The sequence below is a fragment of the Streptomyces sp. NBC_01463 genome (genome assembly GCA_036227345.1).
Classification (GTDB): domain Bacteria; phylum Actinomycetota; class Actinomycetes; order Streptomycetales; family Streptomycetaceae; genus Streptomyces.
This window is the reverse complement of the sequence record CP109468.1, coordinates 1,383,573-1,441,243: the sequence shown is the minus strand read 5'-3', so window position 1 is coordinate 1,441,243 and position 57,671 is coordinate 1,383,573. Positions and strand designations below refer to the sequence as shown.

Annotated in this window: 44 protein-coding genes, 1 tRNA gene and 1 riboswitch (2 of these 46 cut by a window edge); of the genes, 26 read left to right on the top strand and 19 right to left on the bottom strand. The window is 71.6% G+C overall.

Annotated features, from left to right (window positions below; all coding sequences use genetic code 11):
- Positions 1-541: the 3' portion of a bile acid:sodium symporter gene (locus OG521_06195; protein WUW20402.1), read on the top strand. 488 nt of this gene lie to the left of the window's left edge; 541 of the gene's 1,029 nt are visible here — the last part of the coding sequence; its start codon lies off the left edge, out of view; it ends in the stop codon at positions 539-541.
- Positions 542-607: 66 nt separating this feature from the next.
- On the opposite strand, the gene fdhD is transcribed toward OG521_06195, so the two are convergent.
- Genes fdhD through OG521_06170 form a run of 5 tightly spaced genes read right to left on the bottom strand, consistent with a single transcriptional unit; the run spans position 608 to position 7,203 of the window.
- Positions 608-1,456 (bottom strand): formate dehydrogenase accessory sulfurtransferase FdhD, encoded by an 849-nt coding sequence (fdhD, locus tag OG521_06190; protein ID WUW20401.1) that lies wholly within the window; start codon positions 1,454-1,456, stop codon positions 608-610.
- Between the two features lie 5 nt (positions 1,457-1,461).
- Complete coding sequence (locus OG521_06185; protein ID WUW20400.1) at positions 1,462-2,322, bottom strand: 2Fe-2S iron-sulfur cluster-binding protein; 861 nt, start codon at positions 2,320-2,322, stop codon at positions 1,462-1,464.
- Positions 2,319-4,280 (bottom strand): NAD(P)H-dependent oxidoreductase subunit E, encoded by a 1,962-nt coding sequence (locus OG521_06180; GenBank protein WUW20399.1) that lies wholly within the window; start codon positions 4,278-4,280, stop codon positions 2,319-2,321. Before OG521_06180 ends, OG521_06185 begins: the two co-directional genes overlap by 4 nt.
- Positions 4,271-6,208 (bottom strand): molybdopterin-dependent oxidoreductase, encoded by a 1,938-nt coding sequence (locus OG521_06175; protein ID WUW20398.1) that lies wholly within the window; start codon positions 6,206-6,208, stop codon positions 4,271-4,273. The genes OG521_06180 and OG521_06175 overlap by 10 nt, the downstream gene beginning before the upstream one ends.
- Positions 6,205-7,203, bottom strand: coding sequence for a 2-dehydropantoate 2-reductase (locus tag OG521_06170; GenBank protein WUW20397.1), 999 nt, complete (start codon positions 7,201-7,203; stop codon positions 6,205-6,207). Before OG521_06170 ends, OG521_06175 begins: the two co-directional genes overlap by 4 nt.
- A 269-nt stretch (positions 7,204-7,472) precedes the next feature.
- Here OG521_06170 and OG521_06165 point away from each other — a divergent pair, with 269 nt between their 5' ends.
- The 17 genes from OG521_06165 to OG521_06085 all read left to right on the top strand — a co-directional run bounded on the left by OG521_06165 (position 7,473) and on the right by OG521_06085 (position 29,244).
- Positions 7,473-8,423, top strand: coding sequence for a ketoacyl-ACP synthase III (locus tag OG521_06165; GenBank protein ID WUW20396.1), 951 nt, complete (start codon positions 7,473-7,475; stop codon positions 8,421-8,423).
- Positions 8,424-8,487: 64 nt separating this feature from the next.
- Positions 8,488-9,165 (top strand): GntR family transcriptional regulator, encoded by a 678-nt coding sequence (locus OG521_06160; GenBank protein WUW20395.1) that lies wholly within the window; start codon positions 8,488-8,490, stop codon positions 9,163-9,165.
- A gap of 241 nt (positions 9,166-9,406) precedes the next feature.
- Positions 9,407-10,588: an ROK family transcriptional regulator gene (locus OG521_06155; protein WUW20394.1), complete on the top strand. Its 1,182-nt coding sequence runs from the start codon at positions 9,407-9,409 to the stop codon at positions 10,586-10,588.
- Between the two features lie 172 nt (positions 10,589-10,760).
- Positions 10,761-12,293 carry a sugar ABC transporter ATP-binding protein gene (locus tag OG521_06150; protein ID WUW20393.1) on the top strand — a complete coding sequence of 511 codons (1,533 nt, stop codon included), beginning with the start codon at positions 10,761-10,763 and terminating at the stop codon, positions 12,291-12,293.
- Positions 12,290-13,339 carry an ABC transporter permease gene (locus OG521_06145; protein ID WUW20392.1) on the top strand — a complete coding sequence of 350 codons (1,050 nt, stop codon included), beginning with the start codon at positions 12,290-12,292 and terminating at the stop codon, positions 13,337-13,339. The genes OG521_06150 and OG521_06145 overlap by 4 nt, the downstream gene beginning before the upstream one ends.
- A 75-nt stretch (positions 13,340-13,414) precedes the next feature.
- A complete protein-coding gene (locus OG521_06140; GenBank protein WUW20391.1) occupies positions 13,415-14,455 on the top strand; it encodes a substrate-binding domain-containing protein in 1,041 nt (346 codons plus the stop codon).
- Positions 14,456-14,523: 68 nt separating this feature from the next.
- Positions 14,524-15,762, top strand: a complete 1,239-nt coding sequence (locus tag OG521_06135; GenBank protein ID WUW20390.1) for a Gfo/Idh/MocA family oxidoreductase — start codon at positions 14,524-14,526, stop codon at positions 15,760-15,762.
- Positions 15,763-15,774: 12 nt separating this feature from the next.
- Positions 15,775-16,782 (top strand): sugar phosphate isomerase/epimerase, encoded by a 1,008-nt coding sequence (locus OG521_06130; protein WUW20389.1) that lies wholly within the window; start codon positions 15,775-15,777, stop codon positions 16,780-16,782.
- A 336-nt stretch (positions 16,783-17,118) separates the two neighbouring features.
- Entirely contained in the window at positions 17,119-20,868 is a 3,750-nt protein-coding gene (locus OG521_06125) for a ThuA domain-containing protein (protein WUW20388.1), read from the top strand.
- Positions 20,869-20,985: 117 nt separating this feature from the next.
- The gene (locus OG521_06120) at positions 20,986-22,104 is read left to right on the top strand and encodes an inositol-3-phosphate synthase (protein WUW20387.1); all 1,119 of its coding nucleotides are present in this window, start codon (positions 20,986-20,988) and stop codon (positions 22,102-22,104) included.
- On the top strand, positions 22,101-23,000 hold the full coding sequence (locus OG521_06115; GenBank protein ID WUW20386.1) for a UbiA family prenyltransferase: 900 nt from the start codon (positions 22,101-22,103) through the stop codon (positions 22,998-23,000). Before OG521_06120 ends, OG521_06115 begins: the two co-directional genes overlap by 4 nt.
- Positions 22,997-23,884: a sugar phosphate isomerase/epimerase gene (locus OG521_06110; protein ID WUW20385.1), complete on the top strand. Its 888-nt coding sequence runs from the start codon at positions 22,997-22,999 to the stop codon at positions 23,882-23,884. Before OG521_06115 ends, OG521_06110 begins: the two co-directional genes overlap by 4 nt.
- Complete coding sequence (locus tag OG521_06105; protein WUW20384.1) at positions 23,881-24,570, top strand: EboA domain-containing protein; 690 nt, start codon at positions 23,881-23,883, stop codon at positions 24,568-24,570. Before OG521_06110 ends, OG521_06105 begins: the two co-directional genes overlap by 4 nt.
- Complete coding sequence (locus OG521_06100) at positions 24,570-25,418, top strand: TatD family hydrolase (GenBank protein WUW20383.1); 849 nt, start codon at positions 24,570-24,572, stop codon at positions 25,416-25,418. The genes OG521_06105 and OG521_06100 overlap by 1 nt, the downstream gene beginning before the upstream one ends.
- A 4-nt stretch (positions 25,419-25,422) precedes the next feature.
- Positions 25,423-26,598 (top strand): metabolite traffic protein EboE, encoded by a 1,176-nt coding sequence (gene eboE / locus OG521_06095; GenBank protein WUW20382.1) that lies wholly within the window; start codon positions 25,423-25,425, stop codon positions 26,596-26,598.
- Positions 26,595-27,992, top strand: coding sequence for an alkaline phosphatase family protein (locus tag OG521_06090; protein ID WUW20381.1), 1,398 nt, complete (start codon positions 26,595-26,597; stop codon positions 27,990-27,992). The genes eboE and OG521_06090 overlap by 4 nt, the downstream gene beginning before the upstream one ends.
- A gap of 64 nt (positions 27,993-28,056) precedes the next feature.
- On the top strand, positions 28,057-29,244 hold the full coding sequence (locus tag OG521_06085) for a sugar phosphate isomerase/epimerase (GenBank protein ID WUW20380.1): 1,188 nt from the start codon (positions 28,057-28,059) through the stop codon (positions 29,242-29,244).
- 81 nt (positions 29,245-29,325) lie between these two features.
- Here the strand turns inward: OG521_06085 and OG521_06080 are convergent, their stop codons facing one another.
- From OG521_06080 to OG521_06065, 4 genes are all read right to left on the bottom strand, one after another.
- Positions 29,326-30,720, bottom strand: a complete 1,395-nt coding sequence (locus OG521_06080; GenBank protein WUW20379.1) for an OFA family MFS transporter — start codon at positions 30,718-30,720, stop codon at positions 29,326-29,328.
- A 69-nt stretch (positions 30,721-30,789) separates the two neighbouring features.
- Complete coding sequence (locus OG521_06075) at positions 30,790-32,928, bottom strand: acetate--CoA ligase family protein (protein WUW20378.1); 2,139 nt, start codon at positions 32,926-32,928, stop codon at positions 30,790-30,792.
- 2 nt (positions 32,929-32,930) lie between these two features.
- On the bottom strand, positions 32,931-34,160 hold the full coding sequence (frc, locus tag OG521_06070; protein ID WUW20377.1) for a formyl-CoA transferase: 1,230 nt from the start codon (positions 34,158-34,160) through the stop codon (positions 32,931-32,933).
- A gap of 16 nt (positions 34,161-34,176) precedes the next feature.
- A complete protein-coding gene (locus tag OG521_06065) occupies positions 34,177-35,859 on the bottom strand; it encodes a thiamine pyrophosphate-binding protein (GenBank protein ID WUW20376.1) in 1,683 nt (560 codons plus the stop codon).
- Between the two features lie 166 nt (positions 35,860-36,025).
- Here OG521_06065 and sucC point away from each other — a divergent pair, with 166 nt between their 5' ends.
- From sucC to OG521_06050, 3 genes are all read left to right on the top strand, one after another.
- Positions 36,026-37,159 carry an ADP-forming succinate--CoA ligase subunit beta gene (sucC, locus tag OG521_06060; protein ID WUW20375.1) on the top strand — a complete coding sequence of 378 codons (1,134 nt, stop codon included), beginning with the start codon at positions 36,026-36,028 and terminating at the stop codon, positions 37,157-37,159.
- A gap of 11 nt (positions 37,160-37,170) precedes the next feature.
- Complete coding sequence (sucD, locus tag OG521_06055) at positions 37,171-38,091, top strand: succinate--CoA ligase subunit alpha (protein WUW20374.1); 921 nt, start codon at positions 37,171-37,173, stop codon at positions 38,089-38,091.
- 140 nt (positions 38,092-38,231) lie between these two features.
- Positions 38,232-39,800, top strand: coding sequence for an aldehyde dehydrogenase family protein (locus OG521_06050; GenBank protein WUW20373.1), 1,569 nt, complete (start codon positions 38,232-38,234; stop codon positions 39,798-39,800).
- 250 nt (positions 39,801-40,050) lie between these two features.
- On the opposite strand, the gene OG521_06045 is transcribed toward OG521_06050, so the two are convergent.
- The gene (locus OG521_06045; protein ID WUW20372.1) at positions 40,051-41,358 is read right to left on the bottom strand and encodes a DUF2254 domain-containing protein; all 1,308 of its coding nucleotides are present in this window, start codon (positions 41,356-41,358) and stop codon (positions 40,051-40,053) included.
- A 236-nt stretch (positions 41,359-41,594) separates the two neighbouring features.
- Here OG521_06045 and OG521_06040 point away from each other — a divergent pair.
- Positions 41,595-41,682: transfer RNA gene (locus tag OG521_06040), tRNA-Leu, on the top strand.
- 67 nt (positions 41,683-41,749) lie between these two features.
- On the opposite strand, the gene OG521_06035 is transcribed toward OG521_06040, so the two are convergent.
- The 6 genes from OG521_06035 to OG521_06010 all read right to left on the bottom strand — a co-directional run bounded on the left by OG521_06035 (position 41,750) and on the right by OG521_06010 (position 48,701).
- Positions 41,750-43,399 (bottom strand): FAD-dependent monooxygenase, encoded by a 1,650-nt coding sequence (locus tag OG521_06035; protein ID WUW20371.1) that lies wholly within the window; start codon positions 43,397-43,399, stop codon positions 41,750-41,752.
- Positions 43,400-43,476: 77 nt separating this feature from the next.
- Positions 43,477-44,460 (bottom strand): sphingomyelin phosphodiesterase, encoded by a 984-nt coding sequence (gene sph / locus OG521_06030; GenBank protein ID WUW20370.1) that lies wholly within the window; start codon positions 44,458-44,460, stop codon positions 43,477-43,479.
- Positions 44,461-44,627: 167 nt separating this feature from the next.
- On the bottom strand, positions 44,628-45,278 hold the full coding sequence (locus OG521_06025; protein WUW20369.1) for a class F sortase: 651 nt from the start codon (positions 45,276-45,278) through the stop codon (positions 44,628-44,630).
- 93 nt (positions 45,279-45,371) lie between these two features.
- A complete protein-coding gene (locus tag OG521_06020) occupies positions 45,372-45,722 on the bottom strand; it encodes a hypothetical protein (protein WUW20368.1) in 351 nt (116 codons plus the stop codon).
- A gap of 125 nt (positions 45,723-45,847) precedes the next feature.
- On the bottom strand, positions 45,848-47,875 hold the full coding sequence (locus OG521_06015; protein ID WUW20367.1) for an ATP-binding protein: 2,028 nt from the start codon (positions 47,873-47,875) through the stop codon (positions 45,848-45,850).
- A 91-nt stretch (positions 47,876-47,966) separates the two neighbouring features.
- Positions 47,967-48,701 carry a response regulator transcription factor gene (locus OG521_06010; GenBank protein WUW20366.1) on the bottom strand — a complete coding sequence of 245 codons (735 nt, stop codon included), beginning with the start codon at positions 48,699-48,701 and terminating at the stop codon, positions 47,967-47,969.
- 153 nt (positions 48,702-48,854) lie between these two features.
- On the opposite strand from OG521_06010, the gene OG521_06005 reads away from it, so the two are divergent.
- Entirely contained in the window at positions 48,855-49,676 is an 822-nt protein-coding gene (locus OG521_06005) for a maleylpyruvate isomerase family mycothiol-dependent enzyme (protein ID WUW26587.1), read from the top strand.
- A gap of 31 nt (positions 49,677-49,707) precedes the next feature.
- Here the strand turns inward: OG521_06005 and OG521_06000 are convergent, their stop codons facing one another.
- Both OG521_06000 and OG521_05995 read right to left on the bottom strand, forming a co-directional pair.
- On the bottom strand, positions 49,708-51,492 hold the full coding sequence (locus OG521_06000; GenBank protein WUW20365.1) for an AAA family ATPase: 1,785 nt from the start codon (positions 51,490-51,492) through the stop codon (positions 49,708-49,710).
- 359 nt (positions 51,493-51,851) lie between these two features.
- On the bottom strand, positions 51,852-52,331 hold the full coding sequence (locus OG521_05995; protein WUW20364.1) for a hypothetical protein: 480 nt from the start codon (positions 52,329-52,331) through the stop codon (positions 51,852-51,854).
- 304 nt (positions 52,332-52,635) lie between these two features.
- Here OG521_05995 and OG521_05990 point away from each other — a divergent pair, with 304 nt between their 5' ends.
- Positions 52,636-53,637, top strand: a complete 1,002-nt coding sequence (locus OG521_05990; GenBank protein ID WUW26586.1) for an alpha/beta hydrolase — start codon at positions 52,636-52,638, stop codon at positions 53,635-53,637.
- 137 nt (positions 53,638-53,774) lie between these two features.
- On the opposite strand, the gene OG521_05985 is transcribed toward OG521_05990, so the two are convergent.
- Positions 53,775-54,539 (bottom strand): hypothetical protein, encoded by a 765-nt coding sequence (locus OG521_05985; GenBank protein WUW20363.1) that lies wholly within the window; start codon positions 54,537-54,539, stop codon positions 53,775-53,777.
- Positions 54,540-54,950: 411 nt separating this feature from the next.
- On the opposite strand from OG521_05985, the gene OG521_05980 reads away from it, so the two are divergent.
- Positions 54,951-57,017 (top strand): phospholipase C, phosphocholine-specific, encoded by a 2,067-nt coding sequence (locus OG521_05980; protein WUW20362.1) that lies wholly within the window; start codon positions 54,951-54,953, stop codon positions 57,015-57,017.
- Positions 57,018-57,130: 113 nt separating this feature from the next.
- Positions 57,131-57,240: riboswitch (SAM riboswitch) on the top strand.
- A gap of 47 nt (positions 57,241-57,287) precedes the next feature.
- A protein-coding gene (locus OG521_05975; protein WUW20361.1) for a hypothetical protein crosses the window boundary here: on the top strand, positions 57,288-57,671 show its 5' portion. It continues 51 nt past the right edge of the window; only the first 384 of its 435 coding nucleotides appear in the window; the start codon lies at positions 57,288-57,290; the stop codon falls past the right edge of the window.

Sequence of the window (57,671 nt, the reverse complement as noted above, 5' to 3'; positions counted from 1 at the left end):
CGGCGGCTTCTCCGCCGACGCACTGCTGAGGATCGGCGTCCAGTTGCTGCTGCCGTTCGTCGCCGGACAACTGCTGCGCCGCTGGATCGGCGGCTTCATCGCCCGGCACAAGAAGGTCCTCGGCTACGTCGACCGCGGCTCGATCCTGCTCGTCGTCTACACCGCGTTCAGCGAGGGCATGGTCGCCGGCATCTGGCACCAGGTCACCCCGGCCCGGCTCGGCGCGCTGCTCGCCGCCGAGGCGGTGCTGCTCGCGCTGATGCTCGCGGTGAGCTGGTACGGGGCGAAGCGGCTCGGCTTCGGCCGCGCGGACCGCATCGCCATCCAGTTCGCCGGCTCCAAGAAGAGCCTCGCCTCGGGGCTCCCGATGGCCAGCGTCCTGTTCGGCGCGCAGGCGAGCCTCGCCGTGCTGCCGCTGATGCTCTTCCACCAGATGCAGCTCATGGTGTGCGCGGTGATCGCGAAGCGGCGCGCCCGCGACCCGCAGGAGGCGTTCACGGACGGCGCCGGGGTCGCGCGGGAGGCCGCGCAGGTGGGCTGAGGCCGGCCGGCGCAGGGGGCGCTCCCCGCCGGCCGGACCCCTCACCCGTGCAGCGGGAGGGGCGCCTCAGCCCTGTACGGCCGTCGCCTCCAGAGCGATGCGGTGCTCTCCCGCGTACACGTTCATGGAAGGCCCCCGCAGGAAGCCGACCAGGGTCAGGCCGGTCTCGGCCGCCAGGTCGACCGCGAGGGACGACGGCGCCGACACGGCCGCCAGCATCGGGATGCCGGCCATCACGGCCTTCTGCGCGAGCTCGAACGACGCCCGGCCCGAGACCAGCAGGATCGCCCGGGACAGCGGCAGCCGGCCGTCCGTCAGCGCCCGGCCGACCAGCTTGTCGACCGCGTTGTGCCGGCCCACGTCCTCCCGGATGTCGATCAGCTCGCCCGTCTCGGAGAACAGCGCGGCCGCGTGCAGCCCCCCGGTCCGGTCGAAGACCCGCTGCGCGGCGCGCAACCGGTCGGGGAGCGCGGCCAGCAACTCGGGCCCGACCCGGACCGGGGGAGTGTCGGCGACCGGGTGCCGGGTCGTGGTGCGCACCGCGTCCAGGCTCGCCTTGCCGCACAGTCCGCAGGAGGACGTCGTGTAGACGTTGCGCTCCAGCGTGATGTCGGGGACCTCGACACCGGGTGCGAGCCGCACGTCCACCACGTTGTACGTGTTCACCCCGTCGGCCGTCGCCCCGGCGCAGTACACGATCGACTGCACCTCGGGGCCCGCACCGATCACGCCCTCGCTCACCAGGAAGCCGGCCGCCAGCGCGAAGTCGTCGCCCGGGGTGCGCATCGTGATGGCGAGCGGCTTGCCGTTCAGCCGGATCTCCAGCGGTTCCTCGGCGACGAGGGTGTCCGGGCGGGTGGAGACGGACCCGTCCCGGATACGGATGGTGTGGCGGCGCTCGGTGACCCGTCCCATGACAGTCAGACCCGATTCTGTACGTGTTGGAAGCCGAAACGGCCCTTGATGCAGAGGTTGCCGTGGGTCACCGGGCTGTCGTGCGGCGAGGTGACCTTGACGATCTCATTCTCCTGCACATGGAGGGTGATGTTGCAGCCGACGCCGCAGTAGGCGCAGACCGTGGTGGTCTCCGTCTGGGCCCGCTCGTCCCAGGTCCCGGCCGCCCGCATGTCGAACTCGCTCTTGAAGGACAGTGCGCCGGTCGGGCACACCTCGATGCAGTTGCCGCAGTAGACACACGCGGAATCGGTGAGCGGCACGTCGTGCTCGGTGGAGATACGTGCGTCGAAGCCCCGGCCCGCGACCGCGATGGCGAACGTGTTCTGCCACTGCTCGCCGCACGCGTCGACGCACTTGTAGCACTGGATGCACTTGTCGTAGTCCCGGACGTACAGGTCGTTGTCGACCTTCGGCTCCTCGTTGACGCGCGCCGCGCCGGCGCCGAAGCGGGCGGGCTTCGCCTCGTACTCCTTGATCCATTCGTCGGCCCGCGGCGTCGTCGACAGATCCGTGGCCGAGGCGAGCAGCTCCAGGACCACCTTGCGGCTGTGCCGGGCCCGCTCGCTGCCGGTCAGCACCGTCATGCCCGCCTCGGCCCGGCGCGAGCACGCCGGGGCGAGGGTGCGGGCGCCCGCCACCTCGACGACACAGACCCGGCAGGCGTTCTTCGGGGTGAGCGTGTCGCCCTGGCACAGCGTCGGGATGTCCTTGCCCGCGGCCCGGCACGCCTCCAGGATCGTCGAACCCTCGGGCACCCGGGTCTCCTGGCCGTCGAGCGTGAACTCGATCAGCCGGCGCGGCAGTCGCAGCGGAACAGCGGTCACTTGTAGACCCCCAGACGGTCGATGGCGGACTCGACGGCATTCCACGCGGTCTGTCCCAGACCGCAGATCGAGGCATCGCGCATCGCCTGCCCGACCTCGCGCATCAGCGCGATGTCGTCGGCGGCCGCGGCGCCCGTACGGTCCTTGATCCGGTGCAGCGCCTCCTCCTGGCGCACCGTCCCGATCCGGCAGGGCACGCACTGCCCGCACGACTCGTCGCGGAAGAACTCGGCGATCCGGAGCAGGATGCGGGGCAGCTCGACCGAACCGTCCAGGACCAGGACGACGCCCGAACCGAGTGTCGTACCGGCGGCCCGCGTCCCCTCGAAGGTGAGCGGGATGTCCAGCTCGTCGGGGCGCACGAAGCCGCCCGCCGCGCCGCCGAGCAGCACCGCCCGCAGGTCCTGCGGCGGGCCCGCGAGTTCCAGCAGCTCCCGCAGGCTCGCGCCGAACGGCAGCTCGTAGACCCCCGGCGCGGCCACCTGCCCCGATACGCAGAACAGCTTCGTGCCGGTGGACGTGCCGGTGCCGGTGGCCGCGTAGGCGGCGGCGCCGTGCTCCAGGACGGGCAGGACGTTGACCAGCGTCTCGACGTTGTTGACGGCGGTCGGCTTGCCGAAGAGGCCCTTCTCCACCGGGAACGGGGGCTTGGACCGCGGTTCGCCGCGCTGCCCCTCGATCGAGTTGAAGATCGCGGTCTCCTCACCGCAGATGTACGCGCCCGCGCCCCGCCGGATCTCGATGTCGAAGGCGTACCCCTGGCCGAGGATGTCCGGGCCGAGCAGGCCCCGGGTGCGGGCGGTCTCCAGGGCGTGGCTCAGGCGCTCGTACGCCCGGGGGTACTCGCCGCGCAGATAGACGAAACCCTGCCGGGCGCCGGTGGCGTAGCCGGCCACCGTCATCGCCTCGACGAGGGCGTACGGGTCGCCCTCCATCAGCACCCGGTCCTTGAAGGTGCCCGGCTCGCTCTCGTCCGCGTTGCAGACGAGGTAGTGCGGGGTGTCGGGCTGCCCGGCGGTGGCCTCCCACTTGCGGCCGGTCGGGAACGCGGCACCGCCCCGGCCGACGAGCCCGGCGTCCAGGACCTCGCGGATGACGCCCGCGGGGCCGAGGGCGAAGGCGCGGCGCAGCGCGGTGTAGCCGCCGCTCGCGCGGTACGCGTCGAGGGAGGCGGGGTCCGTGGTGCCGATGCGCTTGAGGAGGACGAGGCCGGGGCTGCCCGTCTGGGGGACGGCGGTCTCGGGTGGGGGCTGGGGCGGGGTGTGCTCGGGGGAGCGGATCGCGTGGGTGAGGGCGGCCGGGGTGGCGGGGGCGATGACCGCGGTGCGGTGGGGGGCGCCTGCCGCGCGCTGTTCCCCTTCCCGCCCCCTCCCGTACCCGTGGGCTCCGCCCCCGGGCCCCCGGTCCTCGAACGCCGGACGGGCCGGATCGGCCGGGCGGGCTGACCGCGGTTGTTCGCCCGCCTGGATCAGCAGTGCCGCCGGGGCCCTCTCGCACAGGCCCAGGCAGGGGCTCTCCTGCCAGGTCGCGCCCTCCGTCGCCGTTCCCGCCGGGGCGAAGTCCCTCGTCAGGTCCGCGCAGAGGGCCGCCGAGCCGCGGGCCGCGCACGCCAGGTCCGTACAGACGTGGAGGACCTTCGGCGGGCGGGGACGCAGCGAGAACATGGCGTAGAACGTCGCGACGCCGTACGCCTCCGCCGGGGCCACCGTCAGCCGGCGGCAGAGGTAGCCGAGCGCGCCCTCGCTGATCCAGCCGATCCGGTCGTTCACCGCGTGCAGGGCGGGCAGCAGCTGGTCGCGTCGGTCCTTCGCGGCCGATGCGCCGCCCCGCGCCCACCGCAGGTCCTCGTCGCTCCGGGTGGTGCCGCCCTCCCAGCCGGACGGCGGCGGACCCAGCAGGCTGTCCACGGCCTCCCGTTCGGCGTCCGTGGGGGCGGCGTCGGTGTGTTTCAGGTCCATGAGGGCACCAGCTTCTCGATCCGGACGGCGGAGGCCTTGAACTCGGCGGTACCGGCGATCGGGCAGTTCGCCTCGATCGTCAGCGCGTTGGTGTCGACCTCGTCCGGGAAGTGCATCGTCATGAAGGCGAGCCCCGGCCGCAGCCCCGGATCGATCCACACCGGAGCGGTCACGCTGCCCCGGCGCGACGACACCCGCACCTCCTCGCCGGTCGTGACCCCGTGGGCGACCGCGTCCTCGGGGCACAGTTCGATGTACTCGCCGCGCCGCAGGGGGGACGCGTAACCACCGCTCTGCACACCGGTGTTGTACGAGTCGAGGCGGCGGCCCGTCGTCAGGCGCAGCGGGTACACGTCGTCGGTGAGGTCGACCGGCGGATCGTGCTGGACGAGACCGAAGGGCGCGGCCGGGCCGCGGCGTACCGGGTCGGTCTCCCACAGCCGGGCGTGCAGGAAGCTCGACGGCAGCTTCTCCGGGTCGGGGCAGGGCCATTGCAGCCCCTGGTGCTCCTCCAGGCGGTCATACGTCATCCCGAAGTGGTCCGGGGAGAGCGAGCGCAGTTCGTTCCACACCGCCTCGGAGTCGGTGAACTTCCAGTCGTGGCCGAGGAGCCGGGCCAGTGCGCAGATGATGTCGATGTCCTCGCGGGCCTCGCCCGGCGGGGTGAGGGCCGCCCGTACGCGCTGGACCCGCCGTTCGCTGTTGGTCGTCGTGCCGTCCGTCTCGGCCCAGGCGGCCGTCGCGGGCAGGACGACGTCGGCGAGTTCGGCTGTCTTCGTGAGGAAGATGTCCTGGACCACCAGATGGTCCAGGGCCTTCAGCCGTCGCACGGCCTGCTCGCTGTCGGCCTCGGACTGGGCCGGGTTCTCGCCGATGCAGTAGATCGCGCGCAGTTCGCCGCTCTCCATCGACTCGAACATCTCGGTGAGCGTCTTGCCGGGGCGGGGCTGGATGACGGTGTCCCAGGAGCGTTCGAACTTCCGCCGGGACGCCGGGTCCAGGATGTCCTGGAAGCCGGGCAGCTTGTTGGGGATGGCGCCCATGTCGCCGCCGCCCTGCACGTTGTTCTGCCCGCGCAGCGGCTGGACGCCGGAGCCGTACCGGCCGACGTGGCCGGTGAGCATCGAGAGGTTGATCAGCGCCCGGACGTTGTCGGTGCCGTTGTGGTGCTCGGTGATGCCCAGGGTCCAGCACAGCTGGGCCCGTTCGGCGGTGGCGTAGGCGTGCGCGAGATCGCGGACTGCCTCGGCAGGCACTCCGGTCACCTGCTCGGCGGCCGACAGCGTCCACGGCTCGACGAGCGCCGCGTACGCGTCGAAGCCCGTCGTCGCGCGGTCCACGAACGCCCGGTTGACCAGCCCGGCGTGGATGATCTCGCGGCCGATGGCATGGGCGAGCGGGATGTCCGTCCCCACGTTCAGGCCGAGCCAGCTCTCCGCCCACTGGGCCGTCGAGGTGCGGCGCGGATCGACGACGTGCATGCGCGCGCCGTTGCGGATGCCCTTCAGCACGTGCTGGAAGAAGATCGGGTGCGCGAAGCGGGCGTTGGAGCCCCACATCACGATCAGATCGGTGTGCTCGACCTCCTCGTACGAGGAGGTGCCGCCGCCCGAGCCGAAGGCGGCGGAGAGACCGGCGACGCTGGGGGCGTGACAGGTCCGGTTGCAGGAGTCCACGTTGTTGGTGCCCATCACCACGCGGGTGAACTTCTGCGCCACGTAGTTCATCTCGTTCGTCGCCCGGGCGCAGGACAGCATCGCGAAGGCATCGGGGCCCTGCGCCCGCCGGGCCTGCCGGAACCCGGCAGCCGCGCGGTCCAGCGCCTCGTCCCAGCTCGCCCGCCGCAGCACGCCGTTCGCGTCCCGGACCAGCGGGTGCGTCAGCCGCTCGTACTGCTTGCGCTCGCGCCTCTTGCGGTCGTTGTTCATGGTGCGCTCCCTGCTGGGGCCGTGGCGGCCGAGGAGGTGGTGGCGAGGAGATCGGCGAGCGCGTGCACGGCGCGCAGCGTCGGGACGGGCAGCCCGGTCAGATCGGCCAGTTCGACGACGGCCGCGAGGAGTACGTCGAGTTCGAGGGGTTTGCCCTTCTCCAGGTCCTGGAGGGTGGAGGTCTTGTGGTCGCCGACGCGCTCGGCGCCCGCGATGCGCCGCTCCACGGAGATCTCCGGGCGGCAGCCGACCGCGGCCGCGACGCCGAGGGTCTCGCGCATCATCGACTCGACGAGCGCGCGGGTGTCCGGGTGGCGGCAGATCTGGCCCATCGTGGCCCGGGACAGGGCGCTGATCGGGTTGAACGAGATGTTGCCGATCAGCTTGATCCAGATGTCCTTGCGCAGATCCGTCTCGACGGGACACTTGAGCCCGCCCGCGACCATGGCCTCGCTGAAGTCGTGGCAGCGCCGCGACACGGTCCGGCCGGGCTCCCCGATGGAGAACCGGGTACCTTCGAGATGGCGGACGACGCCCGGTGCCTCGATCTCCGTCGCCGCGTAGACGACGCAGCCGATGGCCCGCTCGGGCGGCAGCGTGGAGCTGACCGCGCCGGCCGGGTCCACACTGTTGATGCGGCGTCCGGCGTGCGGGCCCGCGAGCCCGTGGAAGTACCACCACGGGATGCCGTTCTGTGCGGCGACGACCGCGGTGCGGTCGTGCAGCAGCGGGTGGACCAGGGGACCCGACGCCGCGTACGAGTTGGCCTTGAGGCCGAGGAACACGAAGTCGACGGGCCCGACCTCCGACGGGTCGTCGGTGGCCGAGGGGCGTGCGGTGAAGTCGCCGCGCGGACTGAGGACCCGTACGCCGTCGCGGCGCATGGCGGCCAGGTGCGGCCCGCGGGCGATGAGATGGACCTCGGCGCCGGCGCGGTGGAGCGCGGCCCCGACATAGGCGCCGATCGCGCCGGCACCGACAACTGCGACTTTCACGGGCTCTCCGTTCGGTAGGTGACCGAGCGAGGCGGGAGCGGGAAGCAGTGCGGATGTGCGGGAGGAGGAGAAGGAGCAGAAGACGGAGGAGACAGGAAACCCTGTAACGTCGACAGAATATTGTCTACAGTATGCGGTCCGGAGGGTCAAGGCTGTTGTCAAGCCTCCAACCCCCGGCCGGGAATCCTGTGGGATCACGTGCCCCTGTACCGGGCGGTAGCGACCAAGACTGGATGGTTCCTGCCATAAGTAGCGAGGGGAACCTGAATATGACCGGCTCACGTGTCGTGGCGCTCGGCCACTATCAGCCCGCCAAGGTGCTCACGAACGACGATCTGGCGGCCATGGTCGACACCAGCGACGAGTGGATCACCAGCAGGGTCGGCATCAAGACCCGCCACCTCGGCGGCCCCGACGAGCCGGTGGACGAGCTGGCCGCGCACGCGGCGGCCAAGGCGCTCGCCGCAGCCGGCCTGCAGCCCGCCGACATCGACCTGGTCCTGGTCGCCACCTCCACCGCGATCGACCGGTCCCCGAGCATGTCGGCCCGCGTCGCCGCCCGGCTCGGCATGACCTCGCCCGCGGTGATGGACATCAACGTGGTGTGTTCCGGGTTCACGCACGCCCTCGCCACCGCCGACCACGCCCTCCGGGCTGGCGCGGCCACCCGTGCGCTGGTGATCGGCGCCGACAAGATGGGCGACATCGTCGACTGGACCGACCGCACCAGCTGTGTGCTGATGGGCGACGGTGCCGGTGCGGCCGTCGTGGTCGCCGACTCCGGTACCGGGGGCAGGCCCGGCATCGGGCCGGTGCTGTGGGGGTCCGTGCCGGGGATGGGGGACGCGGTGCGGATCGAGGGGACGCCGCCGCGCTTCGCCCAGGAGGGGCAGTCCGTCTACCGCTGGGCCACCACCCAGCTGCCGCCCATCGCGCGCAAGGTGTGCGAGAAGGCCGGGGTCACCCCCGAGGACCTCGCGGCGGTGGTGCTGCACCAGGCCAATCTGAGGATCATCGAACCCGTCGCCAGGAAGATCGGCGCCGTCAACGCGGTCATCGCGCGGGATGTGGTGGATTCGGGCAATACGTCCGCGGCCTCGATCCCGATGGCCCTGTCCAAGCTGGTGGAGCGCGGCGAGGTCGCCACGGGCGCCCCGGCCCTGCTCTTCGGCTTCGGCGGGAACCTCAGTTACGCGGGACAGGTGATCCGCTGTCCCTGAGGGGCCTTGCGCTCGGTAGACTGTAGACGATAAGCAATTGCTCGTCGCCCGGAGGGGGACCGCGATGTTGTCCACAGGACTGCCGCAGGGGGCCGTGCCGAAGCTGGAACGGCCCGGGCCACTGCGCGAGCGCGTCTACGAGGCGCTGCTCGAACTCATCACTACCCGGGCGCTCCGCCCCGGCCAGCATCTGGTCGAGAGCGAGCTGGCCGGACACCTCGGTGTGTCCCGGCAGCCGGTCCGCGAGGCGTTGCAGCGGCTCAACACCGAGGGATGGGTCGATCTGCGGCCCGCCCAGGGTGCGTTCGTCCACGAACCCACGGAGGAGGAGGCGGACCAGCTCCTCTCGGTCCGTACGCTCCTGGAGGCCGAGGCTGCCCGTCTCGCCGCCGCCAACTCCGGCACCTCGGGCATCGCCGCCCTGGAGGAGCTCTGCGCCAAGGGGGAGCAGGCCGTCGCCGACGACGACGTGGACCTGGCGGTGGCGACCAACGCCGCCTTCCACGCCAAGGTCATGGAGCTGGCGGGCAACGTCGTCCTCTCCGAACTGGCCGGGCAGGTGGACCGCCGGGTCCGCTGGTACTACACCCCCGTCGCCCGGCAGCGCGGCACGCAGTCCTGGATCGAGCACCGCTCCCTGATCGCCGCCATCTCCTCGCGCGACGAACAGCGGGCGACCGCGATCATGCGGGCGCACACGGAGCACACCCGGCAGACGTACCACCAGCGCGACGAAAGCTGATCCGGGCCCGCTCCCCCCGCCCTCGAACGCCGGCTGAGGCATCGGACCACCGGCGATCGGGGGCTTTTCCGCGCGCCCGGACGTCCGCTCCGCACCCCTTCCACCCCCTCTTTGTCCTCGGGGTGGAGAAAGTTGCGGTGGATTCCTGCGCAACTTCTTCCCACTCCCGGCAACCGCTGCTACGTTCCCCTCCAAAGCCCGACGGACAGGCCGATGTGGCGGGGAGGGGCGCGTGAGACGAATGACGGCACGACCCGCGAATGCGCATCAGGCGCGACTGCTTCGGCTGTTGCGCGACGGCGGGCCCAACTCACGGGCACAGCTGGGGGATCAGGTCGATCTCTCCCGCTCCAAGCTCGCCGTCGAGGTGGACAGACTGCTGGAGACCGGCCTTGTCGTGGCCGACGGACTCGCCGCATCCCGCGGCGGGCGTCGCTCGCACAACATCCGGCTCGCCCCGGCACTGCGCTTCCTCGGCGTCGACATCGGCGCCACCTCGGTCGACGTGGCGGTCACCAACGCGGAGCTGGAGGTCCTGGGCCACCTCAACCACCCCATGGACGTACGCGAAGGCCCCGTCGCCATCTTCGAGCAGGTGCTGTCCATGGCGGCCAAGCTCCGGGCCTCCGGGCTCGCCGAAGGATTCGACGGCGCCGGCATCGGCGTACCGGGACCGGTCCGCTTCCCCGAAGGCATCCCGGTCGCACCGCCGATCATGCCCGGCTGGGACGGCTTCCCGGTCCGCGAGGCGCTCAGCCAGGAACTGGGCTGCCCCGTCATGGTCGACAACGACGTGAACCTCATGGCGATGGGGGAGCAGCACGCGGGCGTCGCCCGCTCCGTGGGCGACTTCCTCTGCGTCAAGATCGGTACCGGCATCGGCTGCGGCATCGTCGTCGGCGGCGAGGTCCACCGCGGTACGACGGGCAGCGCCGGCGACATCGGCCACATCCAGGTCGAACCCGACGGCCGCCCCTGCGCCTGCGGCAACCGGGGCTGCCTGGAAGCACACTTCAGCGGCGCCGCCCTGGCCCGCGACGCCGAGGACGCGGCACGCGCCGGTCAGTCCACGGAGCTCGCGGCCCGGCTGGAGGCGTCCGGGAAACTCACCGCCGTCGACGTGGCCGCCGCCGCGGCCGCGGGCGACCCCACCTCGCTCGACCTGATCCGCGAAGGCGGCAACCGGGTCGGACAGGTCATCGCCGGACTCGTCAGCTTCTTCAACCCCGGTCTGGTGGTGATCGGCGGCGGGGTGACCGGACTGGGCCACACGCTGCTGGCCAGCGTCCGGACCCAGGTCTACCGGCAGTCACTGCCGCTGGCCACCGGCAACCTCCCCATCGTGCTGGGCGAACTCGGACCCGCCGCCGGAGTGATCGGCGCGGCCAGGCTCATCAGCGACCACCTCTTCTCACCCGCCTGACCCTTCTCGAAGCCACCCGGCCAGCACCGAAGGCACCGCCCCCGCGCCCCAGGCCGGGGTCCGGGGAACATCCCCGGGACCGCACTGCGCCCTGCCCGCTCACCGGCCCTTCCCCCCTGCTCGCGGACTCGCCCGCGCAGGGGAAAAACCCCACCCGCCGAGGGGATTTGTCATGGCTCCAGAACCACCGCTGCTCACCATGTCCGGAATCACCAAGTCCTTCCCCGGCGTGCGCGCCCTCGACGGCGTGGACCTGGAGGTCCAGGCCGGCGAAGTCCACTGCCTCCTCGGTCAGAACGGCGCCGGCAAGTCCACCCTCATCAAGGTGCTCGCCGGGGCCCACCAGCCCGACGACGGCCAGATCACCTGGCGCGGCGAACCGGCCGTGCTCAAGTCGCCGATCACCGCGATGCGCCTGGGGATCGCCACCATCTACCAGGAACTCGACCTGGTCGAGAGCCTGTCGGTCGCCGAGAACGTCTTCCTGGGCCACGAGCCCACCAGCGCCGGCTTCGTCGTCCGCACCCACCGGGGCCGCACGGCCGCCGCCGCGCTGCTGAAGCGGCTCGGCCACCCGGAGATCGACCCCGGCCGCGCGGTCGGCGAACTCTCCGCGGCCCAGCAGCAGATCGTCTCGATGGCCCGGGCGCTCTCCCACGACGTGCGCCTCATCGTGATGGACGAACCGTCCGCCGCCCTCGACCCCGACGAGGTCGACAACCTCTTCCGGATCGTCGCCTCGCTCACCGCGGACGGCGTCGCAGTCGTCTACATCTCGCACCGCCTGGAGGAGATCCGCCGGATCGGCGACCGGGTGACCGTCCTCAAGGACGGCCGGGCCGTCGCCGTCGGACTCCCCGCCGAGTCCACACCGACGCGCGACATCGTTGCCATGATGACCGGCCGCAACGTCGAGTACGTCTTCCCGCCCCGCCCCGAGGGCACCCCCGAGGACGCCCGGCCCGGGCAGCCCCCGGTCCTCACGGTCCAAGGGCTCACCAGGCAGGGCGAGTTCGACCCGGTCGACCTGGAGCTCAGGCCCGGCGAGATCGTCGGCCTCGCCGGACTCGTCGGCTCCGGGCGCTCCGAGATCCTGGAGACCATCTACGGCGCCCGCAAGGCCACCGCCGGCCGGGTCACGGTCGCGGGCAAGCCGCTGCGGCCCGGCAGTGTGCGCGCCGCCGTCGCCGCCGGCATCGGCCTCGCCCCCGAGGAACGCAAGGCGCAGGCCCTGCTGATGCTCGAATCCGTCACCCGTAACGTCTCCGTCTCCACCATGTCCCGCTTCTCCAGGGGTGGTTGGGTCGACCGGGGAGCAGAGCGGAAGGCGGCCCGCGCCGCCACCCGCGAACTCTCCCTGCGCCCCGACAACCCGGACACCCCCGTCCGCACCCTGTCCGGCGGCAACCAGCAGAAGGCGGTCCTCGCCCGCTGGCTGCTGCGCGGCTGCCGGGTGCTGCTGCTCGACGAACCGACCCGCGGAGTGGACGTCGGCGCCCGCGCCGAGCTCTACGCCGTGATCCGCCGGCTGGCCGACGAAGGCCTCGCCGTTCTGCTCGTCTCCAGCGAAGTGCCCGAAGTCCTGGGCCTCGCCGACCGGGTGCTCGTCCTCCGTGAGGGTCGCGTCGTGCACACGGCGGACGCCAGGGAGCTCGACGAGCACCGCGTACTCGACCTCGTGATGGAAGGGAGCCCGACGTCATGACGCAGCCCGTCTCATCGGCGCAGCAGAGCGGGCCGGACAAGGGCGCCGCGCCCGTGTCCGTCCCCGCGTCCCCGAAGAAGGACGGATCCCCGCGAGCCTTCGGGCTGCGCGCGGACGTCCGCAACCTCTCGCTGCTCGGCGTCCTCGCCGCGCTCATAGTCGTCGGCGGCATCACCGAGCCCGACGCGTTCCTGGACACCGGGAACCTCCAGCTGATCCTGACCCAGTCGTCCGTCATCGGTGTCGTCACCGTCGGCATGACCTTCGTCATCATCAGCGGGGGCATCGACCTCTCCGTCGGCGCCATGGTCGCCCTCGCCTCCGTCTGGGCGACGACGCTCGCCACCCAGGACTTCGGCTTCGCGGGCATCCTCTTCACCGCCGTCCTGGTCGGCCTCGGCGCCGGACTCGTCAACGGGGTGCTGATCGCGTACGGCAGGCTGGTGCCGTTCATCGCGACGCTGGCCATGCTCGCGTCCGCCCGCGGTCTGGCCCTCCACATCACCGACGGCAAGACGCAGATCGTCACCGTCAAGTCGGTCCTCGACCTGGGCCTGCCCGACGCGTACGTCCTCGGCATCCCGCCGCTGGTCATGATGTTCGCCGTGGTCACCGTCGTCGGCTGGCTGGTGCTCAACCGGACGACCTTCGGCCGCCGCACGGTCGCCGTCGGCGGCAACGCGGAAGCGGCCCGGCTGGCCGGCATCGACGTGCGCAGGCAGCGGCTCTACCTCTACCTGCTGTCCGGACTCTGCTGCGGCATCGCCGCCTTCATGCTGATCATCCTGTCCGGTTCCGGCCAGAACACCAACGGCAACCTGTACGAGCTCGACGCCATCGCCGCCGCGATCATCGGCGGCACCCTGCTCACCGGCGGCCGCGGCACCATCGTCGGCTCCGTGCTGGGTGTCCTCGTCTTCACCACGATCACCAACATCTTCGCGCTCAACAACCTGCAGACCGACGTCCAGCAGATCGCCAAGGGCGCGATCATCGTCGCCGCCGTCCTCGTCCAGCGCCGGACGTCGGCCCACGGAGAGACCTGACCCTCCGTCTCCACCCGTTCGACCCCCGCTTGTTACGCATCCCACGCCGCACATCGGATGAAGGGTTTGACAGCCATGCCAGAAACCAGCCGCAGAGGACTCCTCTTCGGGACCGCCGCCGTCTCCGCGGGCGCTCTGCTGACCGCCTGCACCAGCAACGAGCCCAAGGAGAAGGACACCGCCTCCCAGAGCAACGCCCCGGCCGCCGACGACAAGCCGGGCAAGCCCGTCACCATCGGCTTCGCGGGACCGCAGGCCGACCACGGCTGGCTCAACGCGATCAACGAGAACGCCAAGTCGCGGGCGAAGAAGTACTCCGAGGTGACCCTGGAGACCACCGAGGGCTCCAACGACACCGCCGCCCAGATCGGCCAGGTCAAGACCCTCATCAACAAGAAGGTCGACGTCCTCGTCATCCTCCCGGCCGACGGCAAGGCGCTCACCCAGGTCGGCCTGGAGGCCATGCGGGCGGGCATCCCCGTCATCAACCTGGACCGCATCTTCGCCTCCCCGCAGGCCTACCGCTGCTGGGTCGGCGGCGACAACTACGGCATGGGCCTCAACGCCGGTACGTACATCGGCGAGCAGCTCAAGGACAAGCCGAACGCCAAGGTCGTCGAGCTCGCAGGCATCGACAACCTGGAGCTGACCAAGCAGCGCAGCAAGGGCTTCGCCGACGCGCTGAAGAACTACTCCAACATCGAGCTGGTGGCCCGTCAGGCGGCCGACTTCACCGTCGAGTCCGGCCAGGCGAAGATGGCCCAGCTCCTCCAGGCGCAGAAGAAGTTCGACGCCCTGTGGAACCACGACGACGACCAGGGCGTGGGCGCGCTCCGCGCCATCCAGCAGGCCGGCCGCGACGAGTTCCTGATGGTCGGCGGTGCCGGGGCCAAGTCCGCGATGGACGCCATCAAGGCCGGCAACAGCGTGCTGAAGGCCACGGTCCTCTACCCGCCGACCATGGCGGCATCGGCCATCGACCTGGCCCGTGCGCTCGGCCAGGCCAAGGGGGTGTCCGGACTCGCCGAGCTGGAGATCCCGACCAACCTCACCCTGTACTCGGCCGTGGTCACCAAGGACAACATCGACCAGTACCTGCCGACGGGCTTCAACTGAGCCGCCCCGCAGGAGGGTGCTGACCCTCCTGCCGCACCCACCGAACCACCGATGAGGAGGAAGCCCGGATGGCCCGTAGGGAAGAGACGGAGCAGGAGGCGGCCGCGCCGCCGACGTACCGGCCGATGGCGAGCGCACCGACGCTCGGGGTCGGCATGGTCGGATACGCGTTCATGGGCGCCGCCCACTCGCAGGGATGGCGCACCGCGGGCCATGTCTTCGAGCTGCCGATGAGGCCGGCTCTCGCCGCGATCTGCGGACGCGACCGGCCGGCGGTCGAGGCCGCCGCGGACCGGCTCGGCTGGGCGGCGGCCGAGACCGACTGGCAGGCCCTGATCGCCCGGGACGACGTCCAGCTCGTCGACATCTGCACCCCCGGCGACAGCCATGCGGAGATCGCCATCGCGGCTCTGGAGGCGGGCAAGCACGTGCTGTGCGAGAAGCCGCTCGCCAACACGGTCGCGGAGGCGGAGGCCATGGCCGAGGCGGCGGAGCGGGCCTCCGCCCGGGGCCAGATCGCGATGGTCGGCTTCAACTACCGCAAGGTGCCCGCCATCACGTACGCGCGGAAGCTGATCGCCGAGGGCCGGATCGGCACGCTGCGGCACGTGCGGGCCACCTACCTCCAGGACTGGCTGGTGGACCCCGAGTCACCGCTCACCTGGCGGCTGAAGAAGGACCGCGCGGGCTCCGGCGCGCTCGGTGACCTCGGGGCGCACATCGTGGACCTCGCGCAGTACCTGGCGGGGGAGCTGCTGGTGGGGGTCTCCGCGATGAGCGAGACCTTCGTCCGGGAGCGCCCGCTGCTCGCCGGCCCCTCGGGAGGCCTCGGCGGGGTCGCCGCCGCGGGGGAGCTCGGCACGGTGACGGTCGACGACGCGGCCGTGTTCACCGGACGGCTCGCCTCGGGCGCCCTGGCGTCCTTCGAGGCGACCCGGATGGCGGCCGGACGCAAGAACGCGCTCCGGCTGGAGATCAACGGGGAGCGCGGCTCGCTCGCCTTCGACCTGGAACGGCTCAACGAGCTGTCCTTCCACGACCACACCGAGCCCGCCACCACGGCCGGCTTCCGGCGCATCCTGGTCACCGAGCCCGAGCATCCGTACCTGGAGGCCTGGTGGCCGCCGGGCCACGCGCTCGGCTACGAGCACACGTTCATCCACCAGGCCCGCGACGTGGTACGGACGATCGCCGAAGGAGCGCCGCCCATACCGTCGTTCGCCGACGGGCTGCAGGTGCAGCGGGTGCTCGCGGCGGTGGAGGAGAGCGCCGCGAAGAACTCCGTACTCACGCCCGTACAGCTCTAGGAGGTCCTGCGCATGCCCCGTCCCTTCACCCTCTTCACCGGCCAGTGGGCCGATCTGCCCCTGGAGGAGGTCTGCCGGTACGCCCGTGACTTCGGCTACGACGGCCTCGAACTGGCCTGCTGGGGCGACCACTTCGAGGTGGACAAGGCCCTGGCCGACCCCGGCTACCTGGAGAGCCGGCACCAGCTGCTCGACAAGTACGGGCTGAAGTGCTGGGCGGTCTCCAACCACCTGGTCGGCCAGGCCGTCTGCGACAGCCCGATCGACGAGCGCCACCAGGGCATCCTGCCCGCCCGGATCTGGGGGGACGGGGAGCCCGAGGGGGTGCGCCGGCGGGCCGCGGAGGAGATCAAGAACACCGCACGGGCCGCCGCCGCCTTCGGCGTCGACACGGTCATCGGCTTCACCGGCTCGTCGATCTGGCATCTCGTCGCGATGTTCCCGCCGGTCCCGCCGCACATGATCGAGCGGGGGTACGAGGACTTCGCGGAGCGCTGGAACCCGATCCTGGACGTCTTCGACGCCGAGGGGGTGCGGTTCGCCCACGAGGTCCACCCCAGCGAGATCGCGTACGACTACTGGACCACGCACCGCGCGCTGGAGGCGGTGGACCACCGGCCGGCGTTCGGGCTGAACTTCGACCCGAGCCACTTCGTGTGGCAGGACCTGGACCCGGTCGGCTTCCTGTACGACTTCCGGGACCGGATCTACCACGTGGACTGCAAGGAGGCGCGCAAGCGCCTGGACGGGCGCAACGGCCGGCTCGGCTCCCACCTGCCGTGGGGCGATCCGCGCCGCGGCTGGGACTTCGTCTCGGCGGGGCACGGGGACGTGCCCTGGGAGGACGTGTTCCGGATGCTGCGGTCCATCGGGTACGAGGGGCCGGTGTCCGTGGAGTGGGAGGACGCGGGCATGGACCGGCTGGCGGGGGCGCCGGAGGCGCTGACGTCCCTGAAGCGGTTCGATTTCGACCCGCCGAGCGCGTCGTTCGACGCGGCGTTCGGCGGCGGCAAGGACTGAGGCGCCGGGGGCGCGGCCCCTCCCGGGGGCTCCGCCCCCGCACCCCCGCTCCTCAATCGCCGGAGGGGCTCGAAGGTGCCCGGCGGCACCGTGGACGCCGCCGGGCCGCTCCCTCCTGCCCACGTCCCTCTTTGTCCTGGGCAAGGAAGAAGTTCAACAACACTGCTGCACAAGGGCTTTCCGTCCCGGACGAACAGGTCTACCGTCCAATGCGTGTATATGACATAACTCCCGTCACCGGAGCCACACAGGCCCCGGCTGACCAGCGCGGCAGTCCCCGCGCACCACGGATCGGCAGCACCCGCCCGTACCACCGGCACACCCCGGAGGACATTCGTGCACAGAACCAGAAGCAGGACCGGATCAGGGACCCGCACGGGGTCCGGAACCAGGCTCCGCCTCCGTAAATCACTCGCACTGTTCACCGGTGGCCTCCTCGCCGCCGCCACCCTCAGCCTGGGCGCCACCTCGGGCACGGCCGTCGCCCACGACGAGCACCCCGACCCCGCCCCGGCCGCCGAGGACTTCCAGCAGGTCACCCTCGCCAAGGGGGCCGCCGAGACCGGCGAGCCCATGTCGCTGGCCGTGCTCCCCGACCGCAGCGTGCTGCACACCTCGCGCAGCGGCGAGCTCCGCATCACCGACAGCTCGGGCAACACCCGGATCTCCGGCGTCCTCCCCGTCTACTCGCACGACGAGGAAGGCCTCCAGGGCATCGGGGTCGACCCGCACTTCAGCGAGAACCGGGCGATCTACCTCTACTACGCGCCCCCGCTGGACACGCCCGCCGGCGACGCCCCCGAGACCGGCACCGCCGCCGACTTCGCCCCCTTCGACGGGGTCAACCGGCTGTCCCGCTTCGTCCTCGACGAGGACGGCACGCTCGACCTCGGCAGCGAGAAGAAGGTCCTCGACGTCCAGACGTCCCGCGGCATGTGCTGCCACGTCGGCGGCGACATCGACTTCGACGCGGACGGCAACCTGTACCTGTCGACCGGCGACGACTCCAACCCCTTCGCCTCCGACGGCTTCAGCCCCATCGACGAGCGCCCGGACCGCAACCCGGCGTTCGACGCCCGCCGCTCCGCGGGCAGCACCAACGACCTGCGCGGCAAGATCCTGCGCATCAAGGTCGCCGACGACGGCTCGTACACCGTCCCGGACGGCAACCTCTTCGCGCCGGGGACGGACAAGACCCGCCCCGAGATCTACGCGATGGGCTTCCGCAACCCGTTCCGCTTCTCCGTCGACAAGGCCACCGGCATCGTCTACGTCGGTGACTACGGGCCGGACGCCGGTGCGGCCGACCCCAAGCGCGGACCGGCCGGACAGGTCGAGTTCGCCCGGGTGACGAAGGCCGGCAACTTCGGCTGGCCGTACTGCACGGGCAACAACGACCCGTTCATCGACTACGACTTCGCCACCAAGACCTCCGGCGCGGCCTTCGACTGCGCGGCGCCGAAGAACACCTCGCCGCACAACACCGGCCTCGTCGACCTGCCGCCGGCCCAGGCCGCCTGGATCCCGTACGACGGCGCGTCGGTCCCGGAGTTCGGCACCGGCTCGGAGTCCCCGATGGGCGGACCGGTCTACCACTACGACGCCGACCTCGACTCGCCCGTGAAGTTCCCCGAGGCCTACGACGGCGACTTCTTCGCCGGTGAGTTCGGCCGGCAGTGGATCAAGCGGATCGAGCAGGACGCCGACGGCAAGGTCGAGTCCATCAACGACATCCCGTGGTCCGGCACCCAGATCATGGACATGGCCTTCGGTCCCGACGGGGCGCTCTACGTCCTCGACTACGGCCTCTCCTGGTTCGGCGGCGACGAGAACTCGGCGCTCTACCGCATCGAGAACGCCACCGGCGGACGCTCCCCGATCGCCGAGGCGACCGCCAACAAGACATCGGGCACCGCGCCGCTGAAGGTGCAGTTCTCCTCGGCCGGCACCGCCGACGGGGACGGCGACGCCCTCACGTACGCCTGGGACTTCGGCGACGGAGGAACCTCCACCGCCGCGAACCCCGCGTACACGTACAAGAAGAACGGCACCTACACCGCGACCGTCACCGCCACGGACCCCTCCGGGCGCACCGGATCGGCCAGCGTCCACGTGACCGTCGGCAACACGGCGCCCAAGGTGAACCTGGAACTCCCCGGTGACGGGCAGCTCTTCACCTTCGGCGACGAGATCCCGTTCAAGGTCACCGTCACCGATCCCGAGGACGGCACCGTCGACTGCTCCAAGATCGAGGTCCGCTTCGTCCTCGGCCACGACAGCCACGGCCACCCGATCACCTCGGCCCACGGCTGCACCGGCACCATCAAGACCGAGATGGACGGCGGCCACGACCCCAACGCCAACATCTTCGGTGTCATCGACGCCTCGTACACCGACGGCGGGGGCGGCGGCCAGGCCGCACTGACCGGCCACGACCAGTCGCAGCTCCAGCCGCGCCACCGCCAGGCCGAGCACTTCAACGACTCGTCCGGCATCAAGACGTACGACAAGGCGAACGCCGAGGGCGGCAAGACCGTCGGCGACATCGACAACGACGACTGGATCTCCTTCAAGCCGTACATCCTCGGCGACTCCACCAAGCTCACCGCGCGGATCGCCTCCGGCGGCGCGGGCGGCTTCCTCGAGGTGCGGTCCGGCTCGGCGACCGGGAAGATCCTCGGCTCCGCACCCGTACCGGTGACCGGTGGCTGGGAGACCTTCCAGGACATCGACGTACCCCTGCGGGGCGTGCCGAAGAAGGCCACCGAGCTCTTCCTGGTGTTCAAGGGCGGCACCGGCGCGGGCGCCCTCTACGACATCGACGACTTCGAGCTCTCCAACACCCCGCCCGACAAGACCGCCAAGCGGGTCCTGGTCTTCTCCAAGACCGCCGGCTTCCGCCACGACGCGATCCCCGAGGGCATCGCCGCACTCAAGGAACTCGGCAAGGACAGCAACATCACGGTCGACGCCACCGAGGAGGCCGGCCAGTTCACCACCCCGAACCTGGCCCGCTACGACGCCGTCGTCTTCATGTCGACGACCGGTGACGTCCTCAACGCCGACCAGCAGAAGGCCTTCGAGAACTACATCGCCACCGGCGGCGGCTACATGGGCGTCCACGCCGCAGCCGACACCGAGTACGACTGGTCCTTCTACGGCGGACTCGTCGGCGCGTACTTCTCCGGCCACCCCGCCATCCAGCCCGTCACGGTCCGCGTCGAGGACCACAAGCACCCGGCCACCGCCCACCTGGGCGACGCCTGGGAGCGCACCGACGAGCTGTACAACTACCGCACCAACCCGCGCGACAAGGTGAAGGTCCTCGCCACCCTCGACGAGACCACCTACACCGGCGGCACCATGAAGGGTGACCACCCGATCACCTGGTGCCAGGCCTACGAGGGCGGCCGCTCCTTCTACACCGGCCTCGGCCACACCAAGGAGTCGTACGCCGACGCGGACTTCCGCAAGCTGCTGCTCGGCGGGGTGCGCTACGCCGCCGGCCAGGTCAAGGGCGACTGCAAGCCCGACACCGGCTACCGGTCGATCTTCAACGGCAAGACGCTCGAAGGCTGGAAGCAGGCCGGGCCCGGGAAGTTCGACGTGGTCGACGGCGAGCTGCGCTCCGAAGGCGGCATGGGTCTGCTGACCTACCAGGCCAAGGAGCTGAAGTCGTACTCCCTGAAGCTCGACTGGAAGATGGCCGGGGACGACAACTCCGGAGTCTTCGTCGGCTTCCCGGAGTCGGACGACCCCTGGTCCGCGGTGAACAACGGCTACGAGGTCCAGATCGACGCCTCCGACGCCGTCGACCGCACCACCGGCTCCGTCTACACCTTCAAGGCGGCCAACACCAAGGCCCGCGACCAGGTGCTGCGCCCGCCGGGGCAGTGGAACAGCTACGAGATCAAGGTGCAGGGTGAACGGCTCCAGATCTTCCTCAACGGAGTGAAGATCAACGACTTCACCAACACCGACCCGGTCCGCAGCCTCAAGGACGGCTACATCGGCCTCCAGAACCACGGGGCGGACGACCAGGTCTCCTTCCGCGACATCCAGCTCAGGGAACTGCCCTCGGCGTAGGGCAGTCCACCCGGCCGGCGGCGGGCGGGGCCTCACACCCCGCCCGCCGTCCCCGGCCCCTCCAGTACAGCGCCATCAGCTCTGCCCAGCCAGGACCCCCAGCCAGGGAGGCAGCCCGTGTCAGCACACGCCGTTCGTACCGGAGTCTGGTTCATCGGAGCACGCGGCTCCGTCGCCACCACCGCCACGGCGGGGTGCGCAGCGGTCGCGGCGGGACTCCACCCGGCCGCCGGCATGGTCACCGAGACCGCCCCGTTCGCCGACAGCGGCCTGCCACCCGTGACCTCCCTCGTCTTCGGCGGCCACGACACCCTGGACTGCCCCCTCCCCAAACGGGCCGAGGCGCTCGCCGCCGGGGGAGTGCTGCCGCACGGACTCCCGTCGGCGGTCCGGGCCGAACTCGCCGCCGCCGACGCGGAGATACGGCCCGGCGGACCCGTCCCAGGCGACACCCGCACGGACGAGGAGCTCATCACCGCGTTCGCCGCCGACCTCACCGACTTCGGCCGCCGCAACGATCTGGCCAGGACCGTCGTCGTCAACGTGTCCTCCACCGAACCGGCACCCGCCCCCGACGCCGAGCGGCTGCCCGCCAGCTCGCTCTACGCCGCCGCCGCGCTCCGGGCCGGCTGTCCGTACGTCAACTTCACCCCCTCCACCGGGCTGCGCGCGCCCGCCCTCCAGGACGCCGTCGCGGCCGCCGGACTTCCTCACGCCGGCCGCGACGGCAAGACCGGCCAGACCCTGCTGCGCTCGGTCCTGGCCCCGATGTTCGTGCAGCGCGCCCTGCCCGTACGGGCCTGGTCCGGCACCAACCTGCTGGGCGGCGGCGACGGGGCAGCGCTTGCCGACCCGGCCGCCGCCGCGGCGAAGAACGCCGGCAAGGAGCGCGTCCTCGCCGACACCCTCGGCGCCGCCCCCGAGGGCGAGGTCCACATCGACGACGTCCCGGCGCTCGGCGACTGGAAGACCGCCTGGGACCACATCGCCTTCGACGGGTTCCTCGGCGCCCGCATGGTCCTCCAGACCACCTGGCAGGGCTGCGACTCCGCGCTCGCCGCGCCCCTGGTCCTCGACCTGGCCCGGCTGCTGGCCCGCGCCCACGAAGCGGGCCTGACCGGCCCGCGGCCCGAGCTCGGCTTCTACTTCAAGGACCCGGACGGCGGACCGGCCGCCCTGTCCGAGCAGTACCTCGCGCTGCTGGCCTTCGCCGAGCGCCTGCGGGGGGAGAAGTGACGGCAGGCGCCTGGGCGGAACTGCTCAGGGTCTCCGCACTCTTCACCGTCCCGGGCGACGCACTCGCGGGTGCGGCCGCCGCCGGACGGCGCCCCGACCGCTCCACCGCGCTGGCGGTGGGCGCCTCGCTCTGCCTGTACGAGGCGGGCATGGCCCTCAACGACTGGGCGGACCGCGAGGAGGACGCCGTCGACCGCCCGCACCGCCCGATCCCCTCGGGCCGGATCACGCCCCGGGCCGCGCTCACGGCGGCCGGCGCCCTGACCGCGGCGGGCCTCGCCCTCGCCGCCCGGGCCGGCCGCCCGGCGCTGGGCGTGGCCACCGGCCTCGCGGCCACCGTCTGGGCGTACGACCTCCGTCTCAAGCACACCCCGGCGGGTCCGGCCGCGATGGCGGCGGCGCGCGGCCTCGACCTGCTGCTGGGAGCGACGGCCACCGCGGCGGGACAGGCCGCACCCCGCGCAGCGGCCCGCGCCGCCGTGCCCGCCGCCCTGCTCGGCGCCCACACCTACGCGGTCACCACCGTCTCCCGCCACGAGACACAGGGCGGATCCACCACCGCACCCCTCGCCGCCCTCGCGGCCGTCGCCGGAATCGGCGGCGCCGTGGTGCGCGAGGGACACACCTCCCGGGGTACGGCGCGGGGCGCCCCCGCCCGGCTGCTGGTCACCGCGCTCACCGGCGCCTACGTCCGCACCACGGCCCGGCCCCTCGCGCACGCCGCGCTCAACCCGTCGCCGCCGCTCACCCAGCGCGCCGTCGGCAGCGGCATCCGGGCGATGATCCCGCTCCAGGCGGCCCTGGCCGCACGCGCCGGAGCCGCCGGTACGGGGCTCGCCGTCATGGGCCTCGTCCCGCTCGCCCGCGCCCTCTCCCGGAAGGTGAGCCCCACATGACACTCCGCCTCGGCTACGGCACCAACGGGCTCACCGACCTCCGCCTCGACGACGCCCTCGGGCTCCTCGCCGACCTCGGCTACGACGGCGTCGGCCTGACCCTCGACCACATGCACCTCGACCCGATGGCCCCGGACCTCGCAGCCCGCACCCGGCGGGTATCCGACCGGCTCCGGGAACTCGGGCTCGGAGTCACCGTGGAGACCGGCGCCCGCTACGTCCTGGACCCGCGCCGCAAGCACGGCCCCTCGCTGCTGGACCCGGACCCGGAGGCCCGCGCGGCCCGCACCGCGCTGCTCGTCCGGGCCGTCGACGTCGCCGCCGGACTCGGCGCCCACGCCGTCCACTGCTTCAGCGGCGTCACCCCGCCGGACACCGCGCCCGACACCGCGTGGCAGCGCCTCACCGACGCCCTCGGCCCGGTCCTGGACGCGGCGGACCGGGCCGGGGTGCCCCTCGCGATCGAACCGGAGCCCGGACACCTCCTCGCCAACCTCGCGGACTTCCACCACCTGCGGGTGCTGTGCGGCGACCCGGAGCCCCTCGGGCTCACCCTCGACATCGGCCACTGCCAGTGCCTGGAGCCCGCCCTGCCCGTCGACTGCGTGCGCGACGCCGCCCCCTGGCTGCGGCACGTCCAGATCGAGGACATGCGCCGCGGTGTCCACGAGCACCTGCCCTTCGGCGACGGCGAGATCGACTTCCCGCCCGTGCTCGCCGCACTCGACGCGCTCGGCGACACCGGATACGCCGGCCTCACCGTCGTCGAGCTGCCACGCCACTCCCACGCAGGCCCCGAACTCGCCCGCACCTCAATCGACTTCCTCAACAAGCACCGCCCGCCGAGCCACCCGGGCCCAGCCGCCGAAGGGAGCACGTCATGACGCCCACCCCCACGACCCCACTCCTGACCCGCAAGGAACTCGACACCCTGCTCGGCGGAGCCGCGCGCGCCTGGCTCGACGAAGCCCTCGCCGAGGCCGCCCACGCCGCAGCCCACCCGGACACCGCACCCGCGGACAGCTACGCCGTACCTCCGTGGGAACTGCGGTACGCCGCCGCCGGCCGGCACTGCGGACTCGAACACGCCGACTCCGTACGCTCCTTGCTGCTCGTCGAGGCCCGCACCACCCTGCCCGCACTGACCCGCATCTACGAGCAGGGCACGGCCGCCGAACGCCGCGCCGTCCTGCTCACGCTGCCCGCACTGGACCTCGGCGCCACCGCCCTGCCGCTCGTCGAGGACGCCCTGCGCACCAACGACACCACGCTGGTCGCCGCGGCCGTCGGGCCGTACGCCGCCGTTCACCTCGCCCCGCACCACTGGCGCCACGCCGTCCTCAAGTGCCTGTTCACCGGCGTCCCCGTGGAAGCCGTCGACCAGCTGGCCCGAAGATCACGCGGCGACGCGGAACTCGCCCGGATGCTCGGCGACTTCGCGGCGGAACGCATCGCGGCCGGCCGCCCCGTCCCCGCCGGCCTGCACCACGTCCTCGCGCTCACGGCCCCCGGCCCGGACGCCCCCGCCACCGCTCCCGACGCCCCCACGGTCTCACCCGAGGAGTCCTGATGCGCATCTTCGACCCCCACATCCACATGACCTCCCGCACCACGGACGACTACCGGGCGATGTACGACTCCGGGGTCCGCGCCCTGGTCGAACCCTCCTTCTGGCTGGGCCAGCCCCGCACCTCGCCCGCCAGCTTCTTCGACTACTTCGACGCCCTGCTCGGCTGGGAGCCCTTCCGCGCCGCCCAGTACGGCATCGCCCACCACTGCACGCTCGCCCTCAACCCCAAAGAGGCGAACGACCCCCGCTGCACCCCGGTCCTCGACGCCCTGCCCCGCTACCTCGTCAAGGACTCCGTCGTCGCCGTCGGCGAGATCGGCTACGACTCGATGACCCCGGCCGAGGACCACGCGCTGGCCGCCCAGCTCCAGCTGGCCGCCGACCACGGACTGCCCGCGCTCGTCCACACCCCGCACCGCGACAAGCTCGCCGGCCTGCGCCGCACCATCGACGTCGTACGCGAGTCCCGCCTCGCCCCGGAACTCGTGCTGCTCGACCACCTCAACGAGACGACGGTCAAGGACGCCCTGGACAGCGGCTGCTGGGCCGGGTTCTCCATCTACCCCGACACCAAGATGGACGAGGACCGCATGGTCGCCGTCCTCAAGCTGCACGGCACGGAGAAGGTCCTCGTCAACTCCGCCGCGGACTGGGGAAAGAGCGATCCGCTGAAGACCCGCCGGGTGGGCGACGCCATGCTCGCCGCCGGATTCAGCGAGGACGACGTCGACCAGGTGCTGTGGCGCAACCCGGTCGCCTTCTACGGCCAGAGCGGCCGTCTCCACCTCGACACCGCCGCCCCCGAACCGCTCCACGAGGGCAACTCCATCCTGCGCGGCGGGGAGTGAGGCCATGCGCTTCCGCCACCCCGACGGCACCGTCGTCCACCTCGCGTACTGCACCAACGTCCACCCCGCGGAGACCCTGGACGGTGTCCGGTCCCAGCTCCGCGACCACTGCGAGCCCGTACGCAGACGCCTCGGCCGCGACCGCCTCGGCATCGGCCTCTGGCTCGCCAGGGACGCCGCCCGCACCCTGATCAACGACCCTTCGCAGCTGCGCTCCCTGCGCTCCGAGCTGGAGCGCCGCGGCCTCGAAGTCGTCACCCTCAACGGCTTCCCGTACGAGGGATTCGGCGCCGAGGAGGTCAAGTACCGGGTCTACAAGCCGGACTGGACCGACCCCGAGCGGCTCGCCCACACGAGCGACCTCGCCCGGCTCCTCGCCACGCTGCTGCCCGACGACGTCACCGAAGGCACCATCTCCACCCTCCCGCTCGCCTGGCGCACCCCCTACACGGGCGACCCCGAGGCGGCCCGCACCGCACTCGCCGCGCTCACCACCCTCGGCGAACGCCTCGACGCACTCGCCGAACTCACGGGCAAGTCCATCCGGATCGGCCTCGAACCCGAACCCGGATGCACCGTCGAGACCACCGCCGACGCCATCGCCCCGCTCACCGCGGTCGGCCACGCCCGCATCGGCGTCTGCATCGACACCTGCCACCTCGCCACCTCCTTCGAGGACCCGGACACCGCACTCGACGCACTCACCGCGGCCGGCATCCCCGCCGTCAAGGCGCAGCTCTCCGCCGCCCTGCACGCCGAGCACCCCCACCTCCCCGAGGTGCGCACCGCCCTCGCCGCCTTCGCCGAACCCCGCTTCCTGCACCAGACCCGCGTCGCCACCGCCGCCGGACTGCGCGGCACCGACGACCTCGACGAGGCCGTCGGCGGTGAGGCCCTGCCCGACAGCGCCCCGTGGCGCGCCCACTTCCACGTCCCCCTGCACGCCCCGCCGGCCCCCCCGCTCACCTCCACTCTCCCGGTGCTCCGGTCCACGCTGACCCGCCTGGTCGGCGGGGCCCGGCCGCTCACCCGGCACCTGGAGGTCGAGACGTACACCTGGCAGGCACTCCCCGCCGAGCTGCGGCCACGCACCCGCGCCCAGCTCGCCGACGGCATCGCCGCCGAACTCACCCTCGCCCGCGACCTCCTGGTCGACCTCGGCCTCAAGGAGCTGCCATGACCACCGCAGGGACGACCGGCTCGCCCACCCCGCTCCTGGTCCTGGACGTCGTGGGACTCACCCCACGGCTCCTCGACCACATGCCCCACCTCAAGGCCCTGGGCCGGACCGGCACCCACGCACCGCTCGGCACCGTGCTGCCCGCCGTCACCTGCGCCGCCCAGTCCACCTTCCTCACCGGCACCACCCCGGCCGAGCACGGCATCGTCGCCAACGGCTGGTACTTCCGGGAGCTCGGCGACGTCCTCCTGTGGCGCCAGCACAACGGACTCGTCGAGGGCGACAAGCTCTGGGACGCCGCCCGCCGCTCCCACCCCGGCTACACCGTCGCCAACATCTGCTGGTGGTACGCCATGGGGGCCGACACCGACTACACCGTCACCCCGCGCCCCGTCTACTACGCCGACGGCCGCAAGGAACCCGACTGCTACACCCGCCCGCCCGCCCTCCACGACGAGCTCACCGACAAGCTCGGCACCTTCCCCCTCTTCCACTTCTGGGGACCCGGCGCCGACCTGGTCTCCTCGCAGTGGATCATCGACGCGACCCGCCACATCCTCGACACCCGCCACCCCGACCTCGCCCTCTGCTACCTCCCGCACCTGGACTACGACCTCCAGCGCTTCGGCCCCGACGACCCCAGGTCCTTCAAGGCGGCCGCCGACCTCGACCGGGCCGTCGCCCCGCTCCTGGACGACGCCCGCCGCGAGGGCCGCACCGTCGTCGCCCTCTCCGAGTACGGCATCACCCGCGTCGACCGGCCCGTCGACATCAACCGGGCGCTGCGCCGGGCCGGACTCCTGGAGGTCCACACCCAGGACGGCATGGAGTACCTGGACCCGATGACGTCCCGGGCCTTCGCCGTGGCCGACCACCAGATCGCCCACATCTACGTACGCCGCCCCGAGGACCTCGAAGCGGCCCGCGCCGCCCTGGCGGACCTCCCGGGCATCGAGCAGCTCCTGGACGACGAGGGCAAGAAGGCCCAGGGCCTGGACCACCCCCGCTCCGGGGAGCTGGTCGCCGTCGCGGAACCGGACGCCTGGTTCACGTACTACTACTGGCTCGACGACGCCCGGGCGCCCGACTTCGCCCAGCTCGTCGAGATCCACCGCAAACCCGGCTACGACCCCGTCGAGCTCTTCATGGACCCGCAGGACCCGTACGTACGGGTCAAGGCGGTCACGGCGGTCGCCCGCAAGAAGCTCGGCATGCGCTACCGCATGGCGGTCGTGCCGCTCGATCCGTCACCCATCCGGGGCAGCCACGGCCGCCTCCCGCTGAGCGAAGACGAAGGTCCGCTCATCCTCTGCTCCACCCCCCACGCGTTCACCGGCCCCGTCCGGGCCACCGAAGTGAAGTCCCTGCTCCTCACGCTGGCCGGCCTCGCGTGAGACCGGTCCGAGCACAGCGCTGCGCACACCCCCGTAGTGCGCATCCTCGAGAAAGAGAGAGACCGTGACCGAGTTCAACGACGCATCCGGAACGGACGGCGCCCTGCGCCGCAGCCTCGGCATCAACCGCCGCCGCTTCCTCAGCACCTGCACCGCCGTCACGGGAGCGGCGATCGCCGCCCCCGTGTTCGGCGCATCACCGGCCTTCGCGCAGCCCGCCTCCCACCAGGGGCACGGCCACGGCCACGAGCACGACCACGGGCACGGTCACGGGCACGGCCAGGCACTGGTCCCGCCGTCGAAGCGGGGCATCATCCTGTACACCGTGCGCGACGCCACGGGCCGGGACCCGCTCAGCACCACCCTTCCCTCGGGCTTCCGTGACGTCTTCAAGGAGCTGGCCCGCTACGGCTACAAGCAGGTCGAGTTCGCCGGCTACGGACAGCACGCCAACGCGCCCGGCGGCAGCAACCTGGAGACGGTGGAGGGCGCGAAGCTGCTGCGCTCGTGGCTGGACGACTACGGGCTGCGGGCCCAGGGCAACCACGGCTTCATCCCGGGGTCCTGGCCGCTCAGCCAGAGCGACCTGGACACGTTCAAGCGGCACCTCGAAATAGCCAACATCCTCGGCATGGACCACATGGGCACCGGTGGCGACCCCACTGGCAGCGCCTACCGTGCCGACTGGGACGTGGCCGCCGACAAGTGGAACGCGCTGGGCAAGATCGCCCACCGCGAGGGCATCAAGCTGTACACCCACAACCACGACGCGGCCTACGGCTTCCTGCTCGACGGCGGCCCGCTGGACGACCAGGGCCGGCCCACCCGCAGCTCGGGCGTCCGCAAGCTGGAGTACTTCCTGAAGGTCACCGACCCGAAGACCGTGTGGCTGGAGATGGACGTCTACTGGGCACACGTCGCCCAGTACAAGTTCCACACCTACACCGCGCTCGACGGATCGGTCCGGGAGAACGTCTTCGACCCCGCGGCCGTGGTCCGCCGCTACAACAAGCGCTACCCGCTGTTCCACGCCAAGGACGGCATCATCAACACGGCCAGCGGCGACGGCTACGACATGGTCCCCTTCGGCACCGGGGTCATCGACTACCGGACCTTCTTCAGCCGCGTCGGGGAGACGAACTACCGCAACCCGATGGTCGAGCAGGACACCGCACCGAGCTCGACGGACCTCGCGCAGTCCCTGAAGCAGGCGAAGATCAGCTACCAGGGCATGGCGGCGCTCCGCAAGTAGGACGGCAGCCGCGTACGCCGGGCCTCCCCGCACCTGTCTGTGCGGGGAGGCCCGGCGTACGCGGGGCAGAGTTCGTCGCCCCTAGACGACCTCCCGGCTGACCGGCTGCGGATTGGGGACGATGTCCCGCACCCGCGGCCGCCCCGGCTGCCTCAGCATCAGCGCGATGCAGGCCGCCACCATGGAGATGGCCCCGGCCAGCGCATAGGCGCCGTCGTAGCCCCAGGAGTCCACCACCATCGAGCCGAGACCACCGCCGAACAGTCCGCTGATCAGCTTGCCGCTGTAGACGAGGCCGTAGTTGGTGGCGTTGTAGTTCTCCCCGAAGTAGTCCGGGGTCAGGGCGGCGAACATCGGGTAGAACGCACCGCCGCCGAAGCCGGAGAGGAAGGCGAAGAACAGGAACAGCCACTCGCTGTGCATGTTCCCGGCCCAGATCACGCCGAACTGGGCGAGACCCAGCACGACGATGACGAACACCAGGGTCAGCTTGCGGCCCCAGATGTCCGAGAGCCAGCCGACGACCGCGCGGCCGACCCCGTTGATGACGGCCATGACCCCCATGGACGACGCCGCGACCAGCGGACCGAAGCCGACCTCCTTCGCGTAGTCCACCTGGAAGGAGATCCCGAAGATGGACACCCCGGCCGTCAGGACGATGGTGATCCACATCAGGGGCAGCATGCCCGTCCTGATGGCCTCCTGCGGCGTGTACTGCTTGGACGCCGGAGGGTTCTTCGCCAGGCTCGCCGCACTCTTGGCGTTGCCCGTGTAGTTCAGCGGGTCGATGTCGGAGGGCCACCAGTTCTTCGGCGGGTCCTTGAAGAACCAGGCACAGACCGCCACGACGATCAGGACGTAGAGGCCGATGAGGTCCAGCACCTCGTTGTAGTTGCTGGTGTCGAAGGCGTAGTTGAAGATGAAGATGAAGGGCAACGCACCATATGCGAAACCGCCGTTGACGAATCCGGTCTTCGCGCCGCGCCGTTCCGGGAACCACTTGCCCACCATGTTGATGCAGGTGGCGTAGATGAGTCCGGACCCCAGCCCGCCGACGACGCCGAAGCCGCAGATCGCGCCGAGGACGTTGTCGACGTGCGAGAGCGCGAGGAAGCCGACCAGACAGAGCGCGGCGCCGATGAACATGGCGCGGCGCGCGGTGAGGATGTTCTTCTCGCGCAGCCACCCGGCGGGGAACGCGATGCCCGCCTGGAAGAAGACCCAGACGCTGAGAATCCAGAAGGTGTTGCTCTGTGTCCAGCCATGCGCCTCGGAGAGGGTGTCCTCCGCGGATCCGTAGGCGTACTCCGACACGCTGATGGCCATCATCGCGATCCACGGCAGGTACACCATGGTCTTCCGGCTGTGACCGAGGATGCTGCGGTCCGACTCGCCGACCCGGTAGATCCGGCCCTTGCTGTCCGTCACTTCCCGGTACGCGACGGCTGACGCGCCCGGTTGTCCGTCTGTGCTCATGAATCTCCCCTTGGCTTCGAAAGAACCTGGCCAGCGCCCCCTGTCCAAACTCCTCGTGCCTGGGAAGGGTCAGGTCAGCAGCCCCGCGGCCCTTGCCCAGCGGTACTTCGCACCGAGCGCCGCGACCGGCTTCTCGGTGGTATAGGGGTAGGCGACGACGCCCCGCTCGAAGAGATACGCGCAGGCCTCCTCGACCTCGGTGTCACCGGCCAGCGACGCCACGACCGGCTTCTCGATCCCGCGGTCCCGGAACTCCTGGACCACCCGGGCCGTCAGCTCGGCGAAGACCATCGGCGGAGTGACGATCGTGTGCCAGTAGCCCAGGACCAGCGCGTGGATGCGCGGGTCCTCCATACCGAGCCGGATCGTCGCCTCGTACGTCGAAGGCGGCTCACCGCCCGTGATGTCGATCGGGTTGCCGGCCGCGCCGAACGGCGGGATGAACGCCTTGAACGCGGAGTCGAGATCCGGCGGGATCTCCATCAGCGACAGGCCGTTGTCCACGATCGCGTCCGACAGCAGCACACCCGAACCGCCCGCGCCGGTGATGATGACGACGTTGTCGCCCTTCGGCGCCGGCAGCACCGGCAGCGCCCGCGCGTACTCCAGCATCTCGTTGAGCCCCGGCGCCCGGATCACCCCCGCCTGACGCAGGATGTCGTCGTACACGGCGTCGTCGCCGGCCAGCGCACCGGTGTGCGAACCCGCGGCCTTCGCCCCCGCGCTCGTCCGCCCCGCCTTGAGCACCACGATCGGCTTCTTCGGTACGGTCGCCCGCGCCGCCTCCACGAACGCGCGCCCGTCCTTGAGGTCCTCCAGGTGCATGGCGATGCACTGGGTGTGCGGGTCCTCGCCGAACCAGGTCAGCAGATCGTCCTCGTCCAGGTCCGACTTGTTGCCGAGCCCGACGATCGCCGAGACACCGGTCTTCGTCGAACGGGCGAAGCCGAGGATCGCCATGCCGATGCCACCGGACTGGGAGGTCAGCGCCACCCCGCCCTTCACGTCGTACGGGGTGCAGAACGTGGCGCACAGGTCCTGCCACGTGGAGTAGTAGCCGTAGATGTTCGGCCCCAGCAGCCGCACCCCGTACCGCTCGCCGATCGCCACGATCTCGTCCTGCAGGGCCTGTTCACCGGTCTCGGCGAAGCCGGACGGGATGAGGACCGCGTTCGCGATGCCCTTGCGGCCCACCTCCTCCAGCGCCGACGCCACGAACTTGGCCGGGATCGCGAAGACCGCCACATCCACCTCACCGGGAACGTCCGTGACACTCTTGTACGCCTTGCGGCCCAGAATGTCATCGGCCCGCGGGTTCACCGGATGGATCTCCCCGGCGAAGCCGCCGTCGATGAGATTGCGCATCACCGAATTGCCGATCTTCCCGGCCTCGTTGGACGCCCCGATCACGGCGACCGAGCGCGGCTCCATCAGCCGGCGCATCGAGGCGAGGATCTCCTCCCGGCCGTACTTCCGGCGCTCCTTCACCACCTCCGTGGACAGCAGGATCCGGATGTCGGCGGCGACGGCCCCCTCCGGGGAGGCGATCACCGGGTTCAGGTCGACCTCGGCGATCTCCGGGAAGTCCGCCACCAGTCGGGACACCCGCCGGATCTGCTCGGCCAGCGCCCACCGGTCCACGGGCGGGGCGCCGCGCACCCCGCGCAGGACCTCCGCCGCGCCGATCGAGTCGAGCATCGACAGCGCCTCGTCCGCGGTGACCGGAGCCAGCCGGAAGGTGATGTCCTTCAGCACCTCCACCAGCACGCCGCCCAGACCGAACGCGACGACCTTGCCGAACGTCGGGTCCGTCACCGCGCCGATGATGACCTCCTGCCCGGGCGGCACCAGTTGCTGCACCTGCACGCCGTCGATCCGCGCGTCCGGCGCGTACGCCCGCACGTTTCCGACGATGCGGCGGAACGCCTCCCGAACCTGCGCGGCGCCCTCCACCCCGACGATGACCCCGCCGGCGTCCGTCTTGTGCAGCACATCGGGCGAGACGATCTTCAGTACGACGGGCCCGCCGATCCGGTCCGCGTGGGCGACCGCCTCGTCGATGTCCCGGGCCAGCTCCTCGCCGGGCACCACGATCCCGTACGCGTCCGCCACGATCTTGCCCTCGGGCGCGGTGAGCGCCGTGCGCCCGGCCGCCCGGACGGATTCGAGCAGCTGCCTGACCTGTTCGCGATCCTGTGACTCGACCATGATCAGATGACTCCGCTCGTCTTCAGCAGCCGCAGTTCCTCGTCACCGAGGCCCAGTTCGCCGATGTACACCGCTTCGTTGTGCTGGCCGAGCAGTGGTGACGTCACCACGTCGACGGGGGAGTCGGACAGCTTCAGCGGACTGCCGACGGTGGTGAACGTGCCGCGCTCGGGGTGCTCGACCCGGACGACCATCTCGTTGGCGGCCAGCGACTCGTCCTCCATGATCTCCTTGGTGGACAGGATCGGGCCGCACGGGATGTTGTGGCCGTTGAGCTGTTCCAGGACCTGCCACTTGGGGAGCGTGGACGACCACTCCTCGATGAGCTGGAACATCTTGCCGAGCTTGGGCAGCCGGGCCTCCGGCGTCGCCCACTCTGGGTCCTCCACCAGTTCGGGCCGCCCGATCAGCGAGGCGAGCGGCTGCCAGCCGACGGGCTGCACGATCACGTACACGTAGTCGTTGGGCCCGCCGGGGGCGCACTTCACCGCCCAGCCGGGCTGCCCGCCACCGCTGGCGTTGCCGCTGCGCGGCACCTCGTCGCCGAAGTCCTCGTTCGGATACTCGGCCAACGGGCCGTGTTCGAGACGCTGTTGATCGCGCAGCTTCACCCGGCACAGATTGAGGACGGCATGCTGCATGGCGACGTTGACGCGCTGCCCCCGGCCGGTGCTCTCGCGCTGGTACAGGGCGGCCAGGATGCCGGCGACGGCGTGGATCCCGGTCCCGGAGTCGCCGATCTGCGCACCGGTGGCCAGCGGCGGCCCGTCCTCGAACCCGGTGGTGGACATCGAGCCGCCCATCGCCTGGGCGACCACCTCGTACGCCTTGAAGGCGGTGTACGGGCCCTCACCGAATCCCTTGATGGAGGCGTACACGATGCGGGGGTTGATCTCCTGGATCCGCTCCCAGGTGAACCCCATGCGGTCGACTGCCCCCGGCCCGAAGTTCTCCACCATCACATCGCTGCGGCGGATGAGTTCGGTGAGGATCTCCTTGCCGCGTGCGCTCTTGGTGTTCAGCGTGATGCTCCGCTTGTTGCAGTTGAGCATCGTGAAGTAGAGGGAGTCGACATCGGGCAGGTCGCGCAGCTGCCTGCGGGTGATGTCGCCGCTCGGAGCCTCCAGCTTCACCACGTCCGCACCGAGCCAGCCGAGCAGCTGGGTGGCGGAGGGGCCGGACTGTACGTGCGTCATGTCGAGGACGCGCACGCCCTCAAGAGCCTTGGTCATGCCAACCGCTCCTCTGCTACTTGTACATGGTCTGGTTCATGGTTCCGGGGGCGTACGCGTCCGGGTCGACCCAGACGTTGATCAGGGACGGCAGCCCGGACTCGCGGGCCCGCCGCAGCGCCGGTCCGATGTCGGCGGGGTCGCGGACCTCTTCGCCGTAACCGCCCAGCATCTGGGCGAACTTGTCGTAGTGGACGTCCCCGAGGGTGTTGCCGACCCGCTGCCGCTCGTCGCCGTACTTGGCCTTCTGGCCGTAACGGATCTGGTTCATCGAGGAGTTGTTGCCGACGATGCCGACGAAGGGCAGGTCGTAGCGGACCAGCGTCTCGAAGTCCCACCCGGTGAGGGAGAACGCGCCGTCACCGAAGAGCGCCACGACCTCCTTGTCCGGCCGGGCCTGCTTGGCGGCCAGCACGAACGGCACCCCCACCCCGAGCGTGCCGAGCGGCCCCGGGTCCATCCAGTGCCCGGGCGACTTCGGCTGCACGACCTGACCGGAGAAGGTCACGATGTCGCCGCCGTCCCCGATGTAGATCGAGTCCTCGGTGAGGAACTCGTTGATCTCGCTGACCAGCCGGTAGGGGTGGATCGGCGACGCGTCCGACCTCAGGCTCGGCAACCTCTTCTCGATCGCGGTCTGTTCGGCGGCGCGCAGCTCCTCCAGCCAGGCCTTGCGCTTGACCGCGCCGCCGTTGAGCCGCCCGCTCGCGGCCTCGGTGACGGCCTTGAGGACCAGGCCCGCGTCACCGACGATCCCGAGGTCGACGTCCCGGTTCTTGCCGACCGTGCGGTAGTCGAGGTCGATCTGTACGACGGTGGCGTCGGGGGAGAGCCGCTTGCCGTAGCCCATCCGGAAGTCGAAGGGCGTCCCCACGATGATGATGAGGTCGGCGTTGGAGAAGGCGTAGCGGCGCGAGAGCTGGAAGTGGTGCGGATCGCCGGGCGGCAGGGTGCCGCGGCCCGCCCCGTTCATGTACGCCGGGACGTTCAGCGTCCGTACGAGTTCGGTCGCGGAGTCCGTCGCCCGGGTGGTCCACACCTGACTGCCCAGCAGGATCGCCGGCTTCTCCGCGTGGACCAGCAGATCGGCCAGCCTCTCGACGGCGGCGGGGTCACCGGGCGAGCGGGTCGAGGCCCGGTACTGCCCGGCCTGCGGCACCCGGGCCCTGGACACCGGCACCTTGGCGTCCAGCACGTCGCGCGGAATCTCCAGGAAGGACGGACCCGGCGCCCCGTGGTAGCACTCGCGGAACGCCATCGACACCATGTCGGCGGCGCGCGCGGTGTCCGGCACGGAGGCGGAGAACTTCGAGATCGGCGCCATCATCTCGACGTGCGGGAGGTCCTGGAGCGAGCCCATCTTGTGCTGGCTGTGCGCCCCCTGACCCCCGATCAGCAGCATCGGTGACTCGGCGCGGAAGGCGTTCGCGACGCCCGTCACCGCGTCCGTCGTCCCCGGCCCCGCGGTGACGACGGCGCACCCGGGCTTGCCGGTGATCCGGGCGTAGCCGTCGGCGGCGTGGGCGGCGACCTGTTCGTGGCGTACGTCGACGACCTCGATGCCCTCGTCGACGCAGCCGTCGTAGATGTCGATGATGTGGCCGCCGCAGAGGGTGTAGATGCGCTCCACCCCCTCGGCCTTCAACGCCTTCGCGACCAAGTGCCCACCGGAAATGAGGTCCTGGCTGTCCTCGGGCATGAAGATCCCTGTCCCTTCGTAGGGGAGTGCGGGGAGCCGGTCCGGTGCTCCCGCGGTACATTGCATACAGTCGACGAATACTGTATGAACCTTGTTATCCCGCATCCGGTGGGTGGTGTCCAGGGGGCGTGCGGCACTTTCACAATCGGCACGATCGGGAGTGGCTATGGATCTGTACGAGCACCAGGCACGGCAACTCTTCGCGGAACACGGCATAGCGGTACCGCGCGCCGAGGTCGTCGACAGCGCGGGCGCGGCGCAGGGGGCGGCCACTCGGCTCGGCGGCCGCGTCGTCGTCAAGGCCCAGGTCAAGACCGGTGGCCGGGGCAAGGCGGGCGGGGTGAAGACGGCCGCCGACCCCGCGGCGGCGGCTCTCACCGCACGCCGCATTCTCGGCATGGACATCAAGGGCCACCCGGTCCGCACGGTGATGCTCGCCGAACAGATGGACATCGAGGCCGAGTTCTACGTCGGCTACGTACTGGACCGGGCGGCCGGCACCTTCCTCGCCATCGCGTCCGCCGAGGGCGGGATGGAGATCGAGGAGGTGGCCGCGAACCACCCGGACGCGGTGGCCCGCATCCCGGTCGACCCGGTGGAAGGCGTGACGGACGACAAGGCGCGTGAGATCGCCGCGGCGGCCGGACTGCCACCGGAGACGGCCGGTGTCCTGGCACGGCTCTGGCAGGTCCTCAGCCGGGAGGACGCCCTCCTGGTCGAGGTCAACCCGCTCGTCCTGACCACCGACGGCCGGATCGTCGCGCTGGACGGCAAGGTGACACTCGACGACAACGCCCGCTTCCGTCAGCCCCGTTGGAGTGCCGGGGCCGATGACCCGCACGCCGACCCGCTGGAGGCCGAGGCGGCCGCGAAGGGGCTCAACTACGTCAAGCTCGACGGCGAGGTCGGGATCATCGGCAACGGCGCCGGACTCGTCATGTCCACCTTGGACGTCGTCGCCGGCTGCGGCGCACGGCCCGCCAACTTCCTGGACATCGGCGGCGGCGCCTCGTCCCGCGTCATGGCCGACGGACTCTCCGTCGTCCTCTCCGACCCGGACGTGGCCTCGGTCCTGGTCAACGTCTTCGGCGGGATCACCGCCTGCGACGCGGTGGCCGAGGGCATCGTCCAGGCACTGGAGACCGTACGCCTGACGAAACCGCTCGTCGTCCGCCTCGACGGCAACAACGCAGCCCGCGGCCGGGCGATCCTCGACGCACGGGCGCACCCGCTGGTCCAGCAGTCCACCACGATGGACGGCGCCGCGCTGAGCGCCGCCCGACTCGCCGACGCGGCATAGGGAGAGCGGACATGGCCATCTACCTCACCAAGGAGAGCAGGGTCCTCGTCCAGGGCATGACGGGCGCCGAGGGCATGAAACACACCCGCCGCATGCTCGCCGCCGGCACCCGGATCGTCGGCGGCGTCAACCCGCGCAAGGCGGGCCGGACCGTGGACGTCGACGGCACAACCGTCCCGGTCTTCGGCACGGTCCAGGAGGGCATGACGGCCACCGGCGCGGACGTCACGATCGTCTTCGTCCCGCCCCCCTTCGCCAAGTCGGCGGTCATCGAGGCGGTGGACGCGGGCATCGCCCTCGCGGTCGTCATCACCGAGGGCATCCCGGTCCACGACGCGGTCGCCTTCCACGCCCACGCCAGAGCCGGCTCCACCCGCGTCATCGGCCCCAACTGCCCCGGCGTGATCAGCCCGGGCCAGTCCAACGCGGGCATCATCCCGCCCGACATCGCCCCGGCCCCCGGCCGCATCGGCCTGGTCTCCAAATCGGGCACGCTCACCTACCAACTGATGCACGAACTCCGCGACATCGGCTTCACCTCGGCGGTCGGCATCGGCGGCGACCCGGTGATCGGCACCACGCACATCGACTGCCTCACGGCCTTCGAGGAGGACCCCGACACCGAACTGATCGTCCTCATCGGCGAGATAGGCGGCGACGCGGAGGAACGGGCCGCGGCCCACATCGCCCGCCACGTCACCAAGCCGGTGATCGCCTACATCGCGGGCTTCACGGCCCCCGAGGGCAGGACGATGGGGCACGCGGGCGCGATCGTCTCGGGCGCGTCGGGCACGGCGGCGGCGAAGAGGAGCGCGCTGGAGGCGGCGGGTGTGGCGGTCGGCTCGACCCCCACGGAGACGGCCGACCTGGCAAGGACCCGCCTGCTCCCGGGGGCGCTGCCCCCGGCCGAATCCAGCCCCGCCGGCGTTTGAGGCGCGGGGTCCGGGGCGGAGCCCCGGCTACGGGAAGGGGCGGGCAGGGGAAAAGGCCCGCCGCAGGCGCTCCCCACCCGCACCACCCCGCACCACCCGGCACCACCCCGCCCCGACTGTGCACCGAGAGCGGAGACCGAATGGCACCCAGCAACTCCACCGACCCCACCCCCACCCCCACCCTCAAACCCGGCACGGCCTGGCAAGACGCCTGGACCCGCTGCCTGGCCACCGCCCCCGAGGCCTTCCAGGACGACCGCGTCCTGAACCTCTGGGCCTCCACCTGGCAGCGCGACGGCCGCGTGCTCCCCGCCACCACCCCCGTGGACGGCACCCCCATCGCGGCCCCGCCCCGGCTCGACGCCCCCACCGCGACCCGTGCCGTCCGTGCCGCCCTCGACCAGCACCGCGCCTGGCGCCACCTCCCGCTCCCCGAGCGCAGCGCCCGCGTGGCAGCGACCCTCGACGCCCTGACCGAGCACCGCGAACTGCTGGCCCTCCTCCTCGTCTGGGAGATCGGCAAACCCTGGCGCCTCGCGCAGGCGGACGTGGACCGGGCCATCGACGGCGTGCGGTGGTACGTCGACCACATCGACCGGATGCTCGTCGACCGCACCCCGCTCCCCGGCCCGGTCTCCAACATCGCCAGCTGGAACTACCCCATGTCCGTGCTGGTCCACGCGATGCTCGTCCAGGCCCTGGCCGGCAACGCGGTGATCGCGAAGACCCCCACCGACGGCGGCGTGGCCTGCCTGACCCTGGCCTGCGCGCTCGCCGCCCGCGAGGGCGTCCCCCTCACCCTCGTCAGCGGCAGCGGGGGCGAACTCTCCGAGGCGCTGGTGCGGTCACCGGAGATCGGCTGCGTCTCCTTCGTCGGGGGCCGCGACACCGGAGCCCGTATCGCCACAGCGGTGGCCGACCTCGGCAAGCGGCACATCCTCGAACAGGAGGGGCTCAACACCTGGGGCATCTGGAACCACACGGACTGGGACGCGCTGACCGCCGTGATCCCGAAGCTCTTCGACTACGGGAAGCAGCGCTGCACCGCCTACCCCCGCTTCGTCGTGCAGCGCAGCGCGTTCGACGCGTTCCTGGCGGCCTACCTCCCCGCGGTCCGCTCGTTGCGCGTGGGCCATCCGCTCGCCGTGGCGGACCCGGCCGACCCCCTCCCGGCGCTGGACTTCGGCCCGCTGATCAACGCGGCCAAGGCCAAGGAACTGGCCGACCAGGTGGCGGAGGCGATCGACCGCGGCGCGATCCCGCTTCACCGCGCCGACGCGTCCACGTCCGACGGCCGCTTCCTCCCCGGGCAGGACACCTCCGCGTACCTCCACCCGGTCACGCTCCTCAACCCGCCCCCGTCCTCCCCGCTGCACCACGCGGAACCCTTCGGCCCGGTCGACACGATCGTCCTGGTCGACACGGAGGCGGAGCTGCTGGCCGCGATGAATGCGTCCAACGGGGCCCTGGTCGCCACCCTCTCGACCGACGACCCCGCGACGTACGACAGGCTGGCCCCGCAGATCCGCGCCTTCAAGGTCGGCCACGGCACACCCCGCTCCCGGGGCGACCGCGACGAGCTCTTCGGCGGCTTCGGGGCCTCCTGGCGCGGGGCGTTCGTCGGCGGGGAACTCCTGGTCCGGGCCGTGACCGACGGCCCGGCGGACGACCGCCTGCCGGGCAACTTCCCGGACCACCACCTGATCTAGGGCCTCTCGTTTGGATCATGCCGGGCTCGCGGGCCCCGGCACGCGCTCCCCCAAGCTCTCGACTTCGCTCGAGCAGGGAGGGGCCCCCTCCCGCGTTGTCGTCGGTCGCCCATGCTCCTTCCCCAAGCTCTCGGCTTCGCTCGAGCAGGGGAGACCCCATCCGACTCCCTCCTCCGCCTTGCAGCCGCACGCACCGGACCCCGCTCCCTGATCCGGCCTGATCCAAACGAAAGACCCTAGGCGGGGCCGCCTACCCGATCCCCTGCCGGTCGGGCAGCAGCGCGAACTCCCGCTCGGCGGCCTCCGGCATCGTGCGCTCCACCGCCTGTACCAGCAGCGCACGGTGCCGGAGCAGCGGACCCTGCCGCTCCGGCCCGGCCAGCAGCGCCAGGTCATCGATGCCGGCCAGCAGCCGCCGCGTCACCTGCGGGCTGTCGGTCGCGCACCGCCGGATCTCCTCGAACCCGAGATCCACGAGGTCCACCCATCCCGGCACGTCCTGAACGAGCCGCACCATCCCCTTGCGGTCCCGGTGGTGGACGGCGCCGAGGGGGAGCCCCGACACGGCCGCGAGGAACTGCACGATCCGGTCGAGGCACTGCACGGCGGTGGTCGGATCGCTCACCGCCGGCGACAGCGCCCGCAGCGCGATGTCCGACAGCTGCCGCAGCCCGAACGCCAGGTCCTGGTGGAGCGTGCGCTCGACCCCTACGGACACCGTGTACCGCAGCGCGCGCCGGGGCGGCGCTGCGGTACCGCCGTGCACTGCCAGCACGGGCGTGCCCGGCACGACGAAGTCCCCGAGCCGGGGGATCAGCCGCAGCACCACGCCCTGCTGCCGGGCAGCCCGGACCAGCCGCGCCACGTTCACGTCCCGCAGCACCCCGGCCCGCCCCTCGTGCAGGATCTGCCCGGTTTCCGGGGGAAGCGCCTCCTCGTGCGACCCGCCGACGGGCATCCGCCGCAGCACATGGAAGGAGTCCCGCGTGATCCGGTCGACGACGGGACCGACCTGCATCAACCGCAGCGTGGCGCTCACGTACGCGATGAAGAGCAGCAGGCTGAGCCCGACGAGCACGGCGGTCAGGATGCTCTGGAGAAACGGGACGGACACGACGCGGCGCGGATCGACCGTGCTCTCGTACGAGCTGAGGACCAGCAGCGAGAACACGAACGTCGCCAGGAAGACGGAGAGCGTGAGCTTGCTGATCCGGCTCCGCACGAAAATCCGCACCACCCGCGGCGTGAGTTGCCCGCTCGCCATCTGGACGGCCACCAGCGAAATGCTGAAGACCACACCGATGAAGGTCATCATCGCCGTGCTGATCGTGACGACGATCGTCTGCGTGTCCTCGGCGATCGAGACCAGGTCCTTGATCTCGTCGTACGCCTGCTCCTCCTGGAGGTAGGTCACGATCTGCTCGTCGAGTGCCGAGGCGATGAACCAGAGCGCGACGGCGCAGATCAGCGTCAGGGTCGGGGCGAACCAGAAGGTTTCGCGCAGGTGCTCGCGCAGGGGCGACAGCGCGCGGGGTGGCCGGTAGCCGCGATCACTCATGCCCGCGAACGTAACCCGGCCCGCCCGCGCACCGGCGGAACCCGCCACCGACCCTCCGGACGCACTGCACGTACGCAGCCGGCGACGCACCGTGCATGACCTGCGGGGCGCAGAACGCGCGAGGCGCCGCCGAAGCCGCCGGCACCGCACTGACCACCGGATATACAGGTGAGGGCGACCCCAAACCCCTGGTATTGTTTTCTTTGTCGCCGCGGGAGACCGGGGCCGACCACCTGGTCCGGGTGGCGGAATGGCAGACGCGCTAGCTTGAGGTGCTAGTGCCCTTTATCGGGCGTGGGGGTTCAAGTCCCCCCTCGGACACCACGAAGAGCCAGGGTATTCACTGAATACCCTGGCTCTTCTGTCGTACCCCGCCCCTTGCCCGGCCGGTTCATTCGGCCGCGGACAGGGACGCCAGGTATCCCGTCAGGGCCTCCCGGGTTGCTGACAACGGGAAGCGGGCGCCGAGCTGCCCGTCCGGGCGCACGACGAAGCCGGTCGGCCCGTCCGGCCGGTAGAGCCGGGCGAACTCGCCGGCGGCGTCGCGGTAGCCGGGGGTGTCCGCAGGAGCGTCGCGGCCCACCACGGTGACCGTGTGCAGCCAGCCCGGCACGGCCGCGTCGAACGCCCCGGCGTCGTCGACGCCCTTCTCCGCGTACCGCACCAGCACATGCCCCGTGAGTCCGCGCAGGACGTCGAGCAGTCGCAGCGGGTAGGCGGCCACCGGAGTGGTCAGCCCGGGGCAGTCAGGGGCTCGGTCGCCGGGCTGGGGTGCGTCGGCCGGGCCGTACGGGGCGCCGGCGAGCGGTCCGTCCCGGTACCCGACGAGCAGCTGGGCCTCGCGGAGCATCAGTGTCTCCATGTCGTCGGCGTCGCTCTCGATCCCCTTCGTGGCATGCCGGACGGTCCGGCCGACGACCTCCTCGCCGACCGGGCGGCGCTCGGCGTCGTAGCTGGTGAGGAGGGCGGGTCCGGCTTCCCCGCGGACGACGAGGGCGAGTTTCCAGGCCAGGTTGCAGGCGTCCTGGATGCCGGTGTTCATGCCCTGGGCGCCGGTCGGCGGGTGGATGTGCGCGGCGTCGCCCGCGACGAAGACCCGTCCGTCGCCGTAACGGCCGACGATCCGGTGGCTGATCCGGAACACGGAGGACCAGCGCATCCGGGACAGGTTCGCGGGCCGCGGGGCCAGCCGGTCGACGACGGTCTGGATGTCGGAGAGCTCCGGGACGCGTCCGCCCTCCAGCCCGTGCACCACCTCGGCACCGTCCGACGGGCGGGTGGACAGGGCGGGCGGGACCAGCATGGACATCCGGTAGCGGCCCGCGCCCGGAAGCGGGATGCAGACCAGCAGATCGTCGGTGGAGCCGTCGTCGGCGGTGTGGGTGGCGCGCACCCCGTATCCGTACGCCAGGTCCCAGTCCGCGACGACATCGGCCAGCATGTACTCCTCGCCGAACGCCCCGCCCTCGAAGGTGAGCCCCAGCCCCTTGCGCACGGTGCTGTGCGCGCCGTCGCAGCCCACCAGGAAGCGGGCCCTGACCTCCTCGGTGCCGCCGGTGGCCGTGCGCAGCCGGGCGGTCACGCCGCCCTCGTCCTGGACGAAGGACACCAGCTCGGTCCCGCGCTCGATGACGGTGCCGAGGCCCGCCACGTACTCCTCCAGGATGCGCTCGGTCTCGTACTGCGGAAGCGCGGCGAAGCCGTAGGGCACCTCGGGCGGGAGGACGAGCTCGATCCGCGCCACCTCGCTGCCGTTGACGTGGATCAGCTGGCCCCGCATCGGGGCGGCCGCCTCCAGCACGGTACGGGCCAGGCCCATCCGGTCCCAGATCTCCAGGGTGCGCGGCTGGATGCCGACGGCCTTGGCGTACGGGAGCCGCTCCGGCAGCCGGTCGACGAGCCGGCACGGGACTCCGCGCCGGCGGAGTTCGGCGGCCGCGCTCAGCCCGACGGGCCCGGCGCCCGCGATCAATACGTCAGTGGTGTGCTCGCGTGCCACGGATGCCTCCCGCGCCTTGCCCCCGGCCGGTCCCTCCTCCATGGTCGCCCGATGCGGTACGGGCGGCGAGCCGGAGGAGCGGTGGCCGGGGTGCGCGGCGGGCGGGGCCGGCTGTTCTGCTACTTCGCCGAGGCGACGACCGGATAGTGGTCGGAGAGGTTCGTGTACGTGTAGTCCGTGCCCCAACTCGACACGGTCCAGGGCGCGCTGTCCTCCTTGACCACCTCGTTCGTCCAGCCCGTGGGCTTCGCGTGGCCCGTGCGGTGCAGGACGAAGTCGAGGTCCTCGCGGGGGTCGTCGGGGTAGCGGTCGGCAGCGATCGAGTTGTCCCGGGTGTCGAAGGAGTAGGTGTGGCCGGTGCGGGTGTCCGCCCCGGTCAGGCCGGCGTTCGTGAGCAGCGCGGCGTACTCGGCGGAGTGTGAGTCGACGTTGAGGTCGCCGGCCACGATGACCTGCTCGGACGCCGGGATGTTCCTGGCGTCGAGGAACGCGTCGATCTGCCGGAACTGCCGGGCACGTATGTCCGCGGCCTCGCCCGCCCCGCACCCCGGGTCGGTCGACTGGGTGTGGGTGCCGACGATGTGCACCCGGGCCCCGCCGACGTTCAGTTCGGCATAGGCGAAGCCCTTGTTGGACCACCAGTCGCTGCCGCAGGCGTCCTTGTAGATGTGCTGCTCCTGCCGGACGATCGGCCACTTGCTGAGGACGGTCACGCCACCGTCCTCCGGTGTCGTGGCGGAGTAGGCCCCGCCGGTGGCGTCCCATCCGCTCCTGCTCCGGCCGACGACCGGTGTGTGGAACGGGTACTGGTCCGAGGCGGCGGCCGTCAGCGCGTCCGACGAGGCGTTGTCGAAGGCCTCCTGGAGCACGACGACGTCATTGCCGCGGAAGAAGCCCGCCCGCGGGATCTCCGCGGCCCGGTGGGCCTGCCCCCAGTTCGGGTACAGGGCCGTGCTCATCAGGAACGTGTTGTACGTGAGCACCCGCAGGGACGGGGTGGCACCGGCGGCCGAGGCGGGCGGTGTGCCGACGGCCAGGGTGACGGCGGCGAGCGCGGCGGACAGGGTGACACCGGAGATGCGGCGAAGGGCGGAGTGCGGCACTGGGGCTCCTGGTTCTGCTGCTGCAGTTGGGGGGTGGTCGCGTCCTGGCCCCATGAAAGCAGGGGGAGTTACCCATGGGTAGACGGCGGGTGCCGGGAGCCCGGCGCGCCGCCGTCCATCGGGTGCGGCCGTCGCCCGTGCCGACCGTGGCTGCCGTCCCGCCGCCGTCACTTCCTCTTCGCGTAGACGATGAGGTTGTCGACGGGGTGCCCCTGGGCGTCGAACGCGCCGTCGCAGGTGATCAGCCGCAGGGCCCGGTCGTCGGTGGGGCCGTAGACCCGCCCGGTGGGGAAGGCCTTCTTGTCGGCCGTCTCGCGGCCGGTGACCGTGAAGTGGATCTCGGTGCCCGCGTCGTCGCGGACGGCGATGTCCGCGCCCTTGGTGATGTTCTTGAGGTCGTGGAAGACGGCCCGGCCGAAGCGGGTGTCGTTGTGGCCGATGAGTACGGCGGGGCCCGGTTCGCCGGGGACGGCGCCGCCGGTGTACCAGCCGGCCGTCATGCCCTTCTCGGCGGGCGGCACTTCGACCGTGCCGTCGGCGTTGAGACCGAGCCGCATGACGGCGCTGTCCACTCCGAGCGAGGGGATGGAGACGTGGACCGGTGGCCGGGCGGAGGACTTCGGGGTCTTCGGCGGAGTGACGGTGGTGCCGGTGTCCGGGGTGCTGATGGTGCTGGGCCGGTGGGCAGCATCCGCCGGGGCCTTGGATGTCGAGGTGTCCGCGCAGCCGGTGAGTGCGGCGAGCGCGGTGAGCGTGAGGCAGGCGTACAGCGGAAGTGCGGTGCGACGGCGCCGCAGGGGCTGGGAGGTACGGGGCATGGGTGCGGGCTCCAGAAGGGATCGTACGACGGCAGTGGCGCCGCCCGAGGTGAAGGGCGGCGCCACTGCGGGCAGTTCGGCTACCGGACGGGGTCAGCCGTTGCGGCGGCCGGTGTGGCGGCGGCGCAGCACGACCGTTCCGGCGCCCGCGACCAGCAGTGCGGCCACGGCGGAACCCGTGAGGGCGGCGGTGTTGTCGTCCGACGAACCGGTCGGCTCCTCACCCGCGGCCACGCCCCCGCGCGGCACCGCGGACGGAGTGGCGGCGGAGGGTGCCCGGGTGACGGCGGGGGAGGGCTCGTCGCTCGGCGCGGCGGGCGCCGCCGAGGGGGCGGTCGTGGGCTTGGGCGAGGAGTCGGCGAAGGCCGCGGTGGCGGGTACGCAGACAGCGCCGACCGCGACAGCGGTGAGGACGGCGGTACGCAAGGACGTACGCAGGGACATGAAGACGGCTCCGTTCCAGGTCGGCCTCGACGGCGCCGCAGTGCGGGGGTGCACTGCGGCGCGAGGCGTGCCGACAGGCTGACGCGAAGTTATGAAGAAGCTGTCAGGACGCTGTGGTCATCGCATCAGGGCTGCTCGGAACGGTCCGGGGGACCGTCGGTGGAACCGTTCGCGGGGTTGTCCCCCGGACGGTCTGCAGGCAGGCGCAGGGTGAACACCGAGCCCTCTCCCGGCACGCTCACCGCCGTCGCGCTGCCGCCGTGTGCCTCCGTGAGTTTCCGGACGATCGCCAGCCCGAGCCCGCTGCCTCCGGTGCGGCGGCTGCGGGACTTCTCGCCGCGCCAGAAGCGGTCGAAGACGTGCGCGAGGTCCTCGGCCGGGATGCCGGTGCCCGTGTCCGACACGTCCACGAGGACCGCGTCCCCCGCCCCGGAGCCGTACGCGCGCAGGGCGACCGTGCCTCCGGACGGGGTGTGGCGGACCGCGTTCGACACCAGATTGCCGATGGCCTGCCGCAGCCGGACCGGGTCGGCCGTCAGCTCCGGCACCGGGCGGTCCGGCGGCGACGGCAGCACCGTCAGCGTCACCCCGGCCGTTTCGGCGCGGGCCTGGTGCGCGGCGGCGACCTGGGCCAGCAACTCCTCGGTCCGTACCGGTTCGGTATGCAGCCGCAGGGCGCCGGCGTCCGCCTGGGCGAGGTCCTGGAGGTCGTCGATGATGTGCTGCAACTGCACGGCCTCCTCGTGCAGGGAGGCGATGAACGCCGGGTCGGGTTCGGCCACCCCGTCCTGTGCGGCCTCCAGCCAGCCGCGGATGTTGCTGAGCGGGGTGCGCAGCTCATGGGCGACATCGCTGACCATGGCCTTGCGCTGGGCCTCCAGACGGGCGCGGTGGGCGGACATGTCGTTGAACGTGGCGGCGAGGCGCCCGATCTCGTTGTCCGCGGTGACCAGCACCGGCGCGGTGTCCTCGCCGTCGCGCATGCGCTGGGCGGCGCCCGTCAGGGCGCGCAGCGGGCGGACGAGCCGGGCGCCGACGAGCACCGAGGCGCCGACGGTGAGCGCCAGGACGAGCGCGGCGGCGCCCGCGATCCTGGCGGTGTTGCCCGGGGACAGGTCGAACCCGGGGACGGTGGTGCCGCCGGTGTCGCTGATGAACAGGAGCGCGGGCGAGGCGACGTAGGAACTGAGCTGCTCGCGGCGGGCCGTACCCACGCAGGAGGCGATGGCCCGGTCGTCCTCGCTGCTGCCGACGGCCGGTGAGGCGTCCGTGCCCGGCATGACGCTCGGGGCGTCGGTCGGGGTGGCCCTGCGCGCCGGTGCCGGTTCGGAGGCGGGGGCGTCCGTGGGTACGGGGCTGGGCATCGCACTCGGCTGGGTGGTGGGCACCAGCGCCGTGGGCCTGGGCTCCGATGCCTGTCCCCAGGACAGATCGAGCTTCAGCCGTACGGACGGGCGGTCCTGGCGCTTCAGACACGCGTCGGCCAGTTGGTTGAGCGACTTCAGGGCTTTCTTCTCCGTGGCCGTCGGGGTGTCGAGGGCGTCGGTGGCGCAGCGGGTCCCCTCCAGTCGTTCGGGGTCGTTGCCCACCACCTGGATCACCGGCCGCCCGCTCGCGGTCCGCACCACGTCCGATGCGATTCCGGACTCGCCGAGGCAGGCGACGCCCCGGTCCGCGATCTGCCGGAGCGCCGTACGTTCCGCGGCGGGCAGCCGGAAGGGGCCGACCGCACGTGGATCGACCCGGTCCGCCGGGGTGCCGGAGCCGGACGGGCCCGCGTTCTCGGCGGCGAGCGCGGTGTCCACGGCCAGCGGGTCCACGACCGCCGACGCCTGGGCAGGCAGCGCCGTCGCGGGCTCGGGCGCGGCCGAATCGGCGAGCGGGGCGCGCTGTTCGGTGGTCAGCACGATCCGCCGCCCGGACTGCTCGGCCAGGTCCCGCACCGTCTTCCCGACGCCGTCCCAGGCGGGATGAGCCGCCGCGTAACCGAGCAGGCTGTGGTAGATCCGGGCATCGGCGGTCAGGTTCTGCCCCTGCTCCTGGAGGATCGCGCCGGACGTCGTCTGGACGGCTATCCAGGCCGTGGCCGCGACCGAACAGGCCGCCACCAGCGCGGACACGGCCAGCAGCCGGGCGAACAGACTCCTGCGCAACGGCAGCCGCGAGCGCCTCACCGGTGCCGTTGCCGACACCGATGCCGGGTCCGGGACGGCGGTGTCCGCTCGTCCGTCCGGACGCCCTGCGCTACGACGACGCACGGGCCGCCGCCTTCGCCGGGTCGGTCAGCTTGTAGCCGACACCGAACACGGTGAGCAGCCGGGCGGGCCGGCGCGGCGCGGGCTCGATCTTCTTGCGCAGATTCATCACGTGCACGTCGACCGTGCGGTCACTGATGTAGCGGTCGAAACCGTGCAGCTCCGCCAGCAGTTGCTGCCGGGAGAAGACCCGGTCGGGCTCGCCGGCGAGTGCGGCCAGAATCCTGAACTCGCCCGGTGTGCAGTCCACGGCCCGGCCGTCGACCGACACCACGTGCCGGGCGGGATCGACCACCAGAGTCCCCACCGCCAGGACGGCGGCGTCGGCCGGACCGCTGCCGTCGCCGCCGGAGCCGCGCCGGTTGCGGCGCAGCAGCGTGCGCACCCGGGCCATCAGCTCGCGCGGGCTGTACGGCTTGGTCACGTAGTCGTCCGCGCCGAGGTCCAGCCCGAGCAGCAGATCGTCCTCGGTGGTACGGGCCGTCAGCATCAGCACCGGCAGCTCCCGGCACTCGGCGCGCAGGACCCGTACGACGTCCAGACCGTCGGCCCGCGGCATCATCACGTCGAGGACCAGCAGGTCGGGCTCTCCCTGCCGGACCGCGTCGAGAGCCGCGAGGCCGTCGCCGACGACGGTGACGGCATGCCCCTCCCGTTCGAGGTAGCGGCGGAGGAGTTCCGCCTGTTTCTCGTCGTCCTCGGCGATGATCACGTTTGCGCACACGCGCTCGATCGTAGAGGGGTTCGAACGGCGGGCGTCGACCTCTTGCCGGGAGCACGGGGAACTGCTCTGCTGTACCCGCAGGTAACAGGGGTGGTGGCGGACGCGCGGGCGACGCTCCACGACGACGTGTACGAGGACGGGGACGGTGGCGGGGTGGAGTCAGCAGCAGGGCAGGAGGTGCGTGGTGTGCTGCCCGAGGGGCTGGCCGATGCGATACGTACGACGGCCGAGGACATCGCTGAGCTGCTGCGCGGCGCCCCCGACACCGGCGCCCCGGTGCCGGGACTGACCTGGACGGTGGGTGAGGTTGCCGCGCACCTGGCGCAGGCCAACGCGCTGATGGCCGAGGTGGCGGCAGGGCGCACGCACCGGCACGGCGACGGCACCCCGCAGGGCATCGCCGAGGCCAACGAACGGGCCCTCGCCGCATACGGCGAGCGTGCGGCCGGACCCCTGGCCGCCGTCATCGTCGCGCAGGCCGCCGCATACCTGGACGCGGCGACCGGGCACCCCGCGGACGAGACGCTGATGACGCCGATGGGACCGATGAACCGGGTGGTCCTCGGCTCGTACCTCCTGACGCACATGCTGGGCCACGGCTACGACCTGGCCCGCGCGCTGAAGCGCCCGCACATGGTCGACCGGGCCCGGGTCGCGCTGGCTCTCCCGTTCATGGTCGAGGCGATGCCCCGGGTGACCGACGCCGCGACGACGGCGGGGCTCAACGCCCGTTACGCGGTACGGCTGTGGGGCGGCGGACAGTTCGGGGTGACGTTCACCGACGGCACGGCGGCCGTGGGCCACGCCCTGCCGGACCGCCCGGACTGCACGATCTCCATCGAGCCGGTCACGTTCCTGCTGATGGCGCTGGGGCGCTGCTCACCGGTGGGCGCGATGGCCCGGGGACGGGTCTTCGCGTGGGGCCGCAAGCCGTGGCTGGGGCCGAGGTTCCCCGCGTACTTCAAGGCACCCTGAGACGTGGTGGCCGCGCACGAGGCGCGCCCGGCTACTCGCCGCTTCCGTTCCCGTGGGACTCCATGAGCTCCTCGTGCGCTGCCACCACGTCCTCGGCGAGGACGGTCACGATCTCCTCGCGCGTCGGGGTACTGGCGATGTGCTTGGCGTACAGCCGCAGGTCCCGCTGCGCGGCGGCCTTCTGGCAGAGCTCGCGCGCGAAGCGGGCATTGCCCACGGTGTCGGCCATGCCGCCGTCCACGATCGCGGCGCAGAAGGACCCGAGGACCCCGACAGCTCCGTCGTCCGGCTCGTCGCCCTGGGAGGCCAGCACGGAGCGGGCGATGAGGACCAGTTCCTGCGCGGAGTAGGAGGGGAAGTCGACCCGGGTGGTGAAGCGGGACACCAGCCCCGGGTTGGCGGCGAGGAGGCCTGCCATCTCGTCGCGGTAGCCGGCGAGGACGACCACGAGCCGGTCCCGGTCGTCCTCGGCCCGCTTCAGGAGCACCTGCAACGCCTCGTCGCCGAACGCGTCGCCGCCGCTGTACCCGCTGTTGGACAGGGCGTACGCCTCGTCGATGAACAGCACCCCGTTGAGCGCCGAGTCGATGACCTTGCTGGTCTTGATGGCCGTCGAACCGAGGTGCTGCCCGACCAGGTCGACGCGCTGGGCCTCGATCACATGCCCCGAGCTCAGCAGCCCGAGCCCGGCGAAGACCTTGCCGATGATGCGGGCGACGGTCGTCTTCCCGGTGCCGGGCGGACCGGCGAAGACGAAGTGGCGGGGCCGGGCCCCGCCGGGGAGCCCCTGCTCCTCACGCAGCGCAGCCATCCGCAACTGGGCGATGAGCGTGAGCACCTGACGCTTCACGGGTTCGAGACCGATCATGCCGTCGAGCGACTTCTGCGCCTCGGCGAGCAACCTGGCCCGTTCCTCGGCGGACGGCCCGTCGGTTTCGGCCTCGGCCACGCTGCCCGTGCCGCCGCCCTGAGGGGAGCGGGTCCCGGCAGGGGCGGGCACCGGGGCGGTGGTGGGCGCCGGGGGCGAGGCCGGGCGCGGGACGGTGGGTGAGGGCGCGTCGGGCTGTGCCGTCGGCCTCGGCGACGCCAGATCGGCAGCGGTGGGAGCCGGGGCTGCCGGGTTGGAGGACGGCCGTGCCTGGGCGCGCAGGTCGACGTCGAAGAGTCCCGGCGCACACCGGAAGGCGTACTGATACCGCTTCAGCGCCTCCTCCCTCTGCCCGAGTTCCTCCAGCGACCGCCCCATGAAGTACTTGATCTCGGCGTCGAAGCGGGAGCCGGTCTCCAGCTTCTTCGGCAGCGGGGTCAGGACGCTCAGTGCCTCGTGGTAGACGCCCTGGGCGAAGAGTGAAGCGCCGACGTACAACTGAGCCTCGTCGTACAGGAACGCGTCACCGATCCCGGTCGCGAACCGCAGGACGAGGGCCCAGTCCTCCTTCACGAACGCGTACCTCGTGCAGACGAACCGCGTCTCGTCGCAGTCGAGTTGCGCGGTCGACAGTCCGGCCCAGGCCTCGTCGGTCCGCTTGTTGTCCAGCAGCGACGACATGGCGGCCAGCCACAGGTCGCGCGCGTTCTCCAGCCGGAAGGTGACGTAGTGGCCGATCTGGAACCTGGACTGGAGGCGCAGCCCGAACTTCGAGCGCAGCGCGCCGAAGGCCCCGGAGTTCCGGAGCATGGCATCCAGCGCCTCCTGCTGCCGCTGCCCGGTCGCATGCAGCCCCAGCCAGGCGTCGGCGGCGGCCGGATCATGCGTGGTGGCGAGTGCGAACTGCGCCCCGGCCCCCGCGTTGTCCCCGCGCTGCAGGAGTGTCATCGCCTGGTTCCACGCCTGTTCGGCCTTCCTGACCGACCCCCGGCTCGCGGCTGGACCCTGCACGTGACTCTCCCCTCGACGGGCGCGCGGCCCGCGTCGGCGGCCGACGGGGCCCACCGTGATCACCTGGAACGTGGGTCAGGATAACCAACCTCGGTGCAGCGCGTGCCTGACGTGTGACCGCCGCGCACCCGTCGCGGCTCTGCTCCTGGAGCGGCGCACCACGGCCGGCAACGCCGTCCGGTACCACTACCGCCCGTCGGTCCGCGCCCACGCCGAAGCCGTCGCCGTGCGGGAGGACGGCCTAGCGGGACGACCCGGGCACACGGATCACGGACCGGCCGGCGCCCGCGCCGTACTCAGGCCGCCATGGCCACGGACGCCTTGCCGAGCGACGCCTCACGTGCGCCGCCCGCCCCGCGCTCCCCGAAGACGACCACCCGCAGCAGCGCGAACCGCCCGACCCCGGCGAGGGCCGACGCCGACAGATAGACGCTCTGCTGGACGAGCGTCGAAGGCTCGGACCGGACCGCGTACAGGCAGAGCAGCGCCCCGGTCGTGAAGGCGTAGCTGACGGCGACGGTCAGGCCGGACTGGAGGTGGACGCCCCACCCCCGGCGTCCGCTGCGGAACGAGACCCGGCTGTGCAGCTCGGTCGCGATCACGGTGGACACGACGGTGACGAGCGCATTGGCGACGGCCAGCGGTATCCGGTCGTGGAGGAGGACCAGAACGCCACTGGACGCAACCCCGACCCCGCCACCACAGATCACAAAGCGCACGAAGGCCGCCAGGGCCGGGTGAAGCGTGCGCGTCTGCTGGAGTGAAGGGGCGGTCACGAGAGGGCCTCCGAAGGCTGTGTGGAGCGGTGTGCATATTCCACTCCAGAACCTACGGACCCGGCGTCCTCCCGACGACCCGGTTTTCCCCCGACCTTCCTGGGGGTTGTCCCCCAGGAAGCACTAGGGGGGACTGGGGTGCGACCCCCACCCCGGGCCGTCGTGCGTGCTGCCGGAAACCTCGCGGAAATGCCCGGTGACCTCGGAGGTCCTACGCTCGGACGATGAGCCAGTGAAGACGGGAGGCGATCTCGTGACCCGCTCCACCCAGTCCGTACCGCACCTGCCGCCGCACACGAACCCGCTGCAATCGGTGCCTGAGGTGACGGTCCGGCTCAGCCACCACACGGTGCACGGCTACCGCAGGGCCTACCGCATCGCCGGCGAGGGTCCCGCGATCCTCCTGATCCACGGCATCGGCGACTCCTCCGCCACATGGTCGGACCTCATTCCCGAGCTGGCCCGCAACCACACCGTCATCGCACCCGACCTGCTCGGCCACGGTGACTCCGACAAACCGCGGGCCGACTACTCGGTGGCCGGGTACGCGAACGGGATGCGGGACCTCCTGGGCGTCCTCGGCATCGAGCGCGCCACGCTGGTCGGCCACTCGCTGGGCGGTGGGGTGGCCATGCAGTTCGCCTACCAGTTCCCGGAGCGCACGGACCGCCTCATCCTGGTCAGCGCGGGCGGTGTGGGCCGCGAGGTCACTCCGGTCCTGCGCGCGGTGTCCCTGCCCGGCGCGGACCTCATGCTCTCCACCCTCCGGCTGCCCGGTATGCGCACCCAAGTCGGCCTCTTCACCGCTCTGATGAAGCTGCTGGACACCGATCTGGGCCAGGACGCGGCGGAGTTGCTGAACGTCGTGGACGCCCTGCCCGACGCCACGTCCCGCTCCGCGTTCATCAGCACCCTGCGCTCGGTGGTCGACTGGCGGGGCCAGGTCGTCACCATGCTCGACCGCTGCTACCTCACCGAAGGCATGCCCACGCTGCTCCTCTGGGGCTCCCGCGACAGCGTCGTGCCGGTACGCCACGCCCATGGAGCCCACGCGGCGATGCCGGGCAGCCGCCTGGAGATCTTCGACGGCGCCGGGCACTTCCCCTTCCACGCGGACCCGGCCCGCTTCTGCGCCCTGGTCGAGCACTTCATGGACACCACGACCCCGGCGAACTGGAGCCCGGAGCGCTGGCGCGAACTCCTGCGCACGGGCCGCCCCGTCAGGCCCCCGGGCGAGCCGGGAGCCGCCCACGACCGCACGGTCGAACGCGACCTCCGCGAAGCGAGCGAGCGCAGCGCCACCTGAGACGGCGGCGGGCCACGGCCTCAGGTGATGTGACCTGTTCCGGCTGTCCTGTTGGGGTGCCGCTCACCGCGCTTGCTTCCGGAGTTCCGGTGCGGGAGAGCGGCCGCGCCGATTCACCGCGCCGCTCGTGACCTCCGTCAGCAGGCGGTAGTACGCATCGGAACGGGACGCGAAGTCCAGCCAGGCGGACATCGCGTCCCGCTCGGTGTCCGGTCCGCGGAGCAGGTCGGCCGAGGTCTGGCGGAACTCTTCGGCGACGGAGTTCCGGTCCGCCGCGTCCAGCAGGTGGCGGAGCTCGGCCAGTGCGGCCCGCGTCCGGCGGCGTTGTTCCGGGCCGGCTTGCGGCATTCGCGCGCAGCCGGTGGCGGCGGGCGCCTCGGTGAGCAGGAGTTCCAGCCGGGCTGCCAGCTCGCACCCCCTCCTGATGCAGCGGGTCCCAGGCCGTTCGGCCCGCGGCCCGCGGCCAGCGCCTTCTCGTAGTCCTCGGCCACCAGGTCGGCCGCGTGGGCCAGATCCCACGCCCGGCGGACGACGTCCGGATCGACGCCGCGCAGTCGCGGCACCGCACGGATGTTTCCGCCGACCAGGCCGGTGATCGTCAGCAGCAGCCCGATGACCATCAGCGTGTCGGAGAGGCCGATCCGACCGGCGGCCTCGTCGTCCTCGCTCAGCGAGTACAGCTCGCCCCTGGCCCCGCCCTCGGCGACCACGAAGCCGGTGTCCCAGCCGTGACCTGTCCTCAGGTCGTGGTTCGGCGCCTTCAGGACCGGGTCGCGTGTGGTGTCGCACCGATACGGGGCCTCGTGCCGGCGCTGGTCGAACGGGTCCTTCCAGCGGACCGTGCAGGCCCCGTCCGGTGCCTCTTCGAGCACGGTCAGATCGACCTGCCTGAGCTCGGGCATCTCCGGTGCGGTCGTATAGACGGCAGCTGATCGGCAGCACGCCGAGTGTCAACACCCAGCGGATGAAGGGTACGTGTCTCACTCGGGGTCCCCGCGTCCTGTCGGCAGTGCGCGTGCCGGCTCAGCGTGTGCCCCGTGGACCGTCACCTGCAAGAACGGGAGTCGGCAGTTCCGCGCTCCCGGGCCTTCCCGGTTCCGGCAGGACGCGGGGTGCGGAGAGGGTGCCGCAGCGTTTACCCGTCCGTGCGGTCGGAAGTGTTCGCATGAGTGCGGCAATCCATTCCGTTGCCGACTGTTCCCCCGAATACCACCATGTGCACACCGCACGGGTCTTCCCCCGGGCCTGCCGATTCTGGAACACTCCAGTCGCTTTCGCCCGCACGTCCCCTCACCCCACAGAGGCCCCCACCCATGGCAGAACTCAACCGTCGTCGCCTCCTGCAACTCGCCGGAGGCGCAGCCGCCTTCACCGCGCTCTCCGGCAGCATCGCCCGTGCCTCGTCCCTCCCCGCCCGGGGCCGTACCGGCACGCTCCAGGACGTCGAGCACATCGTCGTCCTGATGCAGGAGAATCGATCCTTCGATCACTACTTCGGCACCATGAAGGGTGTCCGCGGCTACGGCGACCCCCGGCCGGTCACGCTTCCGAGCGGAAAGCCGGTCTGGCATCAGAAGGACCTGCTCGGCAAGGAGGTGCTGCCGTTCAGGCCGCCCGCCGACAAGCTCGGGATGCAGTTCCTCCAGGACCTGAACCACGACTGGGCCGGCGGTCACCGCGCGTTCAACAAGGGTGCGTACGACCAGTGGGTGCCCGCCAAGACCGCGACGACGATGGCCCACCTCACGCGTGAGGACATTCCGTTCCACTACGCGCTCGCCGACGCCTTCACCGTCTGCGACGCGTACCACTGCTCGTTCATCGGGTCGACCGACCCGAACCGCTACTACCTCTGGAGCGGGTACACGGGGAACGACCGCACCGGTGGCGGTCCCGTGCTCGGCAATGACGAGGCCGGGTACGGCTGGACCACCTATCCCGAGCGGCTGGAGCAGGCCGGGGTGTCGTGGAAGGTCTACCAGGACATCGGCGACGGGCTCGACGCCGCCGGGTCCTGGGGGTGGATCGACGACGCCTACCGGGGGACGTACGGGGACAACTCGCTTCTCTACTTCAACAGTTACCGCGGTGCCGAGCCCGGTGATCCGCTCTTCGACAAGGCGCGCACCGGTACCGACATCAAGAGCGCCGGCGGGCTCCTCGACGACCTGAAGGCCGACGTCCGGGCCGGGACGCTGCCCAAGGTGTCCTGGATCGTCGCGCCGGAGGCCTACAGCGAGCATCCCAACTGGCCCGCCAACTACGGCGCCTGGTACATCTCGCAGGTCCTCGACGCGCTGACCTCCGATCCCGAGGTGTGGGGCAGGACCGCCCTCTTCATCACCTACGACGAGAACGACGGCTTCTTCGACCACGTCGTGCCGCCCTTCGTGCCCTCGGGGCCCGGCCAGGGGCTGTCCACCGTGGACACCGCCGCCGACTACTTCCCGGGCGACATCCGGTACGCGGCCGGGCCGTACGGACTCGGGCAGCGCGTGCCCATGCTCGTCGTCTCGCCGTGGAGCACCGGCGGCTTCGCCTGTTCCGAGGTCTTCGACCACACCTCCGTCATCCGGTTCATGGAAGAGCGCTTCGGCGTGCACGAGCCGAACATCTCACCCTGGCGCCGCGCCGTCTGCGGCGATCTCACCTCCGCCTTCGACTTCGGCCGTACGGACACCTCGGACGCCCCGCTGCCGTCGACCGACGCCTATGAGCCCCCGGACCGCGGCCGCCACCCCGACTACGTGCCCGCACCGCCCGCCACCGGCAGCGTGCCCAAACAGGAGAAGGGCGCCCGTCCCACCCGGCCGCTGCGCTACGCGCCCTTCGTGGACGGGGCCGCCGACCCGGCCACCGGCAAGTACCGCCTCACCTTCAGCGGCGGGGCCGCGGCCGGGGCGCAGTTCCTGGTGACCTCCGCGAACCGCACCGACGGGCCCTGGACCTACACCGCCGGGGCCGGCGCGTCGCTCTCGGACAGCTGGAACACGCTCTACTCCAACGGCGTGACCGATCTCACCGTCCACGGTCCCAACGGGTTCCTGCGTGCCTTCAGGTCCGCCGGGAAGGTGGCCGGACCTGAGGTGACGGCTCGTCATGTCGCCGCGACCGGTGGGCTCGAACTCACCCTCTTCAACGGCGGGTCCGCGAGCGTGCACCTGACCGTTCGCCGTGCCGCCGGGTACGGAAGCGGCGCGGAGACCTTCACCGTGCGGGCGGGCGCGACCGTGAAGCACGTCCTCGACCTGCGGGAAAGCAAGCGCTGGTACGACATCGCCGTCACCTCCGACGCGGACACCGCCTTCCTGCGGCGCTTCGCCGGACACGTCGAGACCGGCGAAGCCGGTACGAGCGACCCGGGTCTCGTCACCGGGTGAGTGGCCGACGGTCCGGCGGTGGGGCGGGAGCGTCGCGACACCCGAGGGGGGTGCCGCAACGCTCCTGACCACCCGTCGGGTCGTGCGGTTTGCGTGGGTTAGAGTTTTCGTCGGGTCATGAGTTCCAGCGCGCAGCCCCGGCTTGCTGGACGGCACCCCGCTCCGCTGCGGGTGCTCCGGGTGACGACCTGCCCCGTGCGCAGGGTGCGGGGAACAGCGGACCGCGGTGCAGGACACCCGGGGTCCTCGTCCCGGAAGGCGAATCCCACCATGCTGCGTCATCTCACCCAGAACGACTCCGTGCGGAGCGACGACTGCTCCCGCTACGCCGCGGGTCACCGCGTGCACTGGATCCATGCGAAGAAGTGCCGCCAGGAGCCGGGGCAGGCCGTCGAGATCCTGCTCACCGCCGGTGATGTCCGCGACGACGGATGGGTCGAACTCCGTCCCGCCTTCGACTACGCGAACGACCTTCCCGCCGTCTGGACGCATGCCCCCGGCGCACTGCGGGAGACTCTCGCGGCTCACCGCGGGCGCGTGTACTGGCTGCCGCGCTGGCATGCGCTGAAGCTCGTGCACGGCGACGGCGACAGCGGCGGTGCCGGTGGGGGAACCCGGGGTGCTGCCGGGCTGGTGAACGTCGGCCTGGAGGGC

Bases quoted from the DNA above. Each gene is read 5' to 3' on its own strand.
- sucC (WUW20375.1), top strand. From the start codon at position 36,026: ATGGATCTGTACGAGCACCAGGCACGGCAACTCTTCGCGGAACACGGC.
- OG521_06150 (WUW20393.1), top strand. From the start codon at position 10,761: ATGGCTCCAGAACCACCGCTGCTCACCATGTCCGGAATCACCAAGTCC.
- OG521_06035 (WUW20371.1), bottom strand. From the start codon at position 43,399: ATGGAGGAGGGACCGGCCGGGGGCAAGGCGCGGGAGGCATCCGTGGCA.
- OG521_06140 (WUW20391.1), top strand. From the start codon at position 13,415: ATGCCAGAAACCAGCCGCAGAGGACTCCTCTTCGGGACCGCCGCCGTC.
- OG521_06065 (WUW20376.1), bottom strand. From the start codon at position 35,859: ATGCCCGAGGACAGCCAGGACCTCATTTCCGGTGGGCACTTGGTCGCG.
- frc (WUW20377.1), bottom strand. From the start codon at position 34,160: ATGACCAAGGCTCTTGAGGGCGTGCGCGTCCTCGACATGACGCACGTA.
- OG521_06180 (WUW20399.1), bottom strand. From the start codon at position 4,280: ATGGACCTGAAACACACCGACGCCGCCCCCACGGACGCCGAACGGGAG.
- OG521_06135 (WUW20390.1), top strand. From the start codon at position 14,524: ATGGCCCGTAGGGAAGAGACGGAGCAGGAGGCGGCCGCGCCGCCGACG.
- OG521_06105 (WUW20384.1), top strand. From the start codon at position 23,881: ATGACGCCCACCCCCACGACCCCACTCCTGACCCGCAAGGAACTCGAC.
- OG521_06145 (WUW20392.1), top strand. From the start codon at position 12,290: ATGACGCAGCCCGTCTCATCGGCGCAGCAGAGCGGGCCGGACAAGGGC.
- OG521_06100 (WUW20383.1), top strand. From the start codon at position 24,570: ATGCGCATCTTCGACCCCCACATCCACATGACCTCCCGCACCACGGAC.
- OG521_06000 (WUW20365.1), bottom strand. From the start codon at position 51,492: ATGACACTCCTGCAGCGCGGGGACAACGCGGGGGCCGGGGCGCAGTTC.
- OG521_06165 (WUW20396.1), top strand. From the start codon at position 7,473: ATGACCGGCTCACGTGTCGTGGCGCTCGGCCACTATCAGCCCGCCAAG.
- OG521_05985 (WUW20363.1), bottom strand. From the start codon at position 54,539: ATGCCCGAGCTCAGGCAGGTCGATCTGACCGTGCTCGAAGAGGCACCG.
- eboE (WUW20382.1), top strand. From the start codon at position 25,423: ATGCGCTTCCGCCACCCCGACGGCACCGTCGTCCACCTCGCGTACTGC.
- OG521_06020 (WUW20368.1), bottom strand. From the start codon at position 45,722: ATGTCCCTGCGTACGTCCTTGCGTACCGCCGTCCTCACCGCTGTCGCG.
- OG521_06025 (WUW20369.1), bottom strand. From the start codon at position 45,278: ATGCCCCGTACCTCCCAGCCCCTGCGGCGCCGTCGCACCGCACTTCCG.
- sucD (WUW20374.1), top strand. From the start codon at position 37,171: ATGGCCATCTACCTCACCAAGGAGAGCAGGGTCCTCGTCCAGGGCATG.
- OG521_05980 (WUW20362.1), top strand. From the start codon at position 54,951: ATGGCAGAACTCAACCGTCGTCGCCTCCTGCAACTCGCCGGAGGCGCA.
- OG521_06155 (WUW20394.1), top strand. From the start codon at position 9,407: ATGACGGCACGACCCGCGAATGCGCATCAGGCGCGACTGCTTCGGCTG.
- OG521_06110 (WUW20385.1), top strand. From the start codon at position 22,997: ATGACACTCCGCCTCGGCTACGGCACCAACGGGCTCACCGACCTCCGC.
- OG521_06080 (WUW20379.1), bottom strand. From the start codon at position 30,720: ATGAGCACAGACGGACAACCGGGCGCGTCAGCCGTCGCGTACCGGGAA.
- OG521_06050 (WUW20373.1), top strand. From the start codon at position 38,232: ATGGCACCCAGCAACTCCACCGACCCCACCCCCACCCCCACCCTCAAA.
- OG521_06160 (WUW20395.1), top strand. From the start codon at position 8,488: ATGTTGTCCACAGGACTGCCGCAGGGGGCCGTGCCGAAGCTGGAACGG.
- OG521_06075 (WUW20378.1), bottom strand. From the start codon at position 32,928: ATGGTCGAGTCACAGGATCGCGAACAGGTCAGGCAGCTGCTCGAATCC.
- OG521_06130 (WUW20389.1), top strand. From the start codon at position 15,775: ATGCCCCGTCCCTTCACCCTCTTCACCGGCCAGTGGGCCGATCTGCCC.
- OG521_06175 (WUW20398.1), bottom strand. From the start codon at position 6,208: ATGAACAACGACCGCAAGAGGCGCGAGCGCAAGCAGTACGAGCGGCTG.
- OG521_06045 (WUW20372.1), bottom strand. From the start codon at position 41,358: ATGAGTGATCGCGGCTACCGGCCACCCCGCGCGCTGTCGCCCCTGCGC.
- OG521_06090 (WUW20381.1), top strand. From the start codon at position 26,595: ATGACCACCGCAGGGACGACCGGCTCGCCCACCCCGCTCCTGGTCCTG.
- fdhD (WUW20401.1), bottom strand. From the start codon at position 1,456: ATGGGACGGGTCACCGAGCGCCGCCACACCATCCGTATCCGGGACGGG.